Origin of the sequence: Micromonospora chersina (genome assembly GCF_900091475.1) — a bacterium.
GTDB classification, from domain to species: domain Bacteria; phylum Actinomycetota; class Actinomycetes; order Mycobacteriales; family Micromonosporaceae; genus Micromonospora; species Micromonospora chersina.
Genome location: NZ_FMIB01000002.1, coordinates 6028450 through 6085218 on the forward strand (window position 1 = coordinate 6028450; position 56769 = coordinate 6085218).

The 56769-nt window shown below is 74.8% G+C and carries 51 protein-coding genes (2 of these 51 cut by a window edge); 27 read left to right on the forward strand and 24 right to left on the reverse strand.

What is annotated here, in order from left to right; genetic code table 11:
* Window positions 1-1940, reverse strand: the 5' portion of a protein-coding gene (locus GA0070603_RS32680) for a serine/threonine-protein kinase (protein ID WP_167544600.1). Its footprint begins 145 nt before the window's first position; only the first 1940 of its 2085 coding nucleotides appear in the window; its start codon is at window positions 1938-1940; its stop codon lies off the left edge, out of view.
* Window positions 1941-2064: 124 nt separating this feature from the next.
* On the opposite strand from GA0070603_RS32680, the gene GA0070603_RS28145 reads away from it, so the two are divergent.
* Window positions 2065-2265 (forward strand): hypothetical protein, encoded by a 201-nt coding sequence (locus GA0070603_RS28145; protein WP_091320006.1) that lies wholly within the window; start codon window positions 2065-2067, stop codon window positions 2263-2265.
* A complete protein-coding gene (locus tag GA0070603_RS28150; protein WP_091320009.1) occupies window positions 2262-3059 on the forward strand; it encodes a site-2 protease family protein in 798 nt (265 codons plus the stop codon). Before GA0070603_RS28145 ends, GA0070603_RS28150 begins: the two co-directional genes overlap by 4 nt.
* Window positions 3060-3165: 106 nt before the next feature.
* On the opposite strand, the gene GA0070603_RS28155 is transcribed toward GA0070603_RS28150, so the two are convergent.
* Window positions 3166-4164 (reverse strand): aldo/keto reductase family protein, encoded by a 999-nt coding sequence (locus GA0070603_RS28155; protein WP_091320013.1) that lies wholly within the window; start codon window positions 4162-4164, stop codon window positions 3166-3168.
* Window positions 4165-4267: 103 nt separating this feature from the next.
* Window positions 4268-6598 carry a WG repeat-containing protein gene (locus tag GA0070603_RS31315; protein ID WP_425270523.1) on the reverse strand — a complete coding sequence of 777 codons (2331 nt, stop codon included), beginning with the start codon at window positions 6596-6598 and terminating at the stop codon, window positions 4268-4270.
* Between the two features lie 3849 nt (window positions 6599-10447).
* Here GA0070603_RS31315 and GA0070603_RS28165 point away from each other — a divergent pair.
* The 3 genes from GA0070603_RS28165 to GA0070603_RS28175 are packed head-to-tail and all read left to right on the forward strand — an operon-like array spanning window position 10448 to window position 13072.
* Window positions 10448-11299, forward strand: coding sequence for an ABC transporter permease (locus GA0070603_RS28165; protein ID WP_091320016.1), 852 nt, complete (start codon window positions 10448-10450; stop codon window positions 11297-11299).
* Entirely contained in the window at window positions 11292-12107 is an 816-nt protein-coding gene (locus GA0070603_RS28170) for an ABC transporter permease (protein ID WP_091320018.1), read from the forward strand. Before GA0070603_RS28165 ends, GA0070603_RS28170 begins: the two co-directional genes overlap by 8 nt.
* Entirely contained in the window at window positions 12104-13072 is a 969-nt protein-coding gene (locus tag GA0070603_RS28175; protein WP_091320021.1) for an ABC transporter ATP-binding protein, read from the forward strand. Before GA0070603_RS28170 ends, GA0070603_RS28175 begins: the two co-directional genes overlap by 4 nt.
* Window positions 13073-13082: 10 nt before the next feature.
* Here GA0070603_RS28175 and GA0070603_RS28180 read toward each other — a convergent pair whose 3' ends face one another.
* A complete protein-coding gene (locus tag GA0070603_RS28180) occupies window positions 13083-13643 on the reverse strand; it encodes a helix-turn-helix domain-containing protein (RefSeq protein ID WP_091320025.1) in 561 nt (186 codons plus the stop codon).
* A 67-nt stretch (window positions 13644-13710) separates the two neighbouring features.
* Here GA0070603_RS28180 and GA0070603_RS28185 point away from each other — a divergent pair, with 67 nt between their 5' ends.
* Entirely contained in the window at window positions 13711-14499 is a 789-nt protein-coding gene (locus GA0070603_RS28185) for an AzlC family ABC transporter permease (RefSeq protein ID WP_244282632.1), read from the forward strand.
* Window positions 14493-14801: an AzlD domain-containing protein gene (locus tag GA0070603_RS28190; RefSeq protein ID WP_091320028.1), complete on the forward strand. Its 309-nt coding sequence runs from the start codon at window positions 14493-14495 to the stop codon at window positions 14799-14801. The genes GA0070603_RS28185 and GA0070603_RS28190 overlap by 7 nt, the downstream gene beginning before the upstream one ends.
* Window positions 14802-14886: 85 nt before the next feature.
* Here GA0070603_RS28190 and GA0070603_RS28195 read toward each other — a convergent pair whose 3' ends face one another.
* The 3 genes from GA0070603_RS28195 to nadA all read right to left on the reverse strand — a co-directional run bounded on the left by GA0070603_RS28195 (window position 14887) and on the right by nadA (window position 18322).
* Complete coding sequence (locus GA0070603_RS28195; RefSeq protein ID WP_091320031.1) at window positions 14887-15486, reverse strand: DUF3043 domain-containing protein; 600 nt, start codon at window positions 15484-15486, stop codon at window positions 14887-14889.
* Between the two features lie 90 nt (window positions 15487-15576).
* Complete coding sequence (murA, locus tag GA0070603_RS28200; protein WP_091320033.1) at window positions 15577-16932, reverse strand: UDP-N-acetylglucosamine 1-carboxyvinyltransferase; 1356 nt, start codon at window positions 16930-16932, stop codon at window positions 15577-15579.
* Window positions 16933-17146: 214 nt separating this feature from the next.
* Window positions 17147-18322, reverse strand: coding sequence for a quinolinate synthase NadA (gene nadA, locus GA0070603_RS28205; RefSeq protein ID WP_091322378.1), 1176 nt, complete (start codon window positions 18320-18322; stop codon window positions 17147-17149).
* Window positions 18323-18366: 44 nt separating this feature from the next.
* On the opposite strand from nadA, the gene GA0070603_RS28210 reads away from it, so the two are divergent.
* From GA0070603_RS28210 to GA0070603_RS28225, 4 genes are all read left to right on the forward strand, one after another.
* Entirely contained in the window at window positions 18367-19527 is a 1161-nt protein-coding gene (locus GA0070603_RS28210; protein WP_208862958.1) for a glycerate kinase family protein, read from the forward strand.
* Window positions 19528-19642: 115 nt separating this feature from the next.
* Complete coding sequence (locus tag GA0070603_RS28215) at window positions 19643-20326, forward strand: DUF4232 domain-containing protein (protein WP_091320042.1); 684 nt, start codon at window positions 19643-19645, stop codon at window positions 20324-20326.
* Between the two features lie 157 nt (window positions 20327-20483).
* Window positions 20484-20852, forward strand: a complete 369-nt coding sequence (gene erpA / locus GA0070603_RS28220) for an iron-sulfur cluster insertion protein ErpA (protein ID WP_091320045.1) — start codon at window positions 20484-20486, stop codon at window positions 20850-20852.
* 224 nt (window positions 20853-21076) lie between these two features.
* On the forward strand, window positions 21077-22051 hold the full coding sequence (locus GA0070603_RS28225; RefSeq protein ID WP_091320049.1) for a carbohydrate kinase family protein: 975 nt from the start codon (window positions 21077-21079) through the stop codon (window positions 22049-22051).
* Window positions 22052-22112: 61 nt separating this feature from the next.
* On the opposite strand, the gene GA0070603_RS28230 is transcribed toward GA0070603_RS28225, so the two are convergent.
* Window positions 22113-22340, reverse strand: coding sequence for a sulfurtransferase TusA family protein (locus tag GA0070603_RS28230; protein ID WP_091320052.1), 228 nt, complete (start codon window positions 22338-22340; stop codon window positions 22113-22115).
* Complete coding sequence (locus GA0070603_RS28235) at window positions 22337-23488, reverse strand: cysteine desulfurase family protein (RefSeq protein ID WP_091320055.1); 1152 nt, start codon at window positions 23486-23488, stop codon at window positions 22337-22339. The genes GA0070603_RS28230 and GA0070603_RS28235 overlap by 4 nt, the downstream gene beginning before the upstream one ends.
* 171 nt (window positions 23489-23659) lie before the next feature.
* Here GA0070603_RS28235 and ctaC point away from each other — a divergent pair, with 171 nt between their 5' ends.
* Together ctaC and GA0070603_RS28245 are read left to right on the forward strand one after the other, a co-directional pair.
* A complete protein-coding gene (ctaC, locus tag GA0070603_RS28240) occupies window positions 23660-24631 on the forward strand; it encodes an aa3-type cytochrome oxidase subunit II (protein ID WP_091320058.1) in 972 nt (323 codons plus the stop codon).
* Between the two features lie 10 nt (window positions 24632-24641).
* Window positions 24642-25067, forward strand: a complete 426-nt coding sequence (locus GA0070603_RS28245; protein WP_091320061.1) for a cytochrome c oxidase subunit 4 — start codon at window positions 24642-24644, stop codon at window positions 25065-25067.
* 776 nt (window positions 25068-25843) lie between these two features.
* Here the strand turns inward: GA0070603_RS28245 and GA0070603_RS28250 are convergent.
* The 4 genes from GA0070603_RS28250 to GA0070603_RS28265 all read right to left on the reverse strand — a co-directional run bounded on the left by GA0070603_RS28250 (window position 25844) and on the right by GA0070603_RS28265 (window position 28900).
* A complete protein-coding gene (locus GA0070603_RS28250) occupies window positions 25844-26053 on the reverse strand; it encodes a hypothetical protein (protein ID WP_091320064.1) in 210 nt (69 codons plus the stop codon).
* A gap of 118 nt (window positions 26054-26171) precedes the next feature.
* Window positions 26172-27218 carry an anthranilate phosphoribosyltransferase gene (trpD, locus tag GA0070603_RS28255; RefSeq protein ID WP_091320067.1) on the reverse strand — a complete coding sequence of 349 codons (1047 nt, stop codon included), beginning with the start codon at window positions 27216-27218 and terminating at the stop codon, window positions 26172-26174.
* A gap of 238 nt (window positions 27219-27456) precedes the next feature.
* Window positions 27457-27855, reverse strand: coding sequence for a response regulator (locus tag GA0070603_RS28260; RefSeq protein ID WP_091320070.1), 399 nt, complete (start codon window positions 27853-27855; stop codon window positions 27457-27459).
* A gap of 91 nt (window positions 27856-27946) precedes the next feature.
* Entirely contained in the window at window positions 27947-28900 is a 954-nt protein-coding gene (locus tag GA0070603_RS28265) for a cytochrome c oxidase assembly protein (protein WP_091320073.1), read from the reverse strand.
* A 108-nt stretch (window positions 28901-29008) separates the two neighbouring features.
* Between GA0070603_RS28265 and ctaE the strand changes: the two genes are divergently transcribed.
* The 5 genes from ctaE (at window position 29009) to GA0070603_RS28290 (ending at window position 34190) form a co-directional block, all read left to right on the forward strand.
* The gene (gene ctaE, locus GA0070603_RS28270) at window positions 29009-29608 is read left to right on the forward strand and encodes an aa3-type cytochrome oxidase subunit III (RefSeq protein ID WP_091320077.1); all 600 of its coding nucleotides are present in this window, start codon (window positions 29009-29011) and stop codon (window positions 29606-29608) included.
* Window positions 29609-29680: 72 nt separating this feature from the next.
* Complete coding sequence (gene qcrC / locus GA0070603_RS28275) at window positions 29681-30514, forward strand: cytochrome bc1 complex diheme cytochrome c subunit (protein ID WP_091320081.1); 834 nt, start codon at window positions 29681-29683, stop codon at window positions 30512-30514.
* A gap of 67 nt (window positions 30515-30581) precedes the next feature.
* Window positions 30582-31670 (forward strand): cytochrome bc1 complex Rieske iron-sulfur subunit, encoded by a 1089-nt coding sequence (gene qcrA / locus GA0070603_RS28280; protein WP_091320084.1) that lies wholly within the window; start codon window positions 30582-30584, stop codon window positions 31668-31670.
* Window positions 31667-33298, forward strand: coding sequence for a cytochrome bc1 complex cytochrome b subunit (gene qcrB, locus GA0070603_RS28285; protein WP_091320088.1), 1632 nt, complete (start codon window positions 31667-31669; stop codon window positions 33296-33298). The genes qcrA and qcrB overlap by 4 nt, the downstream gene beginning before the upstream one ends.
* A 211-nt stretch (window positions 33299-33509) precedes the next feature.
* On the forward strand, window positions 33510-34190 hold the full coding sequence (locus GA0070603_RS28290; protein ID WP_091320092.1) for a DUF4142 domain-containing protein: 681 nt from the start codon (window positions 33510-33512) through the stop codon (window positions 34188-34190).
* A gap of 60 nt (window positions 34191-34250) precedes the next feature.
* Here GA0070603_RS28290 and GA0070603_RS28295 read toward each other — a convergent pair whose 3' ends face one another.
* The 5 genes from GA0070603_RS28295 to GA0070603_RS28315 all read right to left on the reverse strand — a co-directional run bounded on the left by GA0070603_RS28295 (window position 34251) and on the right by GA0070603_RS28315 (window position 39730).
* Complete coding sequence (locus GA0070603_RS28295; RefSeq protein ID WP_091122500.1) at window positions 34251-34538, reverse strand: Lrp/AsnC family transcriptional regulator; 288 nt, start codon at window positions 34536-34538, stop codon at window positions 34251-34253.
* A gap of 52 nt (window positions 34539-34590) precedes the next feature.
* A complete protein-coding gene (locus GA0070603_RS28300; protein WP_091320095.1) occupies window positions 34591-35469 on the reverse strand; it encodes a nucleotidyltransferase family protein in 879 nt (292 codons plus the stop codon).
* Window positions 35466-36005 (reverse strand): NUDIX hydrolase, encoded by a 540-nt coding sequence (locus GA0070603_RS28305; RefSeq protein ID WP_091320098.1) that lies wholly within the window; start codon window positions 36003-36005, stop codon window positions 35466-35468. Before GA0070603_RS28305 ends, GA0070603_RS28300 begins: the two co-directional genes overlap by 4 nt.
* 49 nt (window positions 36006-36054) lie before the next feature.
* Window positions 36055-37845, reverse strand: coding sequence for a RelA/SpoT family protein (locus GA0070603_RS28310; RefSeq protein ID WP_091320101.1), 1791 nt, complete (start codon window positions 37843-37845; stop codon window positions 36055-36057).
* A gap of 127 nt (window positions 37846-37972) precedes the next feature.
* Complete coding sequence (locus tag GA0070603_RS28315; protein ID WP_091322382.1) at window positions 37973-39730, reverse strand: DEDD exonuclease domain-containing protein; 1758 nt, start codon at window positions 39728-39730, stop codon at window positions 37973-37975.
* Between the two features lie 127 nt (window positions 39731-39857).
* On the opposite strand from GA0070603_RS28315, the gene GA0070603_RS28320 reads away from it, so the two are divergent.
* From GA0070603_RS28320 to GA0070603_RS28335, 4 genes are all read left to right on the forward strand, one after another.
* The gene (locus GA0070603_RS28320) at window positions 39858-41258 is read left to right on the forward strand and encodes an NYN domain-containing protein (RefSeq protein ID WP_091320105.1); all 1401 of its coding nucleotides are present in this window, start codon (window positions 39858-39860) and stop codon (window positions 41256-41258) included.
* 132 nt (window positions 41259-41390) lie between these two features.
* Window positions 41391-41603, forward strand: a complete 213-nt coding sequence (locus GA0070603_RS28325; protein ID WP_091320108.1) for a hypothetical protein — start codon at window positions 41391-41393, stop codon at window positions 41601-41603.
* 99 nt (window positions 41604-41702) lie between these two features.
* On the forward strand, window positions 41703-42962 hold the full coding sequence (locus GA0070603_RS28330) for a M48 family metallopeptidase (RefSeq protein ID WP_091320111.1): 1260 nt from the start codon (window positions 41703-41705) through the stop codon (window positions 42960-42962).
* Entirely contained in the window at window positions 42959-44083 is a 1125-nt protein-coding gene (locus GA0070603_RS28335; protein ID WP_091320114.1) for a glycosyltransferase family 4 protein, read from the forward strand. Before GA0070603_RS28330 ends, GA0070603_RS28335 begins: the two co-directional genes overlap by 4 nt.
* Window positions 44084-44165: 82 nt before the next feature.
* Here the strand turns inward: GA0070603_RS28335 and GA0070603_RS28340 are convergent, their stop codons facing one another.
* On the reverse strand, window positions 44166-46274 hold the full coding sequence (locus tag GA0070603_RS28340) for an MMPL family transporter (protein WP_091320118.1): 2109 nt from the start codon (window positions 46272-46274) through the stop codon (window positions 44166-44168).
* 151 nt (window positions 46275-46425) lie between these two features.
* Between GA0070603_RS28340 and GA0070603_RS28345 the strand changes: the two genes are divergently transcribed.
* Entirely contained in the window at window positions 46426-47724 is a 1299-nt protein-coding gene (locus GA0070603_RS28345; RefSeq protein WP_244282633.1) for a sensor histidine kinase, read from the forward strand.
* Window positions 47676-48350: a response regulator gene (locus GA0070603_RS28350; RefSeq protein ID WP_091320122.1), complete on the forward strand. Its 675-nt coding sequence runs from the start codon at window positions 47676-47678 to the stop codon at window positions 48348-48350. The genes GA0070603_RS28345 and GA0070603_RS28350 overlap by 49 nt, the downstream gene beginning before the upstream one ends.
* Window positions 48351-48356: 6 nt before the next feature.
* Here GA0070603_RS28350 and GA0070603_RS28355 read toward each other — a convergent pair whose 3' ends face one another.
* The 5 genes from GA0070603_RS28355 to GA0070603_RS28375 all read right to left on the reverse strand — a co-directional run bounded on the left by GA0070603_RS28355 (window position 48357) and on the right by GA0070603_RS28375 (window position 55344).
* Window positions 48357-50045 carry a putative bifunctional diguanylate cyclase/phosphodiesterase gene (locus tag GA0070603_RS28355; protein ID WP_244282762.1) on the reverse strand — a complete coding sequence of 563 codons (1689 nt, stop codon included), beginning with the start codon at window positions 50043-50045 and terminating at the stop codon, window positions 48357-48359.
* A gap of 88 nt (window positions 50046-50133) precedes the next feature.
* On the reverse strand, window positions 50134-50946 hold the full coding sequence (locus GA0070603_RS28360) for an SAM-dependent methyltransferase (RefSeq protein WP_091320125.1): 813 nt from the start codon (window positions 50944-50946) through the stop codon (window positions 50134-50136).
* 210 nt (window positions 50947-51156) lie between these two features.
* Window positions 51157-51825 (reverse strand): response regulator transcription factor, encoded by a 669-nt coding sequence (locus GA0070603_RS28365; protein WP_007072219.1) that lies wholly within the window; start codon window positions 51823-51825, stop codon window positions 51157-51159.
* A gap of 7 nt (window positions 51826-51832) precedes the next feature.
* Window positions 51833-53524 (reverse strand): sensor histidine kinase, encoded by a 1692-nt coding sequence (locus tag GA0070603_RS28370; RefSeq protein WP_091320127.1) that lies wholly within the window; start codon window positions 53522-53524, stop codon window positions 51833-51835.
* A 14-nt stretch (window positions 53525-53538) separates the two neighbouring features.
* A complete protein-coding gene (locus tag GA0070603_RS28375; protein ID WP_091322394.1) occupies window positions 53539-55344 on the reverse strand; it encodes an AMP-dependent synthetase/ligase in 1806 nt (601 codons plus the stop codon).
* Between the two features lie 181 nt (window positions 55345-55525).
* Here GA0070603_RS28375 and GA0070603_RS28380 point away from each other — a divergent pair, with 181 nt between their 5' ends.
* The 3 genes from GA0070603_RS28380 to GA0070603_RS28390 all read left to right on the forward strand — a co-directional run.
* Window positions 55526-55981 (forward strand): SRPBCC family protein, encoded by a 456-nt coding sequence (locus tag GA0070603_RS28380; protein WP_091320131.1) that lies wholly within the window; start codon window positions 55526-55528, stop codon window positions 55979-55981.
* A 41-nt stretch (window positions 55982-56022) separates the two neighbouring features.
* A complete protein-coding gene (locus GA0070603_RS28385) occupies window positions 56023-56679 on the forward strand; it encodes a hypothetical protein (RefSeq protein ID WP_091320134.1) in 657 nt (218 codons plus the stop codon).
* 73 nt (window positions 56680-56752) lie between these two features.
* Window positions 56753-56769, forward strand: the beginning of a protein-coding gene (locus GA0070603_RS28390) for an ROK family glucokinase (RefSeq protein WP_091320138.1). It continues 931 nt past the right edge of the window; 17 of the gene's 948 nt are visible here — the first part of the coding sequence; the start codon lies at window positions 56753-56755; its stop codon lies beyond the right edge, outside the window.

Consider the following 56769-nt stretch of genomic DNA (forward strand, 5'->3'; position numbering starts at 1 on the left):
ACCTCCAGGTACGTGGTCACCGTGGTGGCCCGCCCGACGTCGGTGTCCTTGAGCGTGACCACGCAGTTGGTGCCGGCGGCGCTGCTGTAGAGCAGGTAGACCCGGCCCCGGCGCACCCCGCCGGCGGTCAGCGTCGCCGAGTCGACCACCTGGTAGCCGCTGCCGCACACCTGACCCGCCGTGTAGGGCTGCTTCGGTCCCGCCGTGCTCGCGGTGGGCGCGGGCGCGCCGGTGGTCGGCGCGGGGTCCCCGCTCGACGGGGCGCCGGCGTCCGCCGCCGGTCGGCTCGGCGTGGCCGACGGGGACCGGCTCGGCCGGCCGGTGCGGCTCGGCGTCGGCCCCGCACCGGCACTGGCGCTGGCGCCGGCCGAGCCTTCCGGCTGCACCGGGTCGGCGATCGGGGACTCCCCGGTCAGCGCGGCCGGGCGTTGCCCCGGGTCCGTGTCGTCGGGGGAGCGCAGCGCCGCCACGGCCACCGCGGTCAGCACCGCGACGAGGACGACCCCGGCCGCCCCGGCCAGCGCCAGCGCCCGGCCGCGACCCCGGCGCTCCGCGGACTCCTCCAGCGTCGGTGGCACCCCCGACCCGGCGTGCCGGTCCTGGACCGAGCCGTACCCGCCGGGCGGCCGCCCGGGCTGCGCGACCCCGACCGACCAGGCCGGCCCCGGCGGGGAGACCGGCCCGGAAGCCGGGGCGTGCCCGGGAGCCGCGAAGGCTGACCCGGAAGGCGTTGAGGCGTGCGCGGGAGGTGCGGGGACGTGCCCGGGAGGTGCGGAGGCGCGGCCGGGGGCGGCGAAGCCTGGACCGGCCGCGGAGACGGGACCGGGCGTGGGCGCGGGGACAGGGCCGGGCGTGGGGACGGGACCGGGCGTGGGGGCGGGACCGGGCGTCACGGTGTGCCCGGCGGGGTCGGTCCCCGGAGCGGGCGGTGGCGCGGCCGGGAACGCGGCGGCCGGCGGCGCGGCCGGGAACGCGGCGGGCGGCTGGCCGGTGGGCGGCGTACCACCGGGTGGGCCCGGGATCGGCGCGGGCGCCGGCAGGACGGCCGCGCCCGGCACGGCCGGCCCGGCCACCGCCCACGGCGGGCGCGGGGGGACGGGCAGGGCGGCGAGGGTGGCGTCCCGCGCGTCCTGGGCGGCCTCGGCCAGGGCGAGCGCGCTCGGGAACCGGTCGGCCGGACGCTTCGCCAGCGCCCGCCCGACCACCTCGACCACCGCCGGGGGCGTGCCGACAAGCGGCGGCGGCTCGTCCTGGACGTGCCGCATGGCCACCTGGAGCGGGTTGTCACCGTCGAAGGGCGGCCGCCCGGCCAGACAGAAGTACGCGACCGCGCCGAGCGCGTAGACGTCGGTGACCGGCGACACCGGCTGGCCGGCGGCCTGCTCCGGCGACATGTACGAGGCGGTGCCCAGCACCATGTGCGCGGCCGTGATGCCCGCCATGGTGCTGGCCCGGGCGATCCCGAAGTCGACGAGCACCACCGTGCCGTCCCGCTTGACCAGCAGGTTGCCGGGCTTCACGTCGCGGTGCACGATCCCGGCGAGGTGGGCGGCGTGCAGCGCGTGCGCGGCCTGCGCCACCACCGACATGGTGGACGCCGGGTCGAGCCGGCCGGCGCGCCGGATCCAGGTGACCAGCGGCTCGCCGTCGACGTACTCCATCACCAGGTAGCTGACCTGGCTGCCGTCGGCGAGGGTCGCCGAGCCGAAGTCGTGCACCTGGACGATGCCCGGGTGACGCAGTGCGGCCAGCATCCGGGCCTCGGCGTGGAAGCGGGTGGTGAACTCGGGGTCGGCGACCAGCGACGGGAGCAGCACCTTCACCGCGACCTCGCGGCCCAGCAGGGTGTCGGTGCACTTCCAGACGGCCCCCATGCCGCCCGTCGCGATGCGTTCGCCCAGCCGATAGCGCTCGCTGAGCACCACTCCTTGAGTCAGCACCGCGTCACCGTACCGGCCCGGGGCGACGCATGATCCATGTGGCGGCCGGGCCGTCCCGCGCGGGGCCGACTAGGCTTGCGGGGGTTTCCGTCCCAGGGGCGACGGCGGCGAGGGGAGACGCGGCATGGCGTGGAGCTGGCGGTACGAGGGCACGAACGGCGCTTCGGTCGACGGGCCGGGCGAGTCGTTCCCCAGTCAGGCGGACGCCGAATCGTGGATCGGCCAGGCCTGGCGGGAGCTCGCGGCATCCGGCGTCACCTCCGTCGCGCTCGTCGAGGACGACCGGGTGGAGTACCGGATGAGCCTGCTGCCCCCGGCCGAATGACGGGTTACGACCGGCCGCGTGACCCGCTGGTGCTCGGGGTGCCCCGGGCGGCGTTCCGGCCCAGCGCGATCTTCCTGGCCCTGGTCGCGATCTTCGTGACCAGCGGGGTGATGACCTGGAACCGGTTCGGCAACGTCCGGTTCGACGTCTTCCTCTTCGTGGTCTCCGGCTGGCTGATCTCGCTCTGCCTGCACGAGTACGCGCACGCCGTGGTCGCGTACCGGGCGGGGGACCGGGACATCGCCCACCGGGGCTACCTGACGTTGAACCCGCTGAAGTACACCAACCCGCTGCTGTCCATCGTGCTGCCGGTCGTGGTGGTGCTGCTGGGCGGCATCGGCCTGCCCGGCGGCGCGGTGTGGGTGGACCGGCACGCCATCCCCGGCCGGCTGCGGCACACCCTGGTCAGCCTGGCCGGCCCGGCCACCAACGTGCTGTTCACCCTGCTGCTGGTGCTGGCCGTGCGGGTCGGCCTGGGCGTGGGTGGCCCGCTGGAGTTCTGGGCGGGCGTCGGGCTGCTGGCGTTCCTCCAGCTCACCGCCAGCGTGCTCAACCTGCTGCCGGTGCCCGGGCTGGACGGCGGCAACATGATCCAGCCGTGGCTGAGCCCGGAATACCGGCGGATGTACGACCTGTTCGCCCCGTACGGTTTCATCCTGCTGTTCGCGCTGCTGTGGAGCCCGCGGATCGGCAACTGGTTCTTCGGCGCCGTCTTCGACGTGGCGGACTTCCTCGGGCTGCCGCCCCAGCTCTACGTGCTCGGGCTCGAACTCATCAGGTTCTGGCGGGGCTGACCCACCGGTCGCGGGAGCCGCCGCGCAGCGGCGGGGCGCTCCGGGTCGTGCGTACCCCCGTGGGGGCCCGGGCCGGCGCGGAGGTCGCGCCGGCCCGGGGAGAGCGTCACGGACGCTGCGCCGGGCTCTCGGTCTTCGCCGGGTCCCGCTCGGTGACCGGCTCGACGATCTCGTCGATGGCCTTGAGCAGGTCGGCGTCGAGCTTCACGCCCGCCGCCTTCACGTTGTCGTGCACCTGCTCCGGCCGGGACGCGCCGACGATCGCCGAGGAGACGTTCGGGTTCTGCAGCACCCAGGCGACGGCGAGCTGCGGCATGGTGAGCCCCGCCTGCTCGGCCAGGGGCTTGAGCCGCTGCACCCGGGTGAGTACGTCGTCGCTCAGCCAGGACGCGATGAAGCCCGCGCCGGACTTCTCGTCGGTGGCGCGGGAACCGGCCGGCGGCGGCTGGCCCGGCAGGTACTTGCCGGACAGCACGCCCTGGGCCATCGGCGACCACACGATCTGGCCGACGCCCAGCTCCTCGCTGGTGGGGATGACCTCGGCCTCGATGACCCGCCACAGCATCGAGTACTGCGGCTGGTTGGAGACCAGCGGGACGCGCAGCTCGCGGGCGAGCGCGTGCGCCTGGCGGATCTGCGACGCCTTCCACTCGGAGACGCCGATGTAGTGCGCCTTGCCGGAGTGCACGATGTCGGCGAACGCCTCCATCGTCTCCTCGAGGGGGGTGCTGTAGTCGTAGCGGTGGGCCTGGTAGAGGTCCACGTAGTCGGTCTGGAGGCGGCGCAGCGAGCCGTTGATCGACTCCATGATGTGCTTGCGGGACAGGCCGCGGTCGTTGCGGCCCGGCCCGGTCGGCCAGTACACCTTGGTGAAGATCTCCAGCCCCTCGCGCCGCTCGCCCTTCAGCGCGCGGCCGAGCACCTCCTCGGCCTTCGTGCCGGCGTAGACGTCGGCCGTGTCGAAGGTGGTGATGCCGGTGTCGAGGGCGGCCCGCACGCAGGCGGTCGCCGCCTCCTCCTCGACCTGCGACCCGTGGGTGATCCAGTTGCCGTACGAGATCTCGCTGACCAGCAGGCCCGATCGGCCTAGGTGTCGGAATTCCATGACCCGACACTAGCCCCGCCCGATCATGGTCGACGTGCGGCGCTCCCGGGTGCGGTGCTCCCGGGTGCGCTGCTCCCGGCCGCGCTGCCCCGGGTCCCGCGGGTCAGAGCACCGGGGTGGTGTCGGCCAGCAACCGGTCGATCTCCGCGACCACGGCCGCCCGGCTCGGGTGCACCGGCTCGATCAGCCGCTCGCCCCGCCGGTCCAGCGCGCCCCACCGGCCCGACTCGTCGCCGACCAGGAACGCCACCGGATGCACCACCACCGTCGGGTACGCCGGCGCGACGAGCACCCGGCCGGTCCGGTCCACCACCCCACGGCGGCCGGCCAGCTCCACCACGGCCAGGCCGTCCTCGGTGAAGCCGTCCACGTAGCGGCCGTCGGCCAGCGCGGTCGTCAGACCGTGGTAGCGGGTCGGCACCACCACCTGGCCCGTCCGGTCCACCGCGCCCCAGCCGCCGTTCTGCCGGACCGCCGCCAGGCCGCCCCGGAACGGCCGCACGTCCTCGTAGCCCGGCGGGATCTTCACGATGTTGGTCCGGTCGACCGCCATCCACCGGCCCTTGCCGTCCATCGACACCCAGGACAGCCCCTCCGAGAACGAGCCCACCGCCCGGTAGCCGTTGTTCGCCTCGATCAGCGCCGCGCCGGTCGTGTCGATCAGCGCCCAGCGGGACGCCTCCGGGCGGCGTACCCACGCCAGGCCCTCACGGAACGGCTGCACCTCGGCGTACCGGTGCGCGATCACCAGCTCGCCCTCGGCGTCCGCGTACCCCCAGAGCTCCTGCTCCTCGTCGAACGTCGGCACCGGATGCCGCTCGCCGCCGAGGACCGCCTCCCGGCTGCGCGGCTTCGGCCCGAACCCGCCCGTCGCGGCCCGCTCCGCGACCGCGTCCAACGCCAGCGACGTACGGGCGTTCAGCTCCGAATCCTCGCCCTGGCGCAGGTCCAGAGCCCGCTCGAAGTGCAGGCACGCCTCGGTCAGCCGGCCCTGGTCGTAGCAGGAGCGGCCGGAGTGCTCGTGCAGCACCGCGCGCAGCCGGTCGGGCAGCTCCGGCGAGTTGGCCTCCGCGAAGAGCCGGTCGGCCTCCGCGTGCTCACCCCGCCAGCGCAACACCTCGGCCAGCCGCGCGCGGGCCAGCGCGGTCCGCCGCAACTCGCCCGTCGCCTCCGCGTACGTGAGGGCGAGCCGCGCGTCGGCCAGCGCGTCGTCCAGGTCGCCGAGGATCCGGGACGCCACCGAGCGCAGGCTGAGCAGCCGGGCGCGGCTGCGGTTGTCCAGCGCGCTGCCCAGCTTGGTGGTGAGTCCGTCCCGGATCTCGCGCAGTGCCTCGGGGTCGGGGGCCTCCTCGCGGAGGGTCTCCGGGTGCAGCCGCCAGCGTATGGCGGCGAGGGCCTGCTCCGGGTCCGCCGGCCGGGACTCCCGCTGGTCGGCGTCGGCGTCGGCCTCGGCGTCGGCCTCGGCGTCCGGCTCGGGTGCCCCCTGCTCGCCGGTGGCGGTCGGCGGCGCTGCCTCCCCGGCCGGGGTGGTGTCGGTTCCCGGAGCCGTGGTGGGTTCTGCCGGCGTGTCGTGGGCTTCCGGCGCGTCCGCCGCGGCCGGTGGAGCCGGGACGGGATGGGGCTGATCGGCGGCGGCCGGTTCGTCCGGGACCTCGGCCGGGGCGGCATCGCGGGCCGCGTGGTTCTCGCGCGACGTGACTGCCGGTGGGGCGGCCTCCCGCGGCGCGGCCTGTGCCGGCACGTTGGCCTGCGCCGTTACGTCGGCCTGGGCCGTTACGTCGGCCTGCGCCGGCGTCTGCTGGGCAGGGGCTGCGGAGACGGGTGCTGCCGGGTCCGGCGCCGGTGCTCCGGAAACGGGCGTGGCCCGGTCCTGCCCGGGCGTTTCGCTCACCTGTGTGGCCGGTTCCGGAGGAAGAGCGCCTGCGACCTGCGGGGCCGGGTCCGGCACGGGTGGTCCGGAGGTGGGCCGTGAGCCGGAGCCGGAGCCGGAGCCGGAGCCGGAGCCCGAACCGGGGTCGGTGTCGGAGCTGGCGGGGCCGGGGACCGGTGGTGTCCAGGGCGCCGGAGCCGGTCGTGCCGGCGTGGCGGTGGCGGCGGACGGTACCGCAGCCGTGGCGGCGGTGGAACCGGACGCGCCGGCCACCGGGCCGACGGACGCCGGGCCGACTGATGCCGGTTGCGACGGCACATCGGTCGCCACCCCGGGCCGGCCGGAGGCAGCGCCGGCGGCGGGTGCCCGGCCGGCCGGGTCCGGGTCGATGCCGGCGGGCAGCGACGGTGCCGGCGATCCGGTGGCGAGGGTTTCGGGTGCGTCTGTTGTCGCCGGGGCAACAACAGACGCACCCAGAGCACGCAGGTTCGACCCTGCCTGCGGGTCGGCGGTCGGGGCGGACCGCTCCGGGCCGGGTGCGACTGTCGCCGGGCCGGCCGGCACCTGAGCGTCGTGGACCGGGTCGGACAGGTCCGCCTCCAGCCGGACCGTCGTCGCGTCGGGCTCAGGGCCGTCGTGCGGGGCGTCGTGCGCCGGGGCGGACGCCTCCGTCGGAGCGTCCGGCGACACCGGCGCACTCGGCCGGAACCAGGCGTCCGCGCCACCGCCCGCCGGCTCGGCGCGCCGCGCCGACGCCGCCTCCTCCGGCCGGTCGGCGGCCCCTGCGTGCCCGTCGGCGGTGACCGGTGCGGACACCCCTTCGTGCCCGGCGGCGGTGACCGGTGCGGATACCCCTTCGTGCCGGGCGGTGGTGGCCGGTGCGGACACGCGGTCTCCGGCCTCCGGCGAATGTGGGCCGTGCGGTGCGTTCGCGCGACCGCCGTCCGTCGGCCGGTCGGCCGGGGTGGTGGTGGTCGGGCCGACGGCGATGCCCGGTCGGCGGTCTTCGGCGGGCGTGGTCGGGACGGCGGTGCCGCCCCGCCGACGGGCGTCGGCGAAGGTGGTGGGCTCGGGGGTGGTGTCCGGCCGGGCGTCCTCGGCGGCCGTGGCCGGGCGCGGAGTGCTACCGCCGCTGCCCGGCGGGGGGACCTCCGTGGGCGCGGTCGGGAGAAGGGTGTGCTCCGGGCGGGCGGCTCCGGGCCCGGGGTAGGCGGGCGGCGCGGGGTGGGCCGGGGCCGGTGCGACCGGGGTCGGTGCGTCAGCGGGGCGGGCCTGCGGTGCCGGGGCGGGGCGCGGCGGACCTTCCAGGCCGTGGGTGGTCCGCGCGGCCGGCTCAGGGCGGTCGGTCGGAGCCGGGCGGTCGGGCAGCGGCGACGCGCCGGCGGGGCTGGGCAGGAACTCGACGCGCAGGTTGGCCGCGGGCGGCACGTCGGACGGAGCCCTCGGCGGGGTCGGGCGGTCGGCGCGCTCGTCGATCCTTGGCCGCTCGGCGGGATAGGTCGGCGTGTTCGCCGCCTCCGGTCCTGCCGGCCGGCCCGACCGATCGCCGGGCACGGGTCGGTCGCCGGGGTAGACGGGCGGACTCGAAACCGACGCACCCGAAACGGGAGCACCGGAAAGGGGCGGACCCGAGACGGGATCCCCGGAGACGGGCGGGCCGGAGACGGGAGGCCCGGCGACGCGCGGCCCGGAAATGGGAGCGCCGGAGACCGGTGCGCCAGAGGCGGGCGGAGCCGAAGCGGGCGTGCCGGAGACGGGCGGACCCGAAACGGGAGCGCTGGAGGCAGGTGCCCCGGAGACGGGGGCGCCGGACACCGGTCGGCCGGGAACCGGCGCGTCGAGGACCGGTGGCCCGGAGACGGGTGCGTCCGGCACGGGAATGCCGGTGACGGGCATGTTGGCGACCGGTGCGCCAGACACCGGCGTGGCCGGCACCGGCGCACTCGAGGTGGGCGCCCGGTGCGGGTCGGGCCGGGTCTCCGGCTTCACCGGCGGACGCCGGACCTCGTCGGGCCGGATCGGCGGGGTTGGCATCGTCGGCTGCCGTCGCTCGTCCGGCCGGGCAGACCGCTCGTCCGGCCGCGCCGCCGGCATGGGCCGCTCGTCGGGGCGCGCCGGGGGTACGAGCCGCTCGTCCGGCCGGGCAGACCGTTCGTCCGGCCGCGTCGCTGGCATGGGCCGCTCGTCGGGCCGCGCCGCTGGCACGGGCCGCTCGTCGGGGTGCGCCACGGGCACGGGCCGCTCGTCGGGTTGCGCCAACGGCACGGGCCGCTCGTGCGGCCGAGCGGGGGGCATGGGCCGCTCGTCCTGCCGCGCGGGCGTCAGGGGCCGCCGGTCGGCGTCGTCGGCGCGCGGCGGAGGCGGCGCCATCGGCCGGTCCTGCCGTTCCCCGGGACGGCTCGGGGCGGCCGGCATGGCCGCCTCCCGTCCCTGGTCCGGGCGCGCCCCGGGCTGGGGCTGCCGCCTGACCTCGTCCGGGCGCACCGGCTGGTCCCGCAGGTCGTCCGGGCTGGTCCGCGCAGCCGGCTCGACCGGCGGGCGCCATCCGTCGCCCGGGCGGGCCGGTCCCGGCTCGCCCGGCCGTCCCTGCCACCCGTCCGGGCGCGCCCGGAACTCCGGCCGCGGACCCGCAGGCTCCGGCCGCGGGCCCACCGACGCCGGTCGTGGCCCGACGGACTCCGGCCGCGGACCCGCAGGCTCCGGCCGCGGGCCCACCGACTCGGGCCGCGGGCCGGCCGAGTCGGGGCGACGACCCTCGTAGCGGGCAGCGTCGTCCATCGGTCGCGCGGGGCGGCCGTCGGGGCCGGGCCGGTCGACCGGCGGGCGGGGCCGCTCGTCGGGCCGGGGCCCGGCCGGCTCGGTGCGCGGCCGCCGCTCGACGACCGGCCACTCCTCGTGGTGCGGGCGGGCACGGTCGCCCGGGGGACGCTGGCCGTCCCGCCGCTCCTCCGGCCGGAACGCGGCGGGACGCGGCTCGGCGTACCGGCTCGGCTCGGCGCGGTACGGGTCCACCGGCCGGCGCCCGGTCTCGGGCGCCTCCCGGTACGTCTCGGCGCGCGCGGCGGCCTCCCGGATCGGCGGCCCGTCGAACCCCCGGTCCGGCTGCTGGCGCGGCGGGCCGTCGTAGCTCCGGTCCGGCTCCCGGCGCGGCGACCCCTCGTAGCTCCGGTCCGGCTCGCGGCGCGGCGCCCCGTCGAAACCCCGGTCGCCCGGGCGGCCGAAGTTCTGGTCCCGCCGGTCGGTCGGACGGGCAGTTCCGGCGTCGCGCCGGCCGTCGTAGCCCTGACCCCGCCGCGCGGGCATGTCCTGGTCGCGTCGGTCCGCCGGACGCCCGGGGTCGGCCGCTCGCCGGCCCGGCCGCCCGTCAAGGGCCTGATCCCGCCGCTCGAAGTCGGCCTCGCGTCCACCACCGAACCGGCGATCATCGAGCGCCGGATCCCACCGCCCGTCGAACGCCGGATCCCACCGCCCGTCGAACGCCGCTTCGCGCCGCTCCACCGGCCGGCCGGGCGGAGGAGTCGCAGGCCCGCGGCGCTGATCCGGCCGGCCCGAACGCTGCGGCGGGTGGTGCGGGTGTTCGCCGGGCTCGGGAAGCCAGCCCGGCTCGGGGGCGGGGGAGACCGGCCGGTGCGGCGCGGTCCCGCGCGCCGGCTCGGGGCGGACCCACCGCTGGTCGTAGCGGTCGCCCGGGGCGCCGGGCCGAGGACCGTCCTCGGGCCGCCGCCCGTCTCCGCTCGGCCGCCCACCGCGCCGCCCGTCGAGGTCGTCGGGCCCGGCCGGGCTGACGGGGTACGTGCCGCGCCGCCGGTCCACGTGGTCCGGTCCAGCGGGGCTGACGGGGTATGTGCCGCGCCGATCCAGGTCGTCGGGCCCGGCGGGGCTTACTGGATACGTGCCGCGCCGCCGGTCCAGGCCGTCGGGCCCGGCGGGGCTCACGGGGTACGCGCCGCGCCGCCGGTCCGGGCCGTCGGGCCCGGCGGGGCTGACCGGGTACGCGCCCCGCCGCCCGTCCAGGTCGTCCGGCCCAGCAGGGCTCACGGGGTACGCGTCCTCGCCGGCGGGCGCCGGGCTGACGGGGTGCACCTCGGCCCGGCCGACGACGGCGCGGCCGCGCGGCGCGGGCGGGGTCAGGTATTCGAGGCCGATGTCGCCCGGATAGCGCTGCCCGGGGAACTGTGGACGCCACTCGTGGGTGGGTTCGGCCGCCCAGGACGGTTCGGCCAGCTCGCGCCAGCGGTCCCAGCCGCTCATCGGGGGACCCTGTCGCCGCCCGCGCGGCGCGGCCCCGGGGCCGGCTCGCGTCGCTCGCTCACGGCGATGTCACCTCGTTGGAAATTGTCGCGCTGGGCGCCCCGACGTGCCGGTAGAGTCGCCCGGTCCAGCACGTCGTGGCTGCGGAAGGAGGGTAGCGGCGTGGGCTCGGTCACCGCCACTGTGGCACCGCCCACGGATCCAAACGTTACCCGATGGTTTCGGACATTCGGCGCGATAGTGGCCTCCGGCTTCCGGCGGCACGCCACCTACCGCCAGGCGGCCGTGGCGGGCGTCGTCACGAACACCGTCTTCGGCTTTCTCCGCTGCTACATCTTCCTCGCGGTGGTCGGCGCGGCCGGCACGGTGGCCGGCTACGACCGCGCCCAGCTCGGCACCTTCGTCTGGGCGGGCCAGGGACTGCTCGCGGTGATCGCGATCTGGGGGTGGACCGAGCTGGCCGACCGGATCCGGACCGGCGAGATCGCCGCCGACCTGCTCCGCCCGGTGCACCCGGTGACCAGCTACCTCGCCACCGACCTGGGCCGGGCCGGGTTCGCCTCGCTGGCCCGGCTGCTGCCGCCCGTGGTGATCGGCCCGTTCTTCTTCGAGGTCTACCTGCCCCGGCACTGGGCCACTTCGCCGCTCTTCGCGCTCTCCGCGCTGCTCGCCGTGGTGGTCTGCTTCGCCTGCCGCTACCTGGTCAACGCGACCGCGTACTGGTTGCAGGACGTCCGGGGGCCGATGATCCTCTGGACGCTGGGCTCCGGCGTGCTGGCCGGCCTCTACTTCCCGCTCGGCTTCCTGCCGGGCTGGCTGGAGGCCACCCTGCGGTACGCCACCCCGTTCCCCAGCCTGTTGCAGGTGCCGCTCGACGTGCTGGTCGAGCGGGAGCCGCTGCCCACCGAGCTGGGCCTGGTCGGGCTCCAGCTCGGCTGGGCGGTCCTGCTGCTGGCGCTCTGCCGGCTGGTGCAGCGCCGGGCCGAGCACCGGCTGGTGGTGCAGGGTGGCTGAGCCGGGGACCGGGGCACTGCGGGCGTACCGGGCGCTGCTCGGGGCGCAGGCCCGGTCGCAGGCGGCGTACCGCACCTCGTTCGTCGTGGACCTGGTCGGGAACATGGGCGCCACCGTCTTCGACGTGGTGACCGTGCTGGTGCTGTTCGGGGTCACCCGGGAGCTGGGCGGCTTCACGCTGCGCGAGACGCTCGTCGTCGTCGGCCTGTCGTCGTTCGCGTTCGCCACCGCCGACCTGCTGGTGGGCAACATCGAGCGGCTGCCCCGGTACGTCCGCACCGGCCTGTTCGACGCCGTGCTGGTTCGGCCGCTGGCCGCGCTGCCCCAGCTGCTGCTCATGGACCTGCCGCTGCGCAAGGTCTCCCGGGCGGTCTTCGGGCTGGCCGTGCTGCTGTTCGCGCTGGTCTCGGCCGGCATCGCCTGGACGCCGGGCCGGGTGGCGCTGGCGGTGGTCGCCCCGGTCGCCGCAGTGGTCTTCTTCGCGGCGGTCTTCGTCACCACCGCCACCGTGTCGTTCTACTGGGTCGACTCGGGGGAGCTGGCCAACTCGGTCACCTACGGCGGGCGCGACTTCACGTCGTACCCGATCACCGTCTACGGCGGCTGGTTCCGCGCGGTCTTCGCGTACGGGCTGGGTTTCGCCTTTGTCAGCTACCACCCGGCGCTGGCGCTGCTCGGCCGGGCCGACCCGCTGGGCCTGCCGCCCTGGGTGGGCTGGGCCTCGCCCGGCGTCGCGCTGGTCGCGGCGGCGGTCGCCGCCGTGGCGTGGCGCGTCGGGATCCGCCACTACCGGAGTACGGGATCGTGAACGTCATCGAGATGGACGGCCTGCGCAAGGAGTTCACCGTTCGCGTGAAGGCCGGGCGGCTGCGCCGGGAGAAGCGGACGGTCACCGCGGTCGCCGGGGTGGACCTGCGGGTGGAGCGGGGCGAGATGCTCGGCTACATCGGTCCGAACGGCGCGGGCAAGTCGACAACCCTGAAGATGCTCACCGGCGTGCTGACGCCGTCTGCGGGCCGGGCCCGGGTGTGCGGGCTGCGGCCGGTGCCGGACCGGACCCGGCTGGCGCTGCGCATCGGCGTGGTCTTCGGGCAGCGCTCGCAGCTCTGGTGGGACCTGCCGCTGCGGGACTCGTTCGCGCTGCTGCGGCACGTCTACCGGGTGCCGGCCGGCGAGCACGCCGCCCGGCTGGCCCGCTGCCGGAGCCTGCTCGACCTGGACGAGTTCCTGGACACCCCGGTCCGGCAGCTCTCCCTGGGCCAGCGGATGCGCGGCGAGCTGACCGCCGCCCTGCTGCACGGCCCCGAGGTGCTCTTCCTGGACGAGCCGACCATCGGGCTGGACGTGGTCAGCAAGCAGGCGGTCCGCGGCTTCCTGGCGGAGCTGGGCCGGGCCGGCGACACCACCCTGGTGCTCACCACCCACGACCTGGCCGACATCGAGCGGCTCTGCCGGCGCCTGGTGGTGATCGACCACGGGCGGGTGGTGCACGACGGCTCGATCGCGGCCCTGCACAGCCGCTACGGTTCCCGCCGGATGGTGGTGGCCGAGCTGGACGCCGCGCTGCCCGCGCCGCCGGTGCTGCCGGGCGCGCCCGTGCAGCGGGTGGAGGCGGACGGTCGCCGCCTGGTGTTCGCGCTGGAGTCGGCGAGCGTCGCCGAGGTGGTGGCCGGGCTGGCCGGTCTGGCCACGCTGCGGGACATCTCGATCGTGGAGCCGGACATCGAGGAGGTCGTGGCCCGGCTCTACCGCGCCCCGGCCGAGGTGGGCTGAGGGGCCGCCCTCACGGGTGCTCCATCACCAGCACGGCGAAGGTGCCGGGGGCCAGCGCCTCGTACCGGTGCGGGGTGTCGCCGGGGAACGTGGCGTAGTCGCCCGGCCCCAGCTCGACCAGGTCTGTCTCCGGGCCGAGGCGCATCCGCCCGGCCGCCACCACGACGTGCTCGACGCTGCGCGGCGTGTGGGCCTCGGCGAGCCGTACGGCCCCGGGTTCCAGCTCCATGACGTAGACGTCGCGCCGGGCGTGGGGCGCGCCGGCGGCGAGCAGGGTGGCCGAGAAGTCGGCGTGCTCGGAGCGGATCCGCGGTCCCTCCCCGGCGCGGACCACGCGGACGGCGGCGGTGGGGGGCTCGACCAGGCGGCTGAACGGTACGCCCAGCGCCACCCCGAGCGCCCAGAGCGTCTCCACGCTGGGGTTGCCGACGCCCGACTCCAGCTGGGAGAGGGTGGACTTGGCGATGCCGGCGCGGCGGGCCAGCTCGGTCAGCGACAGCCCCGCCCGGTCCCGCTCCCGCCGCAGGGCGGCCGCGATGGTGGCGAGCGGGGGAGCGGGGTCCATCGCCATCTGTTCGCTCCATCGGTCGGTTTGTTCGGTTTGACGAACGCGGGTCCTGTGTTCAGGATAATGGACCATGCGTACGGCATATCGAACGGGCGACGCCCGCGTGCTCCGCGACGTCGCCGCCATCGGGGCCGCGATGGCCGCCGTGGGCGCGTCGTTCGGCGCCGTGGCGGTGGCCGCCGGCCTGCCCGCCTGGGCCACCCTGGCCATGTCGGTGCTCGTGTACGCGGGCGGCGCCCAGTTCATGGCCGTGGGCCTGGTCGCGGCCGGCAGCCCGCTCGCGGCCGTCCTCGCCGGCCTGCTGCTCAACGCCCGGCACCTGCCGTTCGGCCTGGCCCTCGGCGGCGCCCTGGGCCCCCGGCGCTGGCAGCGGCTGCTCGGCAGCCACCTCATGACCGACGAGGCGACCGCGTTCGCCCTCGCGCGCCCGGCCGGTCCCGGGCGCCGGCACGCGTTCTGGCTCGCCGGGGTGCTGCTCTTCCTGGCCTGGAACGCCGGCACCGGCCTCGGCGTGCTGGTCGGCGACCCGGCCGCGCTGGGGCTCGACGCCGCCTTCCCGGCCGGGCTGGCCGCCCTGCTGCTGCCCAGCCTCCGCGACCGGGAGACCCGCCGGGTGGCGCTCACCGGCGCCGGACTGGCCGTGGTGGCCACCCCGCTGCTGCCGGCCGGGCTGCCGGTGCTCCTCGCGCTCGCCGCCCTGGTCCTGCCGCTGCTGGCCCGCCGCCGGACGACAGCCGCGCCGGACGACCCGGGCGCCGGCCGGGAAGCCCGCGGTGCCACCCCGGACGACCCGGGCGGCGGGCCGGCGGACGGTGACGGGTCGGTGCGGGTCGTGCGGGCCGGGGAGGCGTCGTGCTGATCGCGGTGATCCTCGCCCTGGCCGCCGGCACCTACGGCTTCCGCGTCGCCGGGGTGCTGCTGCGCGACCGGCTGTCGCTGCCCGAGTGGGCCCGCCAGTTGCTGCCGGTCGGCGCGGCCGCCCTGCTGGCCGCCCTCGCCGCCACCGCGGCGCTGACCGAGGCCGGCGGCTTCGCCGGCTACGCCCGGCCCGCGGGGGTACTGGTCGGCCTGCTGCTCGCCGCGCGGCGGGCGCCCTTCGTGCTGGTCGTGGTCGCGGCCGCGGGCACCACGGCGCTGCTGCGCCTGCTCGGGGTGGCCTGACGACGACACCGGCCCCTCCCCGCCGGAGCGGGAAGGGGCCGGTTCCAGGTCGCGGCGCGGCGTCAGAGCCGCCGGGCGGGCCCGGTCAGATCTTGTCGCCGATGTTCACCCGCGGCGCCGGGGCACGCATCTTGCGGAAGGTGATCGACCGCATGATCGCGTAGAAGTAGAGCGAGCCGAGCCGCTCGGTGCTCTTGGGGTAGCGCTCGCGGACCAGCTTCTTGATCTTCCGCGAGATCAGCACCGAGTCGATCACCACGCCGAGCGCCAGGGCGCCCCAGAGCACGTTCGACAGCAGCCGGACGATCGGCGGCATGGCCTGGTTGGAGCCGACCAGCACGATCAGCGCGCCACCGAAGAACCAGGTGCCCACCGTACGCCGGGAGTCGACCACGTTGCGGGCCAGCAGCCGCTCGGGGCCCCGGTCGCGCGGGCCGCCCTCCCGCCGGAACTCGGCCGCCGACTCGGCGCGCGCCGCCCGGCGCTGCTCCCGGGCCTCCTCCTTGGTCAGCGGCTTCGCGGGCCCGGCGATGCGCCGGCCGGCGGCCGGGCGCTTCGGGGTCTCGCGTCCCTTGGCGGGCGTGTAGCCCCGGGGCTGGGCAGCGGCGGGCGCCTCGTCGGTCGTCACCGGGGTGACGGACTCCTCGACCAGGTCGGTGGGCTTACGGCGAAACAGCGACGGCACGCCGGCAAGGGTAGCCAACCAGCCGCGCCCGGTGCACATCGCGGGTGCACCGGGCGCGGGAGTTGTCGTAGCGGGAGGAGCGGTACGGCGTCAGGGGCGCTCGACGTGCGCGCCCAGGTCCGCCAGCTTGGCCTCGAAGTCCTCGTAGCCCCGGTTGATCAGGTCGACGCCGTACACCCGGGAGGTGCCCTCGGCGGCCAGCGCCGCGATGAGGTGGCTGAAACCGGCCCGCAGGTCCGGGATGACCAGGTCGGCCGCGTGCAGCTTGCTGGGGCCGGCGATCACCGCGGAGTGCTTGAAGTTGCGCCGGCCGAAGCGGCAGGGGGTGCCGCCCAGGCAGTCGCGGTAGACCTGGATGTTGGCGCCCATCGTGTTCAGCGCCTCGGTGTAGCCGAGCCGCTGCTCGTAGACGGTCTCGTGCACGATCGACAGGCCGCGGGCCTGGGTCAGCGCCACCACGAGCGGCTGCTGCCAGTCGGTCATGAAGCCCGGGTGCACGTCGGTCTCCAGCGCCACGGCGTTCAACTCGCCGCCTGGGTGCCAGAACCGGATGCCGCCCTCCTGGCCGGGCCGGCCGCCGCGCGGCGGGCGCAGGTCGGTCACCTCGTACTCGCCGCCGACCGAGCGGAAGATGTTCAGGAAGGTCATCATGTCGGCCTGCTGGGCGCCCAGCACCTCGACGTGACCCCGGGTGGCCAGCGCGGCCGCCGCCCAGCTCGCCGCCTCGATCCGGTCCGGGATCGGCCGGTGGGTGTAGCCGCTGAGCCGCTTCACGCCCTGGATCTCGATCACCCGGTCGGTGTGGACCTTGATGATCGCGCCCATCTTCTGCAGCACGCAGATCAGGTCGATGATCTCGGGCTCGACCGCGGCGTTGCGCAGCTCGGTGACGCCCTCGGCCATCACCGCGGTGAGCAGCACCTGCTCGGTGGCGCCCACGCTCGGGTACGGCAGGGCGAACTTGGTGCCGTGCAGCCCGTTCGGCGCCGACAGGTGCAGCCCCTCCGGGGTCTTCTCCACTGTCGCGCCGAACTCGCGCAGCGCCTGGAGGTGGAAGTCGATCGGGCGCGGGCCGATGTGGCAGCCGCCGAGGTCCGGGATGAAGGCGTGGCCGAGCCGGTGCAGCAGCGGGCCGCAGAACAGGATCGGGATGCGGCTGGAACCGGCGTGCACGTTGATCTGGTCGGTGCTGGCGCTCTCGACGTTCGACGGGTCGAAGACCAGCTCGCCGTCCTCCTCGCCGTCGCTGACCTTGACGCCGTGCAGGCCCAGCAGCCCGCGGACGACCTCCACGTCCCGGATCCGCGGCACGTCGAACAGCCGGCTGGGGGTGTCGCCCAGCAGGGCGGCAACCATCGCCTTGGACACGAGGTTCTTCGCGCCGCGTACGCGGATCCGCCCTTCGAGCGGGGTGCCTCCGTGTACGACCAGGACGTCGTCGGTCAACGCAACCTCCAGCGCGTTGGTGCTGCCGTGTAGATGAGTGGGGTGCACGATCTGCATCGCTACCCGAATGGCGGCCCGGTCAAAACGGTCCGCGTGCATCGTCGCCCCGGCAGCATAGCCCTCCGTGACGAAAATGGAATCGGTCACATCACCAGCGAGGGCACGAACCGGGGATTCCGGTGCGTTTCCGTACCAGTGATGTGACCGAGGGTGATCAGGCGCCCGGAAGGGCGAGCATCTGGTCCAGCGCGGCCCGGGCGTGCCGGGCCGTGTCCGGGTCCACGGTGATCTGGTTGACCACCCGGCCGGCGACCAGCTCCTCCAGGGCCCAGACCAGGTGCGGCAGGTCGATGCGGTTCATCGTCGAGCAGTAGCAGACCGCCCGGTCGAGGAACATGATCTGCTTGTCCGGGTGGGCCAGCGCCAGCCGGCGGACCAGGTTCAGCTCGGTGCCGACGGCCCAGGCCGAGCCGGCCGGGGCCGCCTCGATGGTCCTGATGATGTATTCCGTCGAGCCCACCTGGTCGGCGGCGTTGACGACCTCGTGCCGGCACTCGGGGTGGACCAGCACGTTGACCCCCGGCACCCGCTCGCGCACGTCGTTGACGCTGTCGAGGGTGAAGCGGCCGTGCACCGAGCAGTGCCCGCGCCACAGGATCATCTTGGCGTCGCGCAGCTGCTCCGCGGTGAGCCCGCCGTTGGGCTTGTGCGGGTCGTAGAGCACGCAGTCGTCGAGCGAGAAGCCCATCTCCAGGACGGCGGTGTTGCGGCCCAGGTGCTGGTCGGGGAGGAAGAGGACCTTCTGCCCCTGCTCGAACGCCCAGTCCAGCGCCCGCTTCGCGTTCGAGGAGGTGCAGACCACGCCCCCGTTACGGCCGACGAAGCCCTTGATGTCCGCCGAGGAGTTCATGTACGTGACCGGGACGGTGTCCGCGGCGATGCCCAGCTCGGTCAGCACGTCCCAGGCGGTCTCGACCTGCGACAGCACCGCCATGTCGGCCATCGAGCAGCCGGCGGCGAGGTCGGGCAGGATGACCTTCTGGCGGTCCGAGGTGAGGATGTCGGCGCTCTCGGCCATGAAGTGCACGCCGCAGAAGACGATGTACTCCGCGTCGGGGCGGGCCGCCGCCTCCCGGGCGAGCTTGAACGAGTCGCCTGTCACGTCGGCGAACTGGATCACCTCGTCGCGCTGGTAGTGGTGGCCCAGCACGAAGACCTTCGTGCCGAGCGCGGCCTTCGCCGCGGCCGCCCGGGCCACCAGGTCCGGGTCGCTCGGCGCGGGGAGGTCACCCGGACACTCCACGCCACGCTCGGTGGCGGGGTCGCTGCCGCGGCCGAGGAGCAGCAGCGCAGTGGCGGTGTTGGAGGGCTCAACCCAGGTCGAAGTCACGTCACCCATGGTCCCACAGCGGGACGGCCGCGCAGCCGTCACGGATGTGGCCTGCCACACTGCTCGGCATGCGCGTGCTGCTCTGCCCGGACAAGTTCGCCGGCACGCTGCCGGCCCAGGAGGTGGCCGCCGCGGTGGCCGAGGGCTGGCGGACGGTGTCCCCCGCCGACGAGCTGCTGATCCGGCCGCTGGCCGACGGCGGTCCCGGGTTCGTCGCCGTGCTCGCCGAGGCGCTCGGCGGCCGGCTGCTGCCGGTGCCGACGGTCGACCCGCTGGGCCGGCCCGCGGCCGGTGAGATCCTGCTCACCGACGACGGCGTGGCGTACCTGGAGAGCGCCCAGGCGTGCGGGCTGCACCTGCTCTCCGCCGCCGAGCGGGACCCGAAGGCGACCACCTCCTACGGGCTGGGGCTGCTGGTCGCCGCCGCGGTCGAGGCGGGAGCGCGGACCGTGGTGGTCGGGCTGGGCGGCTCGGCCACCAACGACGGCGGCGCCGGGATGCTCACCCCGCTCGGGGTCACCCCGCTCGACGAGGCCGGCCGGGCCCTCCCGTACGGCGGGGCGGCCCTCGCGGCGGTGGCCGGGCTGGACGGCGCGCCCCGGCTGCGCGGCGCGGCGCTGGTCGCCGCCACCGACGTCGACAACCCGCTGCTCGGTCTGCACGGCGCCAGCAGCGTGTACGGCCCCCAGAAGGGCGCCACCCGCGCGGACGTGCTGCTGCTCGACGCCGCGCTGGAGCGCTGGGCGGCCGTGCTGGAGAAGGACCTGCGGGGCTGCCCGGCGGGGCTCGGCGCGCTGCCCGGCGGCGGCGCGGCAGGCGGGATTGGCGCGGCGGTCCTCGCGCTCGGCGGCCGGTGCGAGTCGGGCATCGGCCTGGTCACCCGGGCCATCAACCTGGACGCGGCGCTGGACGCCGCCGACCTGGTGATCACCGGCGAGGGCTCCTTCGACCACCAGTCGCTGCGCGGCAAGGTGGTCGCCGGGGTGGCCGGGGCCGCCCGCGACCGCGGGGTGCCCTGCGTGGTGCTGGCCGGCCGGGTGAGCACCGGGCGGCGGGAGGCCGCCGCCGCCGGTGTCACCGAGGCGCACAGCCTGGTGGAGCACTTCGGCGGCGAGGAGCGCGGGGGAGTGGAGGCGGCGATGAGCCGCCCGGCCGAGGGCCTGCGCGCGCTCGGCGCCCGGCTCGCCGGCCAGTGGAGCCGCTGAGGCGACCCGGACCGCCTTCCCCGGCGTGACAGGTGTCGCGCACCCGACGGTCCCGGCCCGCAACGCGGCGCGGATCCGGCGCGTGTGCCGGAGGACACGGGACGAGGAGGTCGACATGACCACAGGCACGGCTGACCTGACCAGGGACCCGGCGACACGGCGGCGGACCGGCCGCCGGCTGGCCGCGCTGGCGGCGGGCGCGGCCGCCCTCGCGCTCACGGCCTGCGGCGCGGCACGGGAGGGCACCTCGGCCACCGCCCCGACTCCGACGGCCTCGGCGACCCCGACCGCCTCGGCAGCCGCGGCGGTATCGGCCACCTCGCCGGCCCGGGAAGCCCCGTCGGCCACGGCGCGACCGACGACCCGCCCCGCCTCCGGGACCCCGGACTGCCGGACCGCCGACCTCTCGATGGCGTCCGCCGGCTCGTCCGGCCACGCCGGCAGCGGGACCGCCTACCTCGCGCTGGCGAACCGGTCCGGCGGGCGCTGCGCGCTCGCCGGCTTCCCCGACATCCGGCTGGTCGACGCCGCGGGCCGGGCCCTTCCGGTGCGGGTGCGGCACCACCTCGCCGCCCACCGCGTGGTGCTGGCGCCCGGCGGCACGGCCTGGACCGCGGTCACGGTCAGCCACGTGCCCAGCGCCGACGACGAGGGAGCGCCGTGCGACCCGCCGGCCGCCGCGCTCCGGCTCACCCCGCCGGGCGGCGCCGGCTACCTGGCCGCCGAGGGTGCCTGGCGGGCCTGCGGCGGTACGGTCGAGGTGGATTCGTTCACCGCCGGGCGCCCGCCGGCCGCCTGACGGCCCGCCGCCGACCGGGGCGAGTCCGTCGTCACGCCGCCGGGTGACCTCGGTGGGAGCGGCGTACGATCGGATCTGGACCACACCGGGAATCACTGGCGGACGTGCGGCGTTGGCCAGTGCGTCCGGACCCCATACCGCGCAGGGAGACTTCCACGTGACCACGCCAGCGCAGACCGAGTCGACCGAGGCCAAGGCCCCCAGCACCGTCGTCCTCACCGACGTCGCGGCGCAGAAGGTCAAGGCCCTGATCGAGCAGGAGGGCCGTGACGACCTGCGGCTCCGGGTCGCGGTGCAGCCGGGCGGCTGCTCCGGCCTGCGGTACCAGCTGTTCTTCGACGAGCGGTCGCTCGACGGTGACGTCGTCACCGACTTCGGCGGCGTCGAGGTCGTCGTCGACCGGATGAGCGCCCCCTACCTGGCCGGCGCCACCATCGACTTCGCCGACCGGATCGACGCCCAGGGCTTCACCATCGACAACCCGAACGCCGGCAACTCCTGCGCCTGCGGCGACTCGTTCAGCTGAGTCGACCGGGCCCACGACGCCTGCCCTGAACGGCGGGACCATCCCTCACGGGCTGGTCCCGCCGTTCTCTGTCTCCGGAGAGCCCCGGCCGGGACCGTCCGGCGGATGTCTGGACCGTGACGTCCGGATGTGCGGGGGACGGCCGGTTGTCGACCGACCCCGTCCGAGCGGGCGGGGCGACCGGTAGGCTGACCCGCGCCGTGCTCCCGACCACGAGGGTTGACATGAAGATCGCCGTGACCGGCTCGATCGCGACCGACCACCTGATGAGCTTCCCCGGCCGGTTCGCCGACCAGCTCATCGCCGACCAGCTGGACAAGGTCTCGCTCTCCTTCCTCGTCGACGAGCTGGTGCTCCGGCGCGGCGGCACCGCCGCGAACATCGCCTTCGGCATGGCCCAGCTCGGGCTCCGCCCGGTGCTGCTCGGCGCGGTCGGTGCGGACTTCGCCGACTACCGGTCGTGGCTGGAGCGGCACGGCGTCGACTGCGACTCGGTGCACGTCAGCGAGATCGCCCACACGGCCCGCTTCGTCTGCACGACCGACACCGACATGTGCCAGATCGCCTCGTTCTACGCGGGTGCGATGAGCGAGGCCCGCAACATCGAGCTGGCCCCCGTGGCGCAGCGGCTCGGGGGTCTCGACCTGGTGCTGGTCAGCGCCAACGACCCGGCCGCGATGATCCGGCACTCCGCCGAGTGCCGCGAGCGCGGTTACGCCTTCGTGGCCGACCCGTCGCAGCAGCTCGCCCGGATGGACGGCGCGGACGTGCTCGGCCTGGTCGACGGCGCCGACTACCTGATGACCAACGAGTACGAGAAGTCGCTGCTCCAGAGCAAGGCCGGGCTCACCGACGCCCAGCTGCTGGACCGGGTCAAGGTGCGGGTCACCACGCTCGGCAAGCAGGGCGTGGAGATCGCCGGCCGCGATGTCGGCACCATCCACGTGCCGATCGCCCGCGAGATCCAGGCCGTCGACCCGACCGGTGTCGGCGACGGCTTCCGGGCCGGCTTCTTCGCCGCGCTCAACTGGGGCGTCAGCCTGGAGCGCGCCGCGCAGGTCGGCTGCCTGCTCGCCACCCTGGTGCTGGAGAACTTCGGCGGCCAGGAGTACGAGGTCCGCCGCGACCTGTTCGTCAAGCGGCTCGCCGAGTCGTACGGTGACGCCGCCGCCGAGGACGTCCGCCCGCACCTCCAGTGACCCCGCCCGGGGACGCCCGGCCGCGCCTGAAACGGCCGGGCGGACCCGAACGCCGGCCCGGTCAGTGGGTGCGGCGCACGTCGTAGCCCGGACCCTCCGGATGCGCGGCCACGAACTCCTGGCCGCGCATCCGGCACCAGGCCGGGATGTCCACGGCCGCGGCCGGGTCGTCGGCGAGCACCCGGACCACCGCGCCGACCGGCAGCTCGGGCAGCCGCCGGGCGAGATTGATCACGGGCAGCGGGCAGCGCTGGCCCCGGCAGTCGAGCACCGCGTCCGGCCCGCTCACAGCCCGGTCACCCCCGCCTCCGCTCGCAGGTCCGCGACGATCCCCGGCAGTTCGGCGAGGAACCGGTCGACGTCCGCCTCGGTGGTCTCCCGGTGCAGCGACACCCGGACGTTGCCGTGCGACAGCACCCCCATGGCCTCCAGCACGTGTGACGGCCGCAACGTCGACGAGGTGCACGACGAGCCGGAGGAGACCGCGAAGCCCCGCCGGTCCAGTGCGTGCAGCAGCGCCTCGCCGTCCACGTACAGGCAGGAGAAGGTGACCAGGTGGGGGAGGCGGTCCACCGGGTCGCCCACCACCTCCACGTCCGGCACCTCGGCGGCCACCCGGGCCCGGATCCGGTCCACCAGCGGCCGCAGCCGGGCCGCCTCGGCCGCCGCGTCGGCCGCCGCCGCGCGCAGGCTCGCCGCCGCGGCCACCACCGCCGGCAGGTTCACCACCCCGGGGGTACGCCCCGACTCCCGCTCGTCGGCCGGGAACGGCGACTCCCACCGGGTGCCCTTGCGCACCACCAGCACACCGACGCCGGGCGGCCCGCCCCACTTGTGCGCGCTGGCGGTCAGCACCGACCAGCCGGCCGGCAGCGGCGCCCGGCCGGCCAGCTGCGCCGCGTCGACGTACAGCGGCACCCCGGCCTCGGCGCACAGCTCCGCCGCCGCGGGCACCGGCTGCACCGTGCCCACCTCGTGACTCGCCCCGATCAGGGCGGCCAGGGCCACCCCGGGCGCGGCCACCGCCGCCGCCCAGGCGTCCAGGTCCACCCGGCCGAGCCGGTCCACGGGTACGGACACCGCGTCGCCCCCGCCGGCCACGTGCCGCTCCGCGGCGTGCAGCACCGCCGAGTGCTCGATCGCCGAGTGCACCAGCGCCGCCCCGGCCCGGCGCCGCCCCGACAGGCCACCGAGCACGGCGGCGTGCGCTGCCGTCGTACCGCTGGGGGTGAAGGACAGCTCGTCGGCGCGGACGCCGAGGGTCTGCGCGGCGGCCTCGCGGGCGGCGTCGAGGAGCTGGCGGGCCCGGCGGGCCTGGCCGTAGAGCCGGGCCGGGTCGGCCCAGCCGTCGTCAAGCGCGGCCAGCAGCGCCTGCCGTGCGACCGGGTGCAGCGGCGCGGCGGTGGCCGCGTCCAGGTAGACCGGATTTGCGCTCACGAAGCCTGACGCTATCGCGCCGGTACGCCCAAGATCCCCCCGATGGGGGCGGACAGCGACCCCAAGACGGTCAGGCCCGTCATGGTCGAGTAATCTGCGACCGTCGGTGACGCCTTTGCCGTCGGTGTCGAGCGAAACAATCACCGCGGCGCGCTAGGGAGGCAGGACCAGGTGGTCGCAAGGAGTTCGGAGGTACGGCCGTCGGCCGTACGGCACAGCGCTTCCTCGGGGGCCGGTGGGCGCCGGCGGCGTGGTGCCGGTCGACTCGCCGGGCTCGGTCTCGGCGGAGCCGCGCTGCTGGTTCTGCTCACCGGCTGCGACGTCGGCAAGACGTTCGGCGGCTTCGGGTGGCCGCAGGGCGGCATCACCCCCGAGTCGCACCGCATGTACGACCTCTGGATCGCGTCCTGCATCGCGGCCCTCGCGGTCGGCGTGTTCGTCTGGGGCCTGATCTTCTGGTGCGTGATCCGCTACCGGAAGCGCGGCAACGCCCTGCCGGTGCAGACCCGCTACAACCTGCCGATGGAGTTCCTCTACACCATCGCGCCGATCCTCGTGGTCTCCGTGCTCTTCTACTACACCGCGGTGGTGCAGACCGACGTGGTGAAGGAGTCGAAGAACCCCGACGTCACCGTCGAGGTCGTCGCCTTCAAGTGGAACTGGCAGTTCAACTACCGCGACGGCCAGGGCCGCGACGCCAACACCGTCGCGTCGGTGCTGGGCACCAGCGAGGTCATCCCGGTGCTGGTCCTGCCGAGCGGCAAGTCGATCCGGTTCGAGGAGCAGAGCCGCGACGTCATCCACTCCTTCTGGGTGCCGGAGCTGCTGTTCAAGCGCGACGTCATGCCGGGCAGCATCCGCAACACCTTCGAGGTCTCCAGCATCGACCAGGAGGGCGCGTTCGTCGGCCGCTGCGCCGAGCTGTGCGGCAGCTACCACGCCTTCATGAACTTCGAGCTGCGGGTCGTCTCGCCGGAGAAGTACGAGCAGTTCCTGGCTGCCAAGAAGGACGGCAAGTCGACGCAGGAGGCGCTCAAGGCGATCGGCGAGCCCGAGTACGCCACCGAAACCGTGCCGTTCAAGACGCGGCGCAACACCGCCAACTTCAACCCGTCCGACGCGACGGCCGGCGCGGGAAGCTGAGGGGTCCGGCATGAAGACCGAGTGGAAGATCTTCCTCACCATCGCGACGTTCCTCCTCGGCGCGACGATCCTCTACGGCGCGTGGACCTACGGCGACGGCGGCCGGGTCGAGTGGATCGGCACCGTCGCGCTGCTGCTGTCGTTCCTGCTCTGCGCCATGTGCGGTGGCTTCTTCTGGTTCGTCTCGCGGCGCATCGACCTGCGTCCGGAGGACCGGCCGGACGGCGAGATCGCCGACGGCGCCGGCGAGATCGGCTTCTTCAGCCCGGGCAGCTACTGGCCGTTCGGCCTGGCCCTGGCCGCCGCGATCGCGGGTCTCGGCCTGGTCTTCTGGCAGTTCTGGCTGATCGGCCTGGGCCTCGTGACTGTCGTCTTCGCCGCCTGCGGCCTGCTCTTCGAGTACTACTCGGGCACCCGCCGCACCGCCGAGCACTGACCCGACCCACCACCGGAAGGCCCGCGCCCCTCAGGGGCCGCGGGCCTTCCGCGTCTCCGCGCACTCCGCTGCCCCGCGCCTCCCGCTGTAGCGCGCCTCCCGCCCTCGCCTCCCGCTGTCGTGCGTCGATCATGAGGTTGCCGGCGTGTTTCGCCCTTTCCGCCGCCGCCAACCTCATGATCGTCGGCAGGGCCGGCGGGTTTCGTTGTTGATCATGAGGTTGGCGGTGCGGTTCGCCCTCTTTGTCGCGGCGAACCTCATGATCGTTGCGGGCGGCGGGGGATCTTGGACAGTTGTCGTTCGAGGCGAACGTAGGTGTCCAAGACCGGGCGTCCGGGTGGCCGAGCGGAGGCTGACCGCGGCGGCGACGTGGCCGCCCTGGCGGCGCAGCGCGCCGCGGCGGTGGTGTGCTTGCGGTGGGTGGGCGGCGTGGACCGGCGGAGGGTTGGGTGAACTCGTGCGCACGGCGGCGGGCCCGTTGCGCGCGCCTGCCGCCTGCGGAGGTGCTCTGGTCCTTCGGGCGACGGGCGACGGGCGACGGGCGACGGGCGACGGGCGACGGGCGGCGGGCGGGGGTGGCCCGGAAGAGGGAGTCCCCCCGGCCGCCGGCGGTCGGCGAGCGTCGGGTGTGGCGGGTCGGGGCGGGCGCCGGTGGCGGTGTCAGCGTGCCGGGTCGCCAGGCTCGGGCATCGCGGCTCTCGGGCGCCGGCGGGGTCGCGTCGTTCTACGGCGCGGCCGGTGGCCCGGAGACGACCGTGGCGAGCGTCGACCCGGGGTCAGGCGGCCTGGCGGTGGGGGGTGCGGGTGGCGCGGCGGCGGTGGTGCAGCCGCGGGGCGGGGAAGGCGAAGGTGGCGATGAGCACGGCCGCCCCGCAGCCGGTGCAGACCAACTCCGGGCAGTCGGCGTCGTGCCCGTCGACGCAGGGGGGCGCCTCGAAGAGCACGACGCCCTCGCAGCCGTCGCAGTAGAGCTCGCGGTCCGACACGGGCGTCTCCTCTCGCTCCGGTGCCCGCCGACGGGCGGTGGCGCCATCGGCGGAAAACGGAAAATTACTCCCGTGTAGTTTGGCACGCGGGTCCGACAAAACCGGACGGCACCCGGGCTCAGAGCGAGCCGGCCACCTCCAGCCAGCGCTCCAGGGCGCCGGCGGCCGCCCCCGAGTCGATCGACTCGGTGGCCCGGACCAGGCCGGCGCGCAGCGCCTCGTGCAGGTCGCCGTCGAGCGGGCCCTGGGTGGCCAGCGCGACCGCGGCGTTCACCAGCACGGCGTCGCGGACCGGGCCTGTCTCACCGGCCAGCAGCCGCCGGACCACGCCGGCGTTGTACGCCGCGTCACCGCCGCGCAGGTCGGCCAGGGTGGCCCGGGGTACCCCGAGTTCGGTCGCGTCCAGCAGCGCCTCCCTGACGGCCCCCTGCTGGGCCACCCAGACGCGGGTCGGCGCGCCCGTGCTGAACTCGTCCAGCCCGTCCTCGCCGCGCACCACGATGACCGAGTCGCCGCGGGCGGCGAAGACGGCCGCCATCACCGGAGCCATCCGCGGGTCGAAGCAGCCCACGGCGCCGGCCCGCGGGCGGGCCGGGTTGGTCAGCGGGCCGAGGAAGTTGAACGCCGTGGGCACGCCGATCTCGCGGCGGACCGGGCCGGTGTGGCGCATACCGGGGTGGAACCGGGCGGCGAAGCAGAAGCCGATGCCGGCCTCGGTCACGCAGCGGGCCACCTGCTCCGGGTCCAGGTCCAGCGGGACGCCGAGGTACTCCAGCACGTCCGCGGTGCCGCACGAGGACGAGGCGGCCCGGTTGCCGTGCTTGACCACGCGGACGCCGGCGCCGGCGACCACCAGCGCGGCCATGGTGGAGATGTTCACCGTGTGGGCGAGGTCGCCGCCGGTGCCCACCACGTCCAGCGCGCCGGCCCGCACCTCCTCCGGCAGCGTCACCGGGACGGCCCGGGTCAGCATGGCCTCGACCAGGCCGCCCAGCTCGGCCGGTGTCTCGCCCTTGGTGCGCAGGGCCACGGCGAAGCCGGCGATCTGGGCCGGGGTGGCCGAGCCGGCCATGATCTCGCCCATCGCCCAGGCGGTGTCGGCGGTGGAGAGCTCCTCACCGCGCAGCAGCGCGTTGAGCAGAAGCGGCCAGGTCCGTTCGCCCATGGCGGGCCTCCCGAGCGGGGGTGTGAGCGGGTGGGGCGGCCGTCATCCGGTCCGTGGCGCCGGACGGGCGGTGCGGCGGGCCGGACCACGGCCGGTGGCCGTCATCCGCCCGTCGGCGCCGTCCGGCCCGAGGGCCGGATCATGGCCGGGGTCGGTGCCACGGCCGCGTCGCCGTGGCGCCGGGACGACGACTCCGGGTCGCGGCGCGTGCCCCGAGCCGGAGTCGCCGAAGGGTGGCTCAGGCCGCGGCGTGCGTGCGCCGCAGCAGCTCGGCGACGGTGGTGCCGGCGGTCACCGGGTCGAGCGGGTGGGTCAGGGTGGCGTCGACCTCGGCGTACGCGGCCAGCCAGCGGTCGGCGGCGCGGGCCAGCACCACGCACGTCGGCGGGGCGTCGTCCCGGTCGTCCTTGATCTGGCGGGCGATGCCGAGGCCGCCGCCGGGGCTCGCCTCGCCGTCGAGCAGGAGCAGGTCGATCTCGTAGTCGTCGACCAGCCGGACGCAGCCGGCGTAGTCGTCGGCCTCGACGAACTCGATCTCGAGCCCGGGCGCGGGCCGGGTGCCCACGGCGAGTCGCATCCGGTCACGGACCTTCGGGTCGTCGCTGTAGAGCAGGACGGTGCAAAGACGATCGCTCATCGTGACGTGGCTCCCACCTCGTAGCTGCCCGCTGATCGTAGCGGGCGTCACATCCGGCCGATCGCCCCGCCCTGGCGTGCCCCGGTGCCCGTCAGGCGCTCGCCTCGGCGGCGCGCTGGCGAGCCTCCTGGCGGTCGAGCTCGCGGTCCAGGCGGCGGGCCTCGCGCTCGGACTGCTTGATCCACTGCACGACCAGCACGGCCAGCATGGTGACGCTGACGAACTCGCCGCCGGCCCAGAGCACGCCACCGGCGACCACCTGGTCGTTCCACGGATCGGACCAGCTCAGGTGCAGCGACGGGTACCAGTCGCCGCCGAGCAGGGTGGTGCTCTGCATGATGGTGAGCCCGAGCACGGTGTGGAACGGCACCGAGAGCAGCATGAGCAGCGCCCGGGCCGGGTACGGCCAGCGCCCGGGCAGCGGGTCGAGGCCGAGCAGCGGCCAGAAGAACACGCAGCCGGTCATGATGAAGTGCGCGTGCACCAGCTCGTGCGCCCACTCGTGCCGGAGGGTGATCTCGTACAGGCCGGTGAAGTAGAGGGCGAACGGGTTCACCACGAAGATGGCGAACGCCACCAGGGGGAAGCTGTAGACCCGGGCGATCCGGCTGTGCACGATCGCCAGCAGCCGCTTGCGCGGGCGCACCGGCAGGGTGCGCAGGGCGAGCGTCACGGGCGCGCCGAGCGCCAGGAAGATCGGCGCGATCATGGACAGCACCATGTGCTGGACCATGTGCACCGACAGCAGGGCGGTGTCGTAGGCGCCCAGCCCGCTGACCGTGACCGCGGCGATGCCGCCCAGGCCCGGGACGAGGAAGCAGACGGTACGGACCACCGGCCAGCGGTCGCCGCGCAACCGCAGCCGGTACACCCCGTAGAGGTAGAGACCGGCGGCCAGCACGAGGCCGAGGGCGAGCCAACTGTCCAGCCGGGTCTCGGTCAGGACCCGGGCCACGGTGAACGGCGGCGGGACCGCCTCGCCCCCCGCCGCGAGTGTCGCCGGGGCCACCGAGGTGGGGGCGAAGATCGGATCGACGTGCAGCACGCTTTTCAGGGTAGGTCAGGCGAAGCGGACGACCCCGATCGGGCCACTGATGGCACAGGTTTGGCACCCCGCTGATCGTCGGTCCCGGTCAAGGGCAATAATGACCGCGTGACTGCGGCCCCAGCCATTGACAAGAGCCGGATCCACTCCCTGACCCGACCCAACATGGTCAGCGTCGGGACGATCGTGTGGCTCTCCAGCGAACTCATGTTCTTCGCGGCGCTGTTCGCGATGTACTTCTCGATCCGCGCGGCGGCGCCGGAGCAGTGGGAGAAGCACACCGAGATCCTGAACATCCCCTATGCGACCACCTTCACGGTGATCCTGGTGCTGTCCTCGGTGACCTGCCAGCTCGGTGTCTTCGCGGCCGAGAAGGGCGATGTCCACGCCCTCCGTCGGTGGTTCACGATCACCTTCGTGATGGGCCTCATCTTCGTCCTCGGTCAGGCGAACGAGTACCGCAACCTGGTGCACGAGGGCGTCAAGATCAACGAAGACGGTTACGGGTCGATGTTCTACCTGACGACCGGCTTCCACGGCCTGCACGTGACCGGCGGTCTGGTCGCGTTCGTCATCTTCATGATCCGCACCACCATGGGCCGGTTCACCCCGGCGCAGGCGACCTCGGCGATCGTCGTGTCCTACTACTGGCACTTCGTCGATGTCGTGTGGATCGGGCTCTACGCCATGATCTACTGGCTCCAGTGATCTTGGCGCGTCACGTACCGCGCCGCTGCTCCGTCCCCTGAGACAAGGTCCAACCGGTTAAGGACACAGGTCATGACTTCTGACAACGACCGCCGACGCGGTCTGCTCGCGCGCCTGCGCGGGCGGCCCGTAGCGCGCAGCAGGGGCCGCCGCCGGCTGGGTGCCGCGGTCCGGCTGGCCGCCGCGCTGATGCTGGCCGGCGGCGCCTACACCGTCTTCGCCCCCGGCGTGCAGGCGCAGGACAACCCGCCCCTGAGCGCCGCCGCCAACGAGGGCAAGGCGCTGTTCGACGTGAGCTGTGTGACCTGTCACGGTCGCAACGCCCAGGGCGTCGAGGGACGCGGCCCGAGCCTGATCGGCGTCGGGTCGGCCTCGGTCGAGTTCCAGGTCAGCAGCGGTCGCATGCCGATGGCCCGGCAGGAAGCCCAGGCCATGCGCAAGCCCCCGGCGTTCACCGACGAGCAGGTGCGCCAGCTCGGCCAGTACATCCAGGAGCTCGGCGGCGGCCCGCAGGTGCCGCAGGGCGACCTGCGCGAGGGCGCGAACATCTCCACCGGTGGTGAGCTGTTCCGGATCAACTGCTCGCAGTGCCACGCCTTCGGCGCCGGTGGCGGCGCCCTCTCCTCGGGCAAGTACGCGCCGAGCCTGAAGCCGGCCAGCGACCGGCAGATCTACGCCGCCATGCTGAGCGGCCCGCAGAACATGCCGGTGTTCGGCGACAACCAGATCTCTCCGGAGGAGAAGGCGGACATCATCGCCTACATCCAGGAGAACCTGAAGAACACCCAGGACCAGGGCGGTTTCAACCTGGGCCGGTACGGCCCGTCGACCGAGGGTCTCGCGATCTTCCTGGTCGGCATCGTCGCGCTGGTCTTCACGAGCCTGTGGATTGCGGGCAAGTCGTGACCGGGCGGATCATTCGTTTCAGTGCTGTGGCGCCGACCCCCGGCGTCACCCGTAGCGAGGTGACGGCATGAGCACCCACACCGAGCACCAGGCCCCGCAGGGCCGGGAGCCGCTCGACGTGAACGACCCCCGGCTCTCCCGGTTCGAGATCGTCCAGGAGGGCGCGCGGCGGGACGACATCGAGATCGTCCACTACGAGCCGCAGGTGGTCCCGGGCAGCAAGGCGGAGCGCCGGCTGACCCGCACGGTCGCGACGATGTTCCTGCTGACCGGCGCCGCGGCCACCGCCTTCCTGGTCATCTACATCTGGTGGCCGTGGAAGTGGGAGGCCGGTCGCGGCGGCGACAAGTTCTACACCCCACTGCTCGGCCTGACCCTGGGCGTCGCGCTCCTCGGCATCGGCTTCGGCATCCTCACCTGGGGCAAGAAGCTGCTGCCCAAGGAGGTCTCGATCCAGGACCGGCACGACCAGCCGGGTTCCCCGGAGGACCGCCGGATCACCGGCGAGACGATGCTCTACATGGCCGACGAGCTCGGCGTGAAGCGCCGTCCGCTGCTCGGCATCTCGCTGCTCGCCGGCCTGGCGCCGGTCGGTGCGGTCGTCGCGGCGCCGCTTGTCGGTGGCCTGATCTCGGACCCGCACAAGAACAACCAGATGTTCACCACCGGCTTCAAGCCGGCCTCGGACGGCAAGCGGATCCGGCTGATCCGCGAGGACGGCCGCCCGATCCGCCCGGCGGACGTCAGCGTCGGCGGCCAGCTCACCGTGTTCCCGGGCATCGAGGGCGGCGTAAGCAACAAGCACGCCGACTCGCCGACCCTGCTGATCCACCTGCGCGAGGACGACGCGCAGAAGTCGCGCGCCGCCAACGAGCGCAAGGGCCACGGCGACTACATGTGGGGCAACTACGTCGCGTTCTCCAAGATCTGCACGCACGCCGGTTGTCCGGCCAGCCTCTACGAGCAGCAGACCAACCGGCTGCTCTGCCCCTGCCACCAGTCGCAGTTCCTCATCACCGACAACGCCAAGCCGGTCTTCGGCCCGGCGAACCGGCCGCTGCCCCAGCTGCCGATCGAGGTGGACGAGGAGGGCTTCTTCGTGGCGAGGTCCGACTACACCGAAACCATCGGTCCCGACTTCTGGGAGCGGCCATGAAGCGCCGAAAGTTTGATGCGGCCGCGCTGCCGGCCAAGAGCGCCGGGGCGGTGGACGACCGCTTCCAGGTGGCGACCCCGCTGCGCAAGCTGCTGAACAAGGTCTTCCCCGACCACTGGTCCTTCCTGCTGGGCGAGATCGCGCTCTTCTCGTTCGTCGTCCTGCTGCTGACCGGCGTCTTCCTGACGTTCTTCTACGAGCCGGCGATGACCGAGGTGGTCTACGACGGCAGCTACGCCCCGCTGCGGGGCACCCCGATGTCGGCCGCCTACGCCTCCAGCCTGGACCTGTCGTTCGACGTCCGGGGCGGTCTGGTCATGCGGCAGATGCACCACTGGGCGGCGCTGCTGTTCATGGCGTCGATCGTGGTGCACATGCTGCGGGTGTTCTTCACCGGCGCGTTCCGCAAGCCGCGGGAGACCAACTGGATCATCGGCTCGCTGCTGTTCTGGGTGGGCTTCCTCGCCGGTTTCACCGGCTACTCGCTGCCGGACGACGGCCTCTCCGGCACCGGCCTGCGGATCGCCTCCGGCATCATGCTGTCGATCCCGGTGATCGGGTCCTGGGTCACCTCGTCGATCTTCGGCGGGGAGTTCCCGGGCACCATCATCATCAGCCGGTTCTTCATCGCCCACGTGCTGCTCATCCCGGGCCTGCTGGTGGCGCTGATCAGCGTCCACCTGGGCCTGGTCTTCAAGCAGAAGCACACCCAGTGGCCCGGCCCCGGCCGGACCAACGAGAACGTGGTCGGCGAGCGGATGTTCCCGCGCTACGCGCTCAAGCAGGGCGGCTTCTTCATGGTCGTCTTCGGCGTGATCGCGCTGATGGGTGGCCTGTTCCAGATCAACCCGATCTGGTACTTCGGCCCGTACGAGGCGTGGGTGGTTTCGGCCGCCAGCCAGCCCGACTGGTACGTCATGTTCCTCGACGGCTCGACCCGACTCATGCCGGCCTGGGAGATCAGCATCCCGATCGGGGACGGCTACGTGATCCCGCCGCTGTTCTGGCCGACCGTCGTGCTTCCCGGCATCCTGGTGATGATCTCCCTGTTCTACCCGTTCCTGGAGGCGCGCCGCCTCAAGGACTACAAGCACCACAACCTGCTCCAGCGGCCCCGGGACGTGCCGGCCCGGACCGCGGCTGGCGCGATGGCCGTGGCGTTCTTCATCGTGCTGACCCTCTCGGGCGGCAACGACGTCATCGCCGACAAGTTCCACATCAGCCTGAACGCGATGACCTGGGCGGGCCGGATCGGCCTGCTTGTCGTCCCGCCGATCGCCTACTACCTCACCTACCGGATCTGCCTGGGTCTCCAGCAGCACGACCGGGAGGTGCTGGCCCACGGCGTGGAGACCGGCATCATCAAGCGGCTGCCCGACGGCCGGTTCGTCGAGGTCCACCAGCCGCTCACCCCGACCGACGGGCACGACGGCCACGGCCCCGCGCTGGACTACGTCGGCTGGGTGGTGCCGAAGAAGATGAACCGGCTCGGGGCCCTCGGCCCGGCCATCCGGGGCTTCTTCTACCCGATCGAGAAGCCGGCCGAGGCGCCGGTCTCGCCGGGGCACCCGCCGGTCGAGCCCCGACCGGAGCGGGAGGAGATCGGCAGCGGCGAGAGCCGCCGCTGACCCACCCGGGTACGACTGACCGTGGCGCCCGCCGGATCATCCGGCGGGCGCCACGGCCGTTTTCCGGCCCTGCCGTCCCGTTCCGCCCGGCGGACGCCCGTCGGCCCCCCTCCGGTGCCCCGCCACCCCCTGACACGGACGGGTGGAATCGCAGGAATAACCCCGGTCAGCCGGGTATCCGTGCGGTCCAACGTCTCAAGGGGGGGAAAGCATGTTGGGAATCAAACGCCTGGGCCTGCTGGCCGCGCTGGTGCTCGTGGGGCTGGCGCCGGCCGCGGCGGCCCAGGCCGCGGCACAGCCGTCGACGCAGGACAGCCAGTACCTGCAGGCGGTGCACCAGGTGAACCTGTTCGAGATCACCGCCGGTAACCTGGCGCAGCAGAAGGGCCAGAACCAGCAGGTCAAGGACCTGGGCAAGATGTTCGTCACGGACCACACCCAGCTGGACCAGACGGTGCAGTCCACCGCCCAGCAGCTCAACGTCCAGCTGCCGTCCGACCCGACGGCCGACCAGCAGAAGGTCCTGGACCGGCTGAACAACCTGAGCGGCGCCGAGTTCGACAAGGCGTGGGTGACCGCCCAGTTGGCCGGCCACGTCCAGGCCATCCAGGCGACCCAGACCGAGATCTCGCAGGGTTCCGAGCAGTCGGTGGTCCAGATCGCCCAGGACGCCCTGCCGGTCCTCCAGGCGCACTACGACGCGCTGGTGGCCCTGGCCCAGACCCTGGGCGTCCCGGTCCCGCAGACCAGCGGCAGCGGCACGCCCAGCCCGGGCGGCACCGGCACCGAGTCGCCGGCTCCGGGCGGCACCGAGTCGCCGGCCCCGGGTGGCACCGGCACCGAGGCGCCCGCTCCGGGCACCACGGAGACCCCGGCGCCCGGCCAGAGCTGACGCGTACGGCCGACGGTGGCCGGTCCGCCCCACGGGGGCGGGCCGGCCACCCGCGTGCGGTCAGTCGGCGTTGGCCAGCCCGATCGCGAACGCCTCCTCCAGGTCGTGCTGGGAGTAGGCGCGGAACGCGATGTGCGACTCGGTGTTGATGACCCCGGGCACCTTGGAGATGCTGCCGGCGATGACCTGGGCGATCTGCTCGAACTCGCGGACCCGGACCATGGCGATCAGGTCGACGTGCCCGGCCACCGAGTAGACCTCGCTGACGCCGGGCAGGTTGGCCAGCGTCTCGGCCACCTCGGGAATGGAGTCGGTGGCGCAGTCGATCAGCACGATCGCGGTGATCACGGGACATTTCTCCGTTCGTCGGCGTCGAGGCCCATGCTAGAGGCTCCGCGGGTCACGGGGCCGCCGGGACGGTGAGGTCGCCGCCGGCCCGGATCACCTGGCTGAGGCGTTCGCCCGCGGCGACCGTCGCGCCGGGCCACACGACCGACCGGTCCACCGCCCCGCGCACGACGGCGCCCGCCCCGACCACCGAGCGGGTCACCGGCCCGTCGACCGTGGCGGACGGGTCGACCAGGCCGCCGGGGCCGGCGGCGTGCAGGTTCGCGGCCAGGTAGTCGGCCGGGGTGCCGGTGTCGTAGAAGGTGCCCCGCCAGGGGACGACGGTGAGCGCGCCGGCCGCCTCCGCCGGTCGCCACACCGCCCGGACCAGGTCGCCGAAGGCCGCCGGCAGCTCCCGGACCAGCCGCCACGGCAGCAGTGAGAACCCCACGAACCGGTGGCCGTCGAAGGTGCCGGGCGCCGCCGGGTCGTCGGCCGGCTGGCCGAGCAGGCGTACGCTCCGCCCGTCCCAGCCGTCCAGCAGCGCCGCCACGTCCGGCCCCGGCGGGGTGTCCGGGTCGGCGAGGTACGCGTCGGCGTTGCCGACCAGCACCCCCCGCCCGGCGATCCAGTCGCGCAGGTTGCCCAGCCCGCCGGCGGTGCCGAGCGGGTCGCCCGGCTCGACCGACAGGTGCGCGCGGGCGCCCACGTGCGCCACCACCTGCCCGCCCAGGTAGCAGGCGTTCACCGCGACCCGGTCCGGCCCGGCCAGGCCCAGCCCGGCCAGCCGGTCCAGCGCCCGGTCGAGCAGCGGCACGTTGCCGACCGGGCAGAGCGCCTTCGGCAGGTGCGCGGTGAGCGGGCGCAGCCGCGTGCCCTCGCCGGCGGCGAGCACCACGGCGCAGACGTCCACGGCGGCGCGCCAGCCGGGCCCGGTCGCGGGAGCGGTCACGCGGCGGGTGGCGCCGCCGGCGGGACCTCACCCGCGCGCGGGCCGATGCCGTAGTGGCGGAGCAGGTTGGCGGTGGCCCGGCTCAGCCGGGGCAGGTCGTCCAGCGGGTGCCAGGCGGCCTCGAAGACCTCGGCGCCGTCCACCGCCAGTTCGGTGCGGGACGCCGGCACCTCGGCCTCGAAGACCACGTCCACCCAGCCCTTGGCGTGCACCACGGCGTTCGGCACGGCCGGCCGGAGCCGCTCGGGGGAGAGCCGGATGCCGGACTCCTCGTACAGCTCGCGGGCCGCCCCGACCACCGGCGCCTCGCCGCGCTGCAGCAGCCCGGCCGGGAGGGTCCAGCTGTGGCCGGGCGGCTGGCGCAGCAGCAGGATCCGGCCCGCCCCCTCGGCCTCGGCGTCCCGCACCAGGGTGACCGCGCCGACGATGTACTTCGGCACGGCGAGCCGGACCAGCCGGCGCCGCAGCGGCACCGGCAGCCGGTAGAAGATCTGGTAGCCGAGGGCCCGTCCGGTGGCACGCGCGCGGGGGATCATGCCTGTAAGGCTAGTGGCCGGGTGTCGCCCGTGGCTGAGCGGTGCTCACCTACTGCCGGTGGTCGACCAGATCGATCAGCTGCCGGACCACCGTGTCCGGCTCGACGGTGCGGTCGAAGACCGCCACGAGCAGGGTCTCCAGGTCGGGGTAGCCCAGCTCCTCGGAGAGCCGCAGCAGCGGCAGGTCGCTGGCCAGGCCCCGGTCGTGCTTGCGCAGCGCCAGGCCGATGGTGGCCCGGCCGAGACGGACCTTGTCGGCGATCGAGATGCCCGGCTCGGTGTGCTCGGCGAACCAGCGGTTGATCTGCATCTGGGCGTGCGGGGACTTCACGAAGCCGAGCCACTCGCGGCGCGGCCCGCGCGGCGCCACGTCGGCCTCGAAGCCGCTCTCCGCGTCGCTCTCGGTGAAGATCTCCACCACGTCGCCCTCCTCCAGTTCGGAGGAGAGCGGGGCCAACCGGCCGTTGATCCGCGCGGCGAGACAGTGGTCGCCCCGCTCGGTGCCCAGCTCGTAGGCGAGGTCGACCGGGGTGGCCCCGGCCGGCAGCACCACCTGCCGCCCGTCGGCGACCACCTGGATCTGCGCCTCGGCCAGGTCACAGCGGAGCGACTCCATGAACTGGGTGGGGTCGACCGTCTCCTGCTCCCAGTCGAGCACCCGGCGCAGCCAGGCCAGCTCGTCCGCCCGGTCGCCCGCCCGGCCGGTGGCACGCGGGAAGCGGTAGTGGGCGGCGACGCCGTACTCCGCGGAGCGGTGCATCTCCTCGGTGCGGATCAGCACCTCGACGGTCCGGTCCTGCGGGCCGCAGACGCTGGTGTGCAGGGAGCGGTAGAGGTTGTTCTTGGGTGAGGCGATGAAGTCCTTGAAGCGGCCCGGCACCGGCCGCCAGAGCCCGTGCACCGCGCCGAGCGCGGCGTAGCAGTCGGTGGCCGGGCCGTCCACCACGATGGCGATGCGGGGCAGGTCGTAGGGCGCGGCGTGGTCGCCGGCCACCGTGTCCTTCCAGATCGAGTAGAGGTGCCGGGGGCGGGGACCGACCTCGGCGTCCACGCGGCTGCGGCGCAGCGCCACCCGCGTCTTCGTCACCACGTCGTCCAGGTAGGCGTCCCAGCCCGGCCGGTCGTGCACGAAGCGGGCGATCCGCGCGTGCTCCTCCGGTCGCAGGTGCAGCAGCACCACGTCGTCCAGCTCGCGTTTGAGGGTCTGGATGCCCAGCCGGTCGCAGAGCGGGACGAGCACCTCCTGGGTCTTGCGGGCGATCCGCTCCCGGGAGGCGGCCGAACGGACCCCGAGGGTGCGCATGTTGTGCAGCCGGTCGGCCAGCTTGATGATCAGGACCCGGACGTCCTTGCCGGCCGCCACGATCATCTTGCGGACGGTCTCCGCCTCGGCGGCCTTGCCGTAGAACGCCTTGTCGAACTTGGTCACCCCGTCGACCAGGTGGGCCACCTGACGGCCGAAGTCCTCCTGGAGCGCCTGGAGGGTGTAGCGGGTGTCCTCGACGGTGTCGTGCAGCAGGGCGGCGACCAGGGTGGTGGTGTCCATCCCGAGGTCGGCGCAGATCTGGGCGACCGCGAGGGGATGGGTGATGTACGGCTCGCCGCTCTTGCGGAACTGGCCGCGGTGCATGTTCTCGGCGATCGTGTAGGCCCGCCGCAGGACCGACGCGTCGGCGCTGGGATGGATGCCGCGATGGGCGCGGACCAGCGCGGTGACCGGGTCGCCGTCGGTGGTGGGCCAGGTGAGCAGGGAGCGCAGCCGGCGGGAGAGCGGCAGCTCGCCGGGCTGGGTCGGAAGGGCGCCGCCCAGGGCGGCGCCGTGTCCGGCGTCGACGTCCACCTGGGACACCTCCTCACCCCGGCCCCGGGTCGCCGGAGCCGGCAACCGGGAGCAGGCCCGCGAATCGGGCAGGACTGCACTTCTCTAACAGCCTAAGGGAGTTGACGTAGTCCGATCGGACACTTGGTCATGAGCGTTCGGTCGAGAGTTGGTGGGACGCGCCGTTCTCCGCCTTGGTCAACAGGTCCCGGAACCGGCCCGCGCCGGCGATTGGCGAGGCCCACCCGGCCGAGGTCTCCACGAGCCGGGTCTCCGGTCGCTCCAACCAGGACAGGATCCGCTCGGTCTCCTCGGCGGTGGCGGCCGGCACCGGACCGTGCCCGGGCAGGACCGTCTCGGCGGTGGCCCGGATCGCGTTGATCGTCGGTCGCGGGTGGACACCCGGCGGGGACACCCCGGCCCCGGCCAGCCGGCCGTGCCGGACCAGGGCCAGCTCCCAGCCGCCCCGGGCGGCCGGGCGGGCGGCGGCCAGCTCGGCGATGCCGGTCAGCGCGGCCAGCCGCTGCATCCGGACCGCCGCGCGCAGCACCGCGGCGAGCCGGCCGCGGACCACCGCGGCCTCCTCATAGCGCCGGGCGCCGGAGAGCACCTCGATCCGGGCCAGCAGGGCGTCCACCACCACCTGCGGGTCGTCCCGGGTGGCGGTGCGGAACGGGACGGCGGCGCGCTGGTCGTACTCCTCCGGGGTGATCCGGTGCTCGCAGGGCGCCGGGCAGCGACCCAGCTCGGCCAGCGCGCAGGCCGGCATGGTGGTGCGCCGGGACAGCCGGTGCGTGCACTGCCGCAGCGGCACCGCGTCGTGGAACCCGGCGGCGGCCAGCTCGGCGGCCTGCTTGGAGCGGAAGGGGCCCAGGTAGGCCGAGTCGGTGGGGGCCAGGTCGCGCACGATCGACAACCGCGGGTACGCCTCGTCGGTCAGCTTCAGCCAGACCTGGCGCTCGGGATACTTCGACCGCCGGTTGTACGGCGGCGCGTGCGCGGCGATCAGCCGCAGCTCGCGCACCTCGGCCTCCAGGGAGTGGGCGCACTCGACGGCCTCCACCCGCTCGGCTGCGGCCAGCATCTCCGAGATCCGGGCCCGCTTCTCGCCGGCGGTGAAGTAGCTGCGCACCCGGGTGGCGATGTCGCCGGAGGTGCCGACGTAGAGCGGCCGGTCGTCGGCGGCCCGGAAGATGTAGACGCCGGGCACCTTCGGCAGCCCCTCGGCGAGGTGCCGCTTGCGGCGCTGGGTGGGGGTGACCGCCCGGGCGAACTCGATGGCCTCGCCGACGGTGTCGACCCGGTGCCCGCCGAGCCGGCCGATCAGCCCGTGCAGCACGTCGACGGTCGCCTTGGCGTCGTCGAGCGCCCGGTGGGTCGGCTGGGTGGCGGTGCGGAAGTAGGCCGCCAGGGTGCCCAGCTTGCGGTTGGGCACCTCGTCGCGGGTGAGCACCCGGCGGGCCAGCGCGGCGGTGTCCAGCACGCGCGGGTTGGGCCAGGGGTAGCCGTGCCGGGCACACGCGGCCTTGAGGAAGCCCACGTCGTAGGGGGCGTTGTGCGCCACCAGCACGGCGTCGGTGATGAACTCCAGGAAGCTCGGCAGCACCTGCTCGATCGGCGGGGCGGGGAGCAGCATGGCCTGGGTGATGCCGGTCAGCACGGTGATGAACGGCGGGATCGGCACCCCCGGGTTGACCAGGGTGGCGAGCACGCCCAGCTCCTCGCCGCCGCGCACCTTCACGGCGCCGATCTCGGTGATCCCGCCGCCGTCCGGCGCGCCGCCGGTGGTCTCCAGGTCGACCACCACGAAGGTGGTCGCGTAGAGCGGCAGCGCGGGGTCGACCCCCGTGCCCGCCGCCCGGTCCAGGCCGGCCAGCGCCTCCTGGACGTACTCCGCTCGCGTCACCCGCGGCACGCTAGCGGCGGGGTCCGACACTCCCGTCCCACCAGTACCAATCGCTACCACGGCGGTAGGATGAGAGATCGGCTCACTCACCGGGCGGTGGGCCCGTTCGGGGTGGGAGACTTGCCACATGCCCCTCACCGAGCCGCACGACGACCACTCCTCCGCGGAGGAGCCGGTGGTCGGCGCGCACGACGCCGGTGAGAGCCCCTCGGCCCCGCTGGAGCCGGAGCCGACCCTGCCCGAGCCGGTCCGGCAGCGGATCGTGGCGCTCACCGCCGCGGTGCTGCCCGGCCTGGCCGCCGACGAGGTGCCGGTGCCGCTGCGCCGGGTGGCGAAGTTCGCCCCCAACCGGCGCGCCCGGCTCGGCGCTCCGGCCATCGCCGCCCAGCTCACCGCCGACCCGCTGTTCCGGCAGCGGGTCACCGCCCGGGTGCTCACCGACGCCGGCGACCTCGGCGCGGCAGTGGTGGAGGGCACCGCCCCGGCCGCGGCCGACCCGGTCGAGGTGGCCGCCCTGGCCTACCTGGCCCGGCCCCGCGGCTGGCGGGAGCTGATCGAGGCCAGCGGCGCCGCGGTGCGCGCCGAGGCGGACAGCGCGGTGGTGGCCGAGCTGGTCCGTGAGGCCGAGCAGCGGGCCACCCGCGCCGAGCACGACCGGGCGGTGGCCCGGGTAGAGGCGGAGAAGCTCCGCGACGAGCTGGCCCGGGTCCGCGAGGAGCTGGGTCAGCTCCGCGAGGAGGCGCGCCAGCTCACCCGTACCCTCCGGGAGACCCAGGCCCGGGAGCGCAAGGCCACCGAGATGCTGGCCACCGAGCGGGGCCGGGCGGCCCGCGCGGCGGCCGACGCGGACGCGGAGCTGCGCCGCGCCCGGGCCCGGCTGGCCGAGGCGGAGGCCGCGGCGGGGGTGGCCCGGGTCAGCGCCAAGGAGGCCCGCTCGGTCGACGAGGCGAAGCTCTGGCTGCTGCTGGAGACGATCGGCCAGGCGGCCGTCGGGCTCCGCCGCGAGCTGGCCCTGGACCCGGTGGAGAAGCTGCCCGCCGACTTCGTGGCCGACGCGTTCGCCGACCAGTCGGCGGCCACCCCGGCCGGTGCCGCGGCCCGGGCGCGGGACACCGACGACCCGGCCCGGCTCGACCAGCTGCTCGCCCTGCCCAAGGCGCACCTGGTGGTGGACGGTTACAACGTCACCAAGCGGGGCTTCGGCGAGATGTCGCTGGAGCAGCAGCGCAAGCGGTTGATCAGCGGGCTGGGCGGGATCGCCGCGCAGACCGGCGACGAGGTCACCGTCGTCTTCGACGGCGCCGAGCGCATCCACGGGCTGCCGCCCACCCCGCGCGGGGTGCGGGTGCTCTTCTCCCGCAAGGGGGAGACGGCGGACGAGCTGATCCGCCGGCTGGTCCGCGCCGAGCCGGCCGGCCGGCCGGTGGTGGTGGTCTCCTCCGACCGCGAGGTCGCCGACGGGGTGCGCCGGCACGGCGCCTACCCGCTCGGGGCCGACTCGCTGCTGCGGCGGCTCGCCCGGTCCTGAGGCCGATGATCGTATTCGGGGTGGGTGCTGCCTCGTTGTCCGGTTCTGTCATACCCCCGGCCTAGCCTCGTGGTGACCGACGGTGGTGGCCGGCTCTCCGTTCCGCCACCGGCCACGCGTCAGGAGGCGTTGATGCTCATCGACTGCGACACCTGCGGGATCCGCGGCGCCGGGTGCTCCGGCTGCCTGGTGACCGCGCTGCTCGACACCGGCGCCGCGGCGGCCGACCTGGGCCCCGCCGAGCACCGGGCGATCGAGGTGTTCGCCCGGGCCGGGTTCGAGGTGCAGGTGCTGCCCGCCCCGCCCGCTCCCCGGAAGCCGGTCCGCCGCCGCCGGGTCGCCTGATCCCCCGCGGCACCGCGGCCACCCGGCCCGCGCCGGGCCTTAGGATGGGCCCTCACGGCGGGAGGGGAGCGGCATGACTCGGGTACGGCGGGTGGGGCGGTGACCCCGCGCGGCTGGGCGGTGCTGACCCTGGCCGGACTGGCCGTGGCGCTGCTCGTCGCCGCGGCCCTGCTCGTGCCGTGGAGCCGGCCACCGGCGCCCCGCGCCGACCAGCTCGCGGCGCTGCGCGCGCTCCCCGTCGACCAGGTGGCCCGGGGCCGGGCCTTCCACGGCGCGCTGCGCCCGGCCGGCTGGTCGGCGCTCGCCGTCGGCCTGGTGGTGGCCCTGCTGCTCGGGCTCACCCCGCTCGGCGGGCGCCTGGTCGAGCTGGCCGGCCGGCCCTTCGGCGGCCACTGGGCGGCCCAGGCGGTGCTCGGCGGGCTGGCCGTGATGTTCCTCGCCGACCTGCTCACCCTGCCCTTCGCCGCCTGGCGGCAGACCGTGCTGAACCGCTACGGGCTGAGCACCCAGGGCTGGGGCGGCTGGGCTGTCGACCTGCTCAAGTCGTACGCGGTCAGCGCGGTCATCGGCGCGCTCGTCCTGCTCGGGTTCTACACGGTGGTCCGGCTCTCGCCGCGCTGGTGGTGGGCGTTCGGCGCGGCCGGCGCCGCCGCCCTCGTGGTGCTGCTGTCGTTCGTGCTGCCGGTGCTTGTCGAGCCGGTGTTCAACCGGTTCACCCCCATGGAGCCCGGCCCGCTGCGCACCGAGCTGACCAGCCTGGCCGCCCGTGACGGCGTGCCGGTACGCGACGTGCTGGTCGCCGACGCCTCGCGGCGGACCCGGGCGGTCAACGCGTACGTCTCCGGGTTGGGGCCGACCCGGCGGGTGGTCGTCTACGACACCCTGCTGCGCGAGGCCGACCCGGCGGAGGTGACGAGCGTGGTCGCCCACGAGCTGGGGCACGCCAAGGACCGGGACGTCTGGACGGGCACGCTCACCGGGGCGCTGGGCGCCGCCGCCGCGGTGGTGGCGCTCTACCTGATCGGCTCCTGGACGCCGCTGCTGCGGCTGGCCGGCGTCGACTCGATCGCCCAGCCCCGGGCGTTCCCGCTGCTGATCGCGCTGGTCACGGTCGCGGGCCTGGTGGCCACGCCGGTGCAGGCGCTGGTCTCCCGGCGGGTGGAGGCCCGCGCCGACGCGCACGCGCTGGCGCTCACCGGCGACCCGGTCACCTTCGAGGCGATGCAGCGCCGGCTGGCCGGGGTCAACCTGGCCGACCCCGACCCGCCGCGCTGGGAGTACCTCTGGTCGGCGTCCCACCCGTCCACCGTGGAGCGGATGGCCGCCGCCCGCGCCTACGCCAGGGAGTCCGGCGGATGAGCCGCACCTTGCTGATCACCAACGACTTCCCGCCCCGCCCCGGCGGCATCCAGTCGTTCGTGCACCACCTGGCGGTGCGCCAGCCACCGGGCTCCGTGGTGGTCTACGCGTCGAGCTGGCGCGGCGCGGCCAAGTTCGACGCGGACCAGCCGTTCGAGGTGGTCCGGGAGCGCACCAAGGTGCTGCTGCCCACCCCGCTGGTGGCCCGCCGGGCGGCGCGGCTGGCGCGGGCGTACGACTGCGACACGGTGTGGTTCGGCGCGGCGGCCCCGCTGGGGCTGCTCGCGGCGGGGCTGCGGCGGCGGACCGGGATCCGCCGGGCGGTGGCGCTCACCCACGGGCACGAGGCCGGCTGGGCCGCGCTGCCCGGCGCCCGGTCGGCGCTGCGCCGGATCGGCCGCGGTGTGGACGTCACCACCTACCTCGGTGAGTACACCCGGGTCCGGCTGGCCCGGGTGCTCGACGGGGTGACCGAGCTGCGCCGGCTCGCGCCGGGCGTCGACGTGGACACCTACCACCCGGGCGTCGACGGCGAACGGGTGCGGCTGCGGCTGGGGCTGGCCGACCGGCCGGTGGTGGTGTGCGTGTCGCGCCTGGTCCCGCGCAAGGGGCAGGACATGCTCATCCGGGCGATGCCGGAGATCCGCCGCCGGGTGCCGGACGCCGCGCTGCTGGTCGTCGGCGGCGGCCCCTACCGGGCGACGCTGGAGAAGCTGGCCCGGCAGACCGGTGTGGAACGCGACGTGGTGTTCACCGGGTCGGTGCCCTCGGCCGAGCTGCCCGCCCACTACGCGGCCGGCGACGTCTACGCGATGCCCTGCCGCACCCGCAACCGCGGCCTGGATGTCGAGGGCCTGGGGATCGTCTACCTGGAGGCCAGCGCGACCGGGCTGCCGGTGGTGGCCGGCGACTCCGGCGGCGCGCCGGACGCGGTCCGCGAGGGCGAGACCGGTTACGTGGTCCGCGGCCGGGACGTGGCCCAGCTCGCCGACCGGGTGGCGACCCTGCTCGCCGACCGGGACCTGGCCCGCCAGTTCGGCGCGGCCGGCCGGGCCTGGGTGGAGCGCGAGTGGCGCTGGGAGACCCAGGCCGAGCGGATGGCCGCCCTGCTCGCCGGCTGACCCACGGGCGGGCCGCCAGGCCGGAGCGGTCCGAGGCCGGCGGCCCCGGCGTCGGGCCGGGGCCGCCACGTGAAGCGGGTGGTCAGGTGCGGGCGAGGGCCGGCTCCGCCGCGACCGGCCGCGGCGACCGGCGGGCCAGCCGCCCCGGCCACCAGGTGCGCGCGCCGAGGTCCAGGGTCAGCGCCGGGATCAGCAGGCTGCGCACCAGCAGGGTGTCGAGCAGGATGCCCAGCGCCACGATGACGCCCATCTGCACCGACGGCACCAGCGGCAGCACCAGCAGCGCGCCGAAGGTGGCGGCCAGCACCACGCCCGCGCTGGTGATCACCCCGCCGGTGACGGCGAGCGCGCGCAGCACGCCCGGCCGGTGCCCGATCCGGGCGACCTCCTCGCGGGCCCGGGTCATCAGGAAGATGGTGTAGTCCACACCGAGCGCCACCAGGAACAGGAACGCCTGCAACGGGACCCCGACGAAGAGCCGGGGGTGGCCCAGGGCGTCGAGCACCAGCCCGGCCGCACCCATGGCAGCCGCGTACGACAGCACCACGCTGGCCATCAGCAGCAGCGGCGCGACCAGCGACCGCAGCAGCAGCACGAGGATGACCAGGACGACCGCGAGCACCAGCGGGATGACCACCCGGTTGTCCCGGTTCACCGTGCGTTCCTCGTCGAGCAGCGTGGCCGTCCGCCCCCCGACCAGGGCCCGCGCGTCGGGCACCGCGTGCACGGCTGCTCGCAGCCGGGTCACCGTGTCCCGGGCGGCGTCGCTGTCCGGCGCGCCGGCGAGCACGGCCGGCACCCGGACCCACCGGCCGTCCGCCGAGGGCTCGGGCGCGCCCACCTCGGCGACCCCGGGCACCGCGCGGGCGGCGGCCACCACCCGGTCGGCCGTACCGGCGGCGGCCAGGATCTCGGCCGGCGCTGCCGAGCCGCCCGGGTAGTGGGCGGCGATCAGCCGCTGGCCGGCGACCGAGCCGACCTCGGTGGTGAACGACTCGTCGTCGGGAAGGCCCAGGCCGAGGTTGCCGATGCCCAGGGCCAGCGCGGCCAGCGCGGCGGCGGTGCCGAGCCAGACCGCCCGGGGCCGGCCGGCGACCAGGCCGGCGATCCGCCGCCACACCCCGTGGTCGGCGGCGCGGTCGCGGGTGTCGGCGCCGGGTGTGTACCGGGGCACGAACGGCCAGAACAGCCACCTGCCGCACAGCACCAGCACTGCGGGCAGCAGGGTGGTCATGGCCAGCAGCGCCGCGGCGATGCCGACCGCGCCGACCGGGCCCAGGCCGCGGGTGGCCGGCAGATCGGCCGCGAGCAGGCAGAGCAGTCCGATCGCGACGGTCGCCGCCGACGCGCAGACCGCGCCGGCCGAGCGGCGCAGCGCGACCGCCATGGCGGCGTGCCGGTCGGCGTGCCGGCGCAGCTCCTCCCGGTAGCGGGCGATGAGCAGCAGGGCGTAGTCCACGCCGACGCCGAAGACCAGCACGGTGAGGATGGTCTGGCTCTGGAAGTCGACGGCCAGCCCGGCGTGCCGGGCCAGCAGGTAGACCACCGCCCCGGCGAGCTGGTTGGCCACGGCCACCGCGACGAGCGGGATCAGCCACAGCACCGGGCTGCGGTAGGTGACAAGCAGGAGCAGGGCGACGGTGAGCGCGGTGGCCAGCAGCAGCGCGCCGTCCATCCCGTCGAACGCGTCGAAGACGTCGTGCTCGGCAGCCGCCTCTCCGGTCAGCGCGGTCCGCAGGCCGGGCGGCGCGCCGTCGGCCAGCCGGTCCTTGAGCGCGCCGACCGCGTCGGCGCGCCGCTCGTCGTCCAGGCTGACCGGTAGGGAGAGCAGCAGCGCCCGACCGTCGGCGGAGGCCACCGGCGGGGACACCGCCCCGCCGTCCGCGTACGCGGCGAAGGCGGCGCGGTCGGCGTCGACCCGGGCCCGGTCGGCCGGGGTGAGCCCGGTGTCGCGGACGTAGACGGCGATGGCGAGCGGGTGCCGCGAGCCGGGGAAGGCCGTCTCGGCGCGCTGCACGGCCCGGCTGCTCTCGGCGCCGGCCGGCAGCGCGCCGAGCGTCGAGTTGTCCTGGACCTCGCCGAGCTTGACGGCGAGCGGGCCGGCCGCCACGAGCAGCGCCAGCCAGAGCAGGAGGACCGCGTACTTGCCGCGGCGGCCGGCGGGCAGGCCGGCCAGGCGATGCGGGGACATCCGAGTTCCCTTTCGTCGTCACGGTTGCGGGGTCGGCGACCCCGCCTTCGATCCTTCGGTCCGGGCCGGCGCGGGTCAGGGGTGCCAGCGCGCCGCCCCGGGTGGTGCCAGCACCACCGATCCGGCGGGGACAGTGCCGCAGAATGGGCCCGTGGACGGCGTACGCGGACTGCTCCGCACCTGGATCCGGCCCGGCGCGGTCACCGCCGCGCAGGGGCTGCTGATCGCCCTGCTGGCGTTGGCCACGCACGTCGCGCTCTTCGTGCTGTCCCTGGTGTCGCTGCTGCTGATCCCGGTGTTCGGCGTGGGGTTCGCGCTATTCCCGGTGGTCACCGCGCTGGTCCGGCTCTGCGTCGGTCTGCACCGCCGGCTGGCCCGGTGGGGCGGGACGGAGATGGCCACGCCCTACCTGCCGGCCCCGGCGGGCGCGCAGTTCGGCACCTGGCGGCGGTTCCGCTGGGTGGTGAGCGACCCGGCCACCTGGCGTGACCTGTCCTGGCTGCTGCCCGGCGCGGTTACCGGCGCGGTCTGCCTGGCCGCCTTCGTCCTGCCGGTGTACGGCCTGGAGGGCCTGCTCGGGGTCCCGCTGGTGCTGCACCTGACCGTCGGCTTCGGCTACGGCCCGTTCTGGCCGATCGACAACCTCGTCGAGGCGCTGCTCTGCTTCCCGCTGGGCGCACTGTTCCTGGTCGGCGGAGTGGCCGCGGGGCGCTGGCTGGTCTGGGTCCACCTGGCCTTCGCCCGGTTCTTCCTGCCGCCCACCCGCACGGCCGAGCTGGCGCTACGGGTCCGCCAGCTCACCGTCACCCGCGCCGAGACGGTGGACGCGCAGGCGGCCGAGCTGCGGCGGATCGAGCGGGACCTGCACGACGGTGCGCAGGCCCGGATCGTCGCGCTGAGCATGAGCATCGGCCTGGCCGAGCAGCTCGTGGGGGACGACCCGGAGGCGGTGCGGCGGCTGCTCGCCGAGGCGCGGGAGACCAGCGGGCAGGCCCTGGCGGAGCTGCGCGGGCTGGTACGCGGCATCCACCCGCCGGTGCTCGCCGAGCGCGGCCTGGCGGGCGCCGTACGCGCGCTGGCGCTGGCCGTGCCGCTGCCGGTGGCGGTGACCGTCGACCTGCCGGGCCGCCCGGCCGCCCCGGTGGAGTCCGCCGCGTACTTCGCGGTGGCCGAGGGGCTGGCGAACGTGAGCAAGCACAGCGGGGCGTCCCGGGCCTGGGTCGAGCTGGGTCACAGCGACGGGCGGCTGACCATCGTGGTCGGTGACGACGGGCGGGGCGGGGCCGACGCGGCGGCGGGCGGCGGCCTGGCGGGGATGGGGCGTCGCCTGGCCGCGTTCGATGGGACGATGGTGGTGACCAGTCCGGCCGGTGGGCCCACCGTCATCGCCATGGAGCTGCCGTGCGAGTTGTCATCGCCGAGGATCTCGCCCTCCTCCGGGACGGGCTGATCCGCATCCTGGAGGCGTTCGGCTGCCAGGTGGTCGCGGCCGTCGACAACGGACCGTCGGTGCTGCCCGCGCTGACCGCGCACCGCCCGGACGTCGCGGTGCTCGACGTGCGGCTGCCGCCCACCTTCACCGACGAGGGGTTGCAGGCCGCCATCCGAGCCCGCGCCGAGATCCCCGGGCTGCCGATCCTGGTGCTGTCCCAGCACGTCGAGCAGCTCTACGCCCGGGAGCTGCTCTCCGACCGCCTCGGCGGGGTGGGCTACCTGCTCAAGGACCGGGTGTCCCACGTGGACCAGTTCGTCGACGCGGTGCGCCGGGTGGCCGCCGGCGGCACGGTGATGGACCCGGAGGTGGTCGCCCAGTTGCTGGCCAGCCGGTCCGGGGCGGGGCCGCTGGACGAGCTGACCGCCCGGGAGCGGGAGGTGCTCGGCCTGATGGCCGAGGGCCGGTCCAACGCGGCGGTCGCGGCCCGGCTCTTCGTCACCGAGAAGGCGGTCAACAAGCACATCAACAACATCTTCAGCAAGCTGCGGATGCCGCCGTCCGGCGACGACAACCGGCGGGTGCTGGCCGTGCTGGCGTACCTGCACGGTGAGGACGGCCGCCGGCCGCGCACCCCGGCCTGACCGGGCTCAGGAGACGCTGTCGGTCAGGGCGGGGGAGCGGCGCAGGTGCGGCACGGCCGGTCCGGGGCGGCCGAAGTGCCAGCCCTGCCCGGCGTCGCAGCCGATCGCGCGCAGCCGGTCCGCCTGGTCGGCGGTCTCCACCCCCTCGGCGGTGACGGTCAGGCCGAGGGCGTGCGCCAGGGAGACCAGCGAGGCGAGGATCCGCTCGTCGGTGCGGCTGCCCGGGTCGTCGGCCGGTGCGCGCAGCCCGGCCACGAACTCGCCGGCCACCTTCAGCTCGCTCACCGGCAGGTCCCGCAGGTACGCCAGGTTGCAGTAGCCGGTGCCGAAGTCGTCGATGGCGACCCGGACGCCGAGGTCGGCCAGCACCCGCAGGGCACGGACCGGCTCCGCCACGGTGCTCATCATGGTGCTCTCGGTGATCTCCAGTTGCAGCCGTTCGGGGGGCAGGCCGGTGCGCCCGAGCACGCCCTGCACCTCCTGCACCAGCCCGGGCCGGTGCAGCTGGCGGACGGCCAGGTTGACGCTCACGAACGGGGCGTCGGCCGCCCCGGCCGCCCAGGTTCCCGCCTCGCGGCACGCCTCGGCGAGCACCCAGCTGCCGAGCCGGACGATCAGGCCGGTCTCCTCGGCGAGCGGGATGAAGCTGTCCGGGCGGAGCACGCCCAGCTCCGGGTGGCGCCAGCGGACCAGCGCCTCCATGCCGACCACCCGGCCGTCGCGCAGCCCGGTCAGCGGCTGGTAGTCGAGGTAGAACTCGCCCCGGTCCAGCGCCGCGGGGATCGCGGCGGAGAGGGCGTAGCGGGCCAGCTCACGGCGGTTGCGGTCGGCGTCGAAGATCGACCAGCGGGCCCCGCCGGCCGCCTTGGCCCAGTGCAGGGTGCTGTCCGCCGCGCGCATCAGCTCCATCGGCGAGGTGCCGGCCACCTGCCGCTCCACGATGCCGATGCTGGCCGACACGGTCAGCTCGTGCCCCTCGACAAGCGCCGGCTCGCTCACCGCCGCCAGGGCCGCCTCGGCCACCTTGACCACGTCCTCGGTGCACCCGGTGCGCTCGACCAGGATGACGAACTCGTCGCCGCCGAGCCGGGCCACCAGGTGCTCGCCGAGCGCCCGCCGCAGCCGCCGCGCCACCGAGACCAGCAGCGAGTCGCCGACCTGGTGGCCGAGGGAGTCGTTGACGACTTTGAACCGGTCCAGGTCGAGGAAGCAGACCCCGATCCGGTCGGCACCCCGCCCGGGCGCGGTGATCGCGGTGGTGAGCCGCTCGGTGAACAGGGTGCGGTTGGGCAGGTCGGTCAGCGGGTCGTGGGTGGCCTGGTGCCGGAACCGGGCCTCGCTCTCCCGCAGCGCCCGTTCGGCCTGCGCCCGGGCCATCATGGCGGCCCGCCGGATGGCCTCCTGCTCGTCGAGCGTGCGGTCGCGCAGGGCGCGGGCGTACCCGGTGGCGACGGTGGCGAGCAGCCGGGCCATCCGGTCCTCGACGTCGTCGACGGCCAGGTCGAGGTCCCGCACCAGACGGAGCTGGATCACCTCGATGGTGCGGCCGAGCCCCTCGGCGGAGGCGATGTGCGCCTGCACCAGCTCGGCGCCGACCTGCTGGCCGATCCGCAGGTCGAACGGGTCGGCGCGCAGCGCCAGGGCCAGGCGCTCGGTGAGCCGCTGGAGCAGCGCCTCCAACTGGGCCTGGGTCATCGGCAGGTAGCTGGTTCCGGAGACCGCCTTGGCCCAGGCCCGGGCGAAGGCGCCGGGGCGGGGGCGGGTGGTGGCGGTGGCCCCGGTGTCACCCACCGAGCCGCCCGACCCCACCCATGAAGACCGCCTGCGCGGCGTTCTCCGCGTGCTCCGGGGCGTCCGGCCGCCACTCCGGCACCCACACCACGCCCGGCTCGACCAGGTCGAAGCCGGCGAACAGGGCGGCCAGCTCGGCCCGGCTGCGGATGAAGAGCTGGTTGTCGGTGCGCCGGTAGACCCGCTCGGCCTCGGCCCGCTCGCCGGTGCCGGCCCGGCCGTCGTCGCTGGCCTGCGACATCACCAGGTAGCTGCCGGGGGCCAGGGCCGCGCGCAGCGTCCGCAGGAACTCCTCCGGGCGGTCGGCGTCGGGGATGAAGTGCAGCACCGCCACGATCATCACGGCGACCGGCTGGGAGAAGTCCAGCAGCCGGAGGACGTCGGGATGGCGGAGGATCGCCTCGGGCCGGCGCAGGTCCTCCTGGACCACCGCGGCCCGGTCGTTGCCGGCCAGGATCTCCTGGCTGTGCGCCACGGCGACCGGGTCGACGTCGACGTAGACCACCCGGGACTCCGGGTCGATCCGCTGGGCGATCTCGTGCACGTTGCCGACGGTCGGGATGCCGGAGCCGATGTCGAGGAACTGGCGTACCCCGGAGTCGGCGAGGAACTGCACCGCCCGGCGCAGGAAGGCCCGGTTGGCCTGCGCCATCAGCGGGGCCTCCGGCACCGCCTCCACCATGGCTCGTGCCGCGGCCCGGTCGGCCGCGAAGTTGTGCGAGCCGCCGAGGTAGTAGTCGTACATGCGGGCCACGCTGGGGCGCTCGATGTCGATGGTCTCGGGTGCCCAGTCCGGCCGCTGCATGCGCTTGCCCCTTTGTGTCGGCGACGCGCGGGGGTCACCGCCGCGCGGATCACCCGGGTATTCTGCCCGCCCGGCGTCGCCGTGCAAAGACCGCCGTCGCTACGCGTCGGGCCCCTCACCGTACGCGGTCAGGGGCGCCCGGAATGCCGGAGAGGCCCGCGTCCGGGGTGCGGACGGGGGCCTCTCCGGCGTCGAGCTGGTGGGACGCCGTCAGAACTTCGGGGCGTCCGGGGCCTCCAGCAGCCCCAGCCGCAGCGCGGTCATCAGCGCCTGGGCGCGGTTGGCGGCGCCGAGCTTCTCGTAGAGCTTCGAGATGTGCGTCTTGGCGGTCGACTCGCTGACGAACAGCTGCTTGGCGATGCCGGCGACGCTCATGCCGTCGGCGAGCAGCCGCAGCACCTGACCCTCGCGGGGGGACAGCTGCGGGCCGGACGGGGCCAGCCGGCGCTTCATGGCCTCGGCCAGGTCGGCCGCGGTGAAGGCGCTGGGGGAGGAGGCGGCGTGCCGGGCGGCGGCCACCACCTCGTCGGCCGGGGCGGTCTTCGGCACGAACGCGCTGGCCCCCGCCTCCAGGGCACCGAAGAGCTGGTCGTCGCCGGCGTACATGGTGAGCACCACGATGCCCATCGACGCGCTGGACTTGCGCAGGGCGCGGGTGGCCTCGAGGCCGCTGCCGTCGGGCAGCCGCAGGTCCATGATCACTACGTCCGGCTGGAGCGCGCCGGCCTGGCGCACGCCCTCCGCGGCCGTGGCGGCCTCGCCCACGACCTCGAACTGCCGGTCCCGCTCGAAGGCGTGCCGCAGACCCTTACGGATCAGATCGTGATCGTCGACAAGGAGAACCTTGGTCCGGGTGGCCGGTGTCGGGCTGGTGGTCATCCTCGGGTTACTCCCCTTCTGCTGCTGCGCTGCCGCGCACCTTATCGCGCCGGGGCGAGGAGCCGAGTACCACCGCCACGGTCGTGCCGCTGGGTTGCCGCGGCCTGATCTCCAACCGGCCCCGGATACGTTCCGCCCTCTCGGCCATGATCGCAAGACCGTAGTGCCCGTCGGGGCGCTGGTCACCGATGCCGTGACCGTCATCCGACACTTCGATCTGGGCGTACGGGGGGTCCACCTCACACGTGACCCACAGATTCGCCGCCCCGGCGTGCTTGCGGGCGTTGGTCACCGCCTCCTGCGCGATGCGCAGCAGTTCGGCCTCGGTGGCGGCGGGCAGCCGGGCGGTGGACTCGTCCAGGGACAGGTGCACCCGCAGGCCGCCGGAGGCGCCGACGGTGCGCGCGTACTCGGCGATCGCGGCGGCCAGGCCACCGTGCCGGTCCACCTCGCTGCGCAGCTCAAACAGGCTCAGCCGCAGCTCGGTGATCACCCGGGTGACCTCCTGGCGCAGGGTGCGCAGCGAGTCGGCGGTCTCCTCGGCGTCGTCGTGCACCGTGGCCAGGGCGTTGTCGATGCCGTACCCGACCATCACCAGTTCCTGGGCGACCCCGTCGTGGATCTCCCGGGCCAGCCGCTGTCGCTCCTCGTTGGTGGCCAGTGAGCGCACCTCGTCGAAGAGCAGCGCGGCCTCCAGGCGCAGCGCGGCCGGGCCGGTCAGCGCGGTCACGCGGGACACCACCGGAGGCGGGTACGCGTGCGCGGTGTCCGCCTCGATCACCACCAGGCCGACCGTGCGCACCCCGGCGACCAGCGGCACGATCAGCGCCGAGACCTCACCCGAGGCCCGGGAACGGGCCTGCGAGCGGGCCGAGGTGGTCGGCTGCTGGCTGGCCCAGGCGTCGGCGATGGCCGAGTCGGCGTCGAGAGTGGTCTCCCAGTCGACCCGGTCCGCGCCGATCTGGGCGAGCACCACGAGCCGCCCGCCGCCGCTGGCCGACAGCACCGCCCCCCGGTCGGTCTTGGCCACCACCCGCAGCTCCTCCAGCAGGTGCTCGGAGATGCCGCCCGGGTCGAGGGTGGCGCCGGGCAGCTGGCGGGCGACCGTGCGGAGCTGGGTGAGCAGCCGGGTCGCCTCCGCGTACGGCTGGGGCTTGCCCTCGCCGCGGACCCGCATCACCCGCTGGAGCGTGCCGGCCGTGTAGAGGCCGAGGCCGGCCAGGATCAGCCACTGCGCGCAGACCGCCAGGTAGCCGAGCTGGCCGAGCTGCGGCTCACCGGCGACCTCGGTGAAGGCCGCGCTGACCAGCAGGGTGGCCGCCGCCACCACGAGCAGCGCCGCGCCCTCGCGGAACCGGCGGCGCAGCGCGGTCACGGTGACCGGCACGGCGAGGTACGGCAGCACCGCCGAGGCGCCCAGCCCGCCGGTCACCCCGGTGAGGTGGGTGTCGGCGGCGACCTGGCTGGCGGCCAGCCCGAGGACCATCACCTCGGCGAAGCGGCTGATCGGGGCGAGCAGCCGGTGCTGCGGGGCCAGCACGGCGGGCAGCCCGGCGACGCCGAGCAGGGCGATCCACCAGAGCTGGGTGGCGTCACGGGTGGCGAACAGGGTCAGGGCGGCGACCAGCGCGAGGATGACCACGCGCGCCGCGGCCGCCAGGGGCTGGGTCGGCGGCTGGCTGGGTGTCGAGGCGGGCACCTGACGGATGGTAGTCAGCCTCGGTAGATATCGGCGATCTCCGCCGCGTACGTCTTGTGCACGACCTGCCGCTTGACCTTGAGCGAGGGGGTCAGCTCGCCGGTCGCCTCGGTGAAGTCCTGCGGGAGGATCCGGAACACCTTGATCGCCTCGGCCTTGGAGACCGCCTGGTTGGCCTGGTCGACGGCGGCCTGCACCTCGGCCCGCAGCACCTCGTCCTCGCGCAGCTCGGCGGCGGTGGTGGTCTCCGGGCGGCCGTGCGCCGCCAGCCACTTCGGCAGTGCCTCCTCGTCGATGGTGACGAGCGCGGCGATGAACGGCTGCCGGTCGCCGACCACCACGCACTGGCTGACCAGCGGGTGTGCCCGGACCTGGTCCTCCAGCACCGCCGGGGCGACGTTCTTGCCGCCGGCGGTCACGATGATCTCCTTCTTGCGGCCGGTGATGGAGAGGTAGCCGTCCTCGTCGAGCCGGCCCAGGTCGCCCGTGCGGAACCAGCCGTCGGCGCTCACCGCCTCGGCGGTGGCCGCGTCGTTGTGCCAGTAGCCCTGGAAGACGATCTCCCCGGCGATCAGGACCTCGCCGTCGTCGTCGATCCGGATGGTGACGCCGGGCAGCGGCCGGCCGACGGTGCCGATCCGGGTGTGCCCGGGCAGGTTCGCGGCGGCGGCCGGCGCGGTCTCGGTGAGGCCGTAGCCCTCGCAGATGGTCACCCCGACGCCGCGGAAGAAGTGCCCGAGCCGGGCGCCGAGCGGGGCGCCGCCGGAGATCGCGTCCCGGCACCGGCCGCCCATCGCCGCGCGCAGCTTGCGGTAGACCAGCTTGTCGAAGAGCGCGTGCTGGGCGCGCAGGCCCAGGCCCGGCCCGTCGGGGGTCTCCAGCGCCTCGCTGTACGCGATGGCGACCTTCTCGGCCCGGTCGAAGATCTTGCCCTTGCCCTCGGCCTCGGCCTTCTGCCGCGCGCCGTTGTAGACCTTCTCGAAGACCCGGGGCACGGAGAGCACGAAGGTCGGCTTGAACTCCTGCAGCTCGCCGACCAGGTTCTTGGTGTCCGAGCAGTGCGCCATCGTGGCCCGCGCCTGCACCACGCCGACCTGGATGAGCCGGGCGAAGGCGTGCGCCAGCGGCAGGAAGAGCAGGGTGGAGGCGCCCTCGCGGAACAGGTTCGGCAGCACCGGCACGGCGTTGGCGATGTCGGCGTAGATGTTGCGGTGGGTCAGCACGCAGCCCTTGGGGCGGCCGGTGGTGCCACTGGTGTAGATGATGGTGGCGACGTCGTCGGCCTTGAGGGTGGAGCGGCGCACCTCGACCTCGGCGGGGTCGACCGACGCGCCGGCGGCGACGAGTTCGTCGACCGCGCCCAGCTCGATCTGCCAGACCTCGCGCAGCTCGGGCAGCCGGTCGCGGACCCCGGCGACCAGGGTGGCGTGCGCGGTGCTCTCCACCACGACGGCGACCGCGCCGGAGTCGGAGAGGATCCAGGCGGCCTGTTCGGCGCTGGAGGTCTCGTAGATCGGCACGGTGACCGCGCCGGCCGCCCAGATGGCGTAGTCGAGCAGCGTCCACTCGTAGCGGGTGCGGCTCATCAGGCCGACCCGGTCACCGGGCGAGACACCGGCCGCGACCAGGCCCCGGGCCACCGCGACGACCTCGTCGCGGAACTGGCGGCAGGTCACGTCGATCCAGGCGCCGCCCGTCCCCGCGGCGCGCCGGACGAACTGCACGGCGTCGGGGGCGACCTCGGCGTTGTCCCAGACCGGGTCGGTCAGGTTGGCCGCGTCGCCGACGGTGACGATCGGCGGAACGGAGAACTCGCGCACCTGCACTCCCTCGTGCTCGCACTGGCCGGGCCGGCCGTGGTCGGCTCAGTCGAAACCTACCCGCCCACCCCCGGGGATGAGGTAGGGAGGTTGCCTGCCCGGCAGGTGGGACACCGGCGCGCCCGCGACGGGCGGGGGTGGAGCGGCGCGCGCCCGCCCGTGGGCGGGTAGCCTCCCCCCCATGGCGGACACCTCCACCCAGTCGATCGTCGTCGGCGCGTCACCGGAGCGGGTGGCGGCCGTCATCTGCGACTTCCCCCGCTACCCGGAGTGGACCGAGGCGGTGCGGCAGGCCGAGGTGATCGAGGAGTACGAGGACGGCTACGCCAGCCAGGTCCGGTTCACCATCGACGCGGGCGTGATGGCCGACGAGTACGTGCTGGCCTACGAGTACGCCGAGGACATCTCCCGGATCGAGTGGCACCTGGTGGCGCCCTCGAAGATGCAGAAGTCCCAGCGCGGGTCGTACGACCTGGTCGGTAATCCGGACGGAACGACCACGGTGACCTACACCCTCGAGGTGGAGCTGTCCGTGGGGATGCTCGGCATGTTTCGCCGCAAGGCCGAGAAAATGATCATGGACGCGGCGTTGAAGCAGCTCAAGCGCCGGGTAGAAGCACTCGGTGCGGCCCACTGACCCGACCGTCGTCCCGGTTGTCACGCTGGAGGAGCCGAACCATGGGCACCACTGATCCGGGTTCGGCCCGGGAAGAGGCCGAGCGCCTCGTCGCCATGCTGCTGGCCACGGCGAAGCTGGCCGCCGCCACGCCCGGGGCCGGTCCCTGGGGTCCGCTCGGTGGGATCCTGTCGGGTGTCCTCGGTCACAGCCCCGGCGGCACGGGCGCGGGCGACGGGTCGTCCGCCAGGTCCGGGGTCGGCGCGGGCTTCGCCACCGGATCGCCGGAATGCTGCGTCTGCCCGGTCTGTCGGGGTATCGCGGCGTTGCGGGACCCGAGTCCCGAATTCGCCGAGCGGCTCGCCACCGGCGCCGGCGACCTGGCCGCCGGGGTGGCCAGCCTGCTGCGCGCCTTCGCCCCGGCCGAGCCGGGCGGCACGACGGCGGAGGGCGGGCCCGCCGGCGCCGCGACGGGGGACCACGTGTGGCGCGAGGCGACCCGCACCGGGCATGATTCTCAGCCGGCACCCGAGCAGGACGTGTGGTCCGCCGCCACCCGGGGGGAGGGCGCGGCCGACGCGGGTGCCGACGAGCCGCCCGCCGATGCCGCCGGGCCGGACGTGCCGGCGTCGAGCCGGCCGCCGGCCGGCCGTCCCGTGGTGCCCGCCTCGCGGGCGTCCGGCGAGGTGGGCGAGGACGTACCAGGCGACGGGGCCTGACCCACCGGACATCCCGGGATCGCACGGCCGGTTCGGCCGGGGCCGGGCAGCACAGCAGAGGGGAGTGGCAGCGGTGACGCTGACCATCGG

Excerpts from the sequence above, each read along its gene's own strand:
- qcrA (WP_091320084.1), top strand. The coding sequence starts at position 30,582 with ATGAGCACCCACACCGAGCACCAGGCCCCGCAGGGCCGGGAGCCGCTC.
- GA0070603_RS28260 (WP_091320070.1), bottom strand. The coding sequence starts at position 27,855 with ATGAGCGATCGTCTTTGCACCGTCCTGCTCTACAGCGACGACCCGAAG.
- qcrB (WP_091320088.1), top strand. The coding sequence starts at position 31,667 with ATGAAGCGCCGAAAGTTTGATGCGGCCGCGCTGCCGGCCAAGAGCGCC.
- GA0070603_RS28245 (WP_091320061.1), top strand. The coding sequence starts at position 24,642 with ATGAAGACCGAGTGGAAGATCTTCCTCACCATCGCGACGTTCCTCCTC.
- trpD (WP_091320067.1), bottom strand. The coding sequence starts at position 27,218 with ATGGGCGAACGGACCTGGCCGCTTCTGCTCAACGCGCTGCTGCGCGGT.
- GA0070603_RS28290 (WP_091320092.1), top strand. The coding sequence starts at position 33,510 with ATGTTGGGAATCAAACGCCTGGGCCTGCTGGCCGCGCTGGTGCTCGTG.
- GA0070603_RS28210 (WP_208862958.1), top strand. The coding sequence starts at position 18,367 with ATGTGGCCTGCCACACTGCTCGGCATGCGCGTGCTGCTCTGCCCGGAC.
- GA0070603_RS28320 (WP_091320105.1), top strand. The coding sequence starts at position 39,858 with ATGCCCCTCACCGAGCCGCACGACGACCACTCCTCCGCGGAGGAGCCG.
- GA0070603_RS28325 (WP_091320108.1), top strand. The coding sequence starts at position 41,391 with ATGCTCATCGACTGCGACACCTGCGGGATCCGCGGCGCCGGGTGCTCC.
- GA0070603_RS28185 (WP_244282632.1), top strand. The coding sequence starts at position 13,711 with ATGCGTACGGCATATCGAACGGGCGACGCCCGCGTGCTCCGCGACGTC.
- GA0070603_RS28155 (WP_091320013.1), bottom strand. The coding sequence starts at position 4,164 with ATGGAATTCCGACACCTAGGCCGATCGGGCCTGCTGGTCAGCGAGATC.
- GA0070603_RS28380 (WP_091320131.1), top strand. The coding sequence starts at position 55,526 with ATGGCGGACACCTCCACCCAGTCGATCGTCGTCGGCGCGTCACCGGAG.
- GA0070603_RS28365 (WP_007072219.1), bottom strand. The coding sequence starts at position 51,825 with ATGACCACCAGCCCGACACCGGCCACCCGGACCAAGGTTCTCCTTGTC.
- GA0070603_RS28355 (WP_244282762.1), bottom strand. The coding sequence starts at position 50,045 with ATGACCCAGGCCCAGTTGGAGGCGCTGCTCCAGCGGCTCACCGAGCGC.
- GA0070603_RS28180 (WP_091320025.1), bottom strand. The coding sequence starts at position 13,643 with ATGGCGATGGACCCCGCTCCCCCGCTCGCCACCATCGCGGCCGCCCTG.
- GA0070603_RS28360 (WP_091320125.1), bottom strand. The coding sequence starts at position 50,946 with ATGCAGCGGCCGGACTGGGCACCCGAGACCATCGACATCGAGCGCCCC.
- GA0070603_RS28145 (WP_091320006.1), top strand. The coding sequence starts at position 2,065 with ATGGCGTGGAGCTGGCGGTACGAGGGCACGAACGGCGCTTCGGTCGAC.
- GA0070603_RS28335 (WP_091320114.1), top strand. The coding sequence starts at position 42,959 with ATGAGCCGCACCTTGCTGATCACCAACGACTTCCCGCCCCGCCCCGGC.
- GA0070603_RS28340 (WP_091320118.1), bottom strand. The coding sequence starts at position 46,274 with ATGTCCCCGCATCGCCTGGCCGGCCTGCCCGCCGGCCGCCGCGGCAAG.
- GA0070603_RS28305 (WP_091320098.1), bottom strand. The coding sequence starts at position 36,005 with ATGATCCCCCGCGCGCGTGCCACCGGACGGGCCCTCGGCTACCAGATC.
- GA0070603_RS28385 (WP_091320134.1), top strand. The coding sequence starts at position 56,023 with ATGGGCACCACTGATCCGGGTTCGGCCCGGGAAGAGGCCGAGCGCCTC.
- qcrC (WP_091320081.1), top strand. The coding sequence starts at position 29,681 with ATGACTTCTGACAACGACCGCCGACGCGGTCTGCTCGCGCGCCTGCGC.
- GA0070603_RS28215 (WP_091320042.1), top strand. The coding sequence starts at position 19,643 with ATGACCACAGGCACGGCTGACCTGACCAGGGACCCGGCGACACGGCGG.
- GA0070603_RS28150 (WP_091320009.1), top strand. The coding sequence starts at position 2,262 with ATGACGGGTTACGACCGGCCGCGTGACCCGCTGGTGCTCGGGGTGCCC.
- GA0070603_RS28225 (WP_091320049.1), top strand. The coding sequence starts at position 21,077 with ATGAAGATCGCCGTGACCGGCTCGATCGCGACCGACCACCTGATGAGC.